Here is a 56,049-nt window from a genome sequence, read left to right on the forward strand (position 1 = left end):
CGAGTTGATCTGTTTGCCGCAGGGCACCTTGGCGGAGGCGATCCGCGCCGGCGGGGCGGGAATTCCCGCGTTCTTCACGCCGGTTGGTGTTGGAACCGAACTGACCAAGGGCAAGGAGGTGCGCGAGTTCGCTGGTCGCGAATACGTGCTCGAACATGCGCTGACAGCGGATCTCGCTCTTATTCGTGCTGACACGGCCGATCGTTTTGGCAATCTGACATTTCGCTACGCGCAGGCCAATTTTGGAACATCAATGGCGACCGCGGCGAAGCGATCAGTCGCGGAAGTTCGCGTGGTCAATGACGAGCCGACGCCGCATGATCGCGTGCAATTGCCGGGCGTGTATGTCGATCGGCTCGTCGTTGCGCCGGAGATCAAGCCATGAAGCTCAATCGTAGTCAGATGGCATGGCGCGCCGCTCAGGACATTGGTGACGGATGGCTCGTCAATCTTGGGATCGGCTTGCCGGTGGCGGTCGCGGATCACATTCCGCAAGGGCGCGACGTCTTCTTCCACTCGGAGAATGGCGTGATCGGTGTCGGCCCGCTGGCGTCGACCGAGCGTGCGGACTCTGATCTGGTCGACGCGGGAAGCCGCCAGATCACGCTCAGGGCCGGGGCATCGATCGTCGATTCCGCCTGGTCGTTCTCATTGATCCGTGGCGGACACATCGATGTGACCGTTCTCGGCGCATTCGAGGTTGCCGGGAACGGTGACCTTGCCAATTGGGATATGAAGATCCCGAACAAAGGCCCGCTGGTTGGCGGCGCGATGGATCTTGCCGCCGCTGCCAAGGCCGTGTGGATCGTCATGGAGCACAACACGCGTTCGGGCGGTCCGCGCATTGTCAAGGAGTGTACGTTGCCTCTGACCGCCAAGCGCTGCGTCAAACGCATCTATACGGACCTTGCCGTCATGGAGATCGGCCCGTCGGGTGTCATCGTCCATGAGATCGTCGATGGACTTTCGCGCGAAGAACTGCAGAAGCGCTCTGGGGCTCCGCTCACGTTCGCGGCCGATTGCAAGGCACTGACTGCGCCGCCACTCGCTGACGTCGCGCCGCAATAAACAGGCATATCGGGGAGACGCGTCATGGAAATCTCGCTATCGGGTCGGACGGCCATCGTCACCGGAGGCAGCAAGGGCATTGGCTATGCAATTGCGACACGGTTCGTGAATTCCGGTGCCGACGTGATGATCTGTGCGCGTGGACGTGAGGCGCTCGACGAGGCGGTAAAATCGATTGGTGCGCAGACGGCACCCACGAAGGGTGGCAACGCACGCGGCAGGATTGTCGGTGCGGCAGGCGACGTGTCGAAGCCGGACGATGTAAAGCGCATTTACGATGAAGCGATGAAGGCGTTCGGCAAGGTCGATATCCTGGTCAATAATGCCGGCGTATCGCGCGCTGGAGCGTTCGAGACGCTGACCGACGAACGGATGCAGGAAGATCTCGATCAGAAGCTGTTCGCTGCAATCCGTATGACGCGGCTGGTCTGGCCGCAGATGAAGGAGCGGCGCTGGGGCCGCGTCATCAACGTGCTCAATACGGGCGCGAAGGCGCCGCGTGCAGCGAGCGCGCCGACCTCGATCTCGCGCGCTGCCGGCATGGCGCTGACGAAAGTTCTGGCGGGCGAGGGCGCGCCGCATAACGTGCTGGTCAATGCGCTGCTGGTGGGCATCATTGAAGCAGATCAACACGTGCAGGCGGCCAAGCGCACAGGCGTTCCGATTGATGAATATATGGCGCAGCGGGCGAAGACGATTCCGCTTGGCCGTCCGGGCAAGGCGGAGGAGTTCGCGAATATGGCCTGCTTCCTCGTTTCGGACCAGGGTGGCTTTATCACGGGAACCGCGACCAACGTCGACGGCGGAATGTCTCCGGTCGTCTAGCGGTCGGCAACCAACAATATCAGATGCCGTCGATTGGAAATGCACGTCAGATTTCGATGACGTCGCTCGTGCCTGTGGCGGGCAAAGCCGAAGTACGCGTCGCGCGTGCGATCGCTGTCTGGCAGACCACGAGATCCTGATCGATCACCGCACGGATCTTGTATTGCGGGAGCCTATGCGGGTCTCGCAACAGGTTGTTGATCTCGAACTTGCCGTCTTCGCTGATGGTCTTCAGCGACGCGATGATGTGGCTGACTGCGCCGCGGTCGAAGAAGGGCAGCAGCAGCCGCTCGTACACGACTGTGCGCCCGTTGATGTCCTTGATCGTTGAGGCTGAATAAGTCGGCAGCTCACGGTTTGCACACTCTTCGTAGATCGGCAGCACGAGATCGACCATCTGTGGCCCGACGTAGTCACGCAGGTCGGTTCCGATGTTGTTCCGATCGGTTGTCCCGTAAGCTTGTGACAGTCGTGAACCATTGCTGTCGATAATGAACTGCCAGCTAAATTCATTGCGCTTCACGACGTAGTGGACGATGTCCTTGATCTCGTCCTCGATACGCACCGGGTTGTATTCGCTGATCGACGGGCGCGCACTGATGGTCGATCGCAAGCGTAGCCAGGTGTTCAGCAGGTCGCGCTGCTTGACCGATCGAACGATGGAAGGAGAAGCGCTCTCAAACATCATTGCCAGGGTCCGTCTCGGCGGTACTTGCTCGCAGCGAGCGAGTGGTCGGCAAAAAAAGCTTCCAGTATCCAAGGAGTTACCAAAGCGGGATTAAGGAAGGCTTTCAGGGCACAAGCAGAAAGGTGATATCGACGGCCGTTTGATTCAGGGCGTTTCGCAAGCAGTTCCCTGGTACTGTCGCACCGGCCGTCATGTTCCATCCCGACGATTTTGCAGGCGTTGGCCGTCCGACTTCTGATCGTTGCAGCGTTCGCAAGACCGTTCGGTCGAGTTAGGTCATTCACCAAGACGAAGTTCTGTCCGGCGAAACGCGCGATGAGCGGCGTCTGCGACTAAAGACTACTGCGGGAGGAGAAAACCATCGTCCTGCTCATCAATACGGCTTGCGGAATGCTTGATCTTCAACGCATATTCCGCCCCGCGAGAGGCCCCAATCAAGAGCGCTGAAGCTCCTATCCGCACGAAGACGGAACAGGCCGAAGGGAGATACGTCGAGAGACCTTGTAGTAAGCGTCGTTCGCTTCTGAAGGTCGCAAGGGGAATTTCGATTGAGTGGTGAGTTTATTCTCGAAACCCGCGGCCTGACGAAGGAATTCGCGGGTTTTGTTGCGGTCCATGACGTCAATCTCCGGGTACGCAGGGGCCACATTCACGCGCTGATTGGTCCGAATGGCGCCGGCAAAACGACCTGCTTCAACCTGCTGTCGAAGTTCCTGCAGCCGTCACGTGGCGAGATTCTCTATAACGGGAGAGACATCACTTCGCTGAGGCCTGCCGATATCGCGCGGCTGGGCCTCGTGCGTTCATTCCAGATCTCGGCGGTGTTTCCGCATCTGACGGCGCTCGAGAATGTTCGCGTCGCCTTGCAGCGTCAGCACGGCAGTTCCTTCGACTTCTGGCGGTCGAAATCGGTGCTCGATCGCTTCAACGATCGTGCCCACGAGCTTCTCAACGACGTCGGACTGGATGAGTTTGCGAACGTAATCGCGGTCGAGATGCCTTATGGCCGCAAACGGGCACTTGAGATCGCCACCACGCTCGCGCTCGATCCGGAGATGATGCTGCTGGATGAACCGATGGCCGGCATGGGCCACGAGGACATCGACAAGATTTCGGCGCTGATCAAACGGATTTCACGAAATCACACGATCCTGATGGTCGAGCACAATCTCAGCGTGGTGGCCAACCTTTCCAATACCATCACGGTGCTGACACGGGGGCGAGTGCTGGCCGAAGGAAACTATGCCGACCTGACCAAGGATGAACGCGTGAAAGAAGCTTATCTCGGAGCAGGCCATGCCTAGTCAGATGGCTGCGCAAGCGGCGCCGCGAACAGTGCAATCCGCTGCCGCGGACGCCGTGCTTCAGGTCGAGAATCTGCAGGCGTGGTACGGTGAATCGCACATTCTGCACGGAGTGAACTTCGACGTCCGTGGGGGCGAGGTCGTCACGCTGCTTGGCCGCAACGGCGCCGGTAAGACGACGACGCTCAAATCGGTAATGGGCATCATCGGCAAGCGCAGCGGATCCGTGTCCTTCGAGGGAAAGCAGATCATTCGCGCCTCGTCGGACAGGATCGCCAGGCTGGGCGTTGCCTTCTGTCCCGAGGAACGGGGCATTTTTGCCAGTCTCGACGTGCGCGAAAACCTGATGCTTCCGCCGCAAGTGCGCCCCGGTGGCCTGTCGCTCGATCAGATCTTCGAGTTGTTTCCGAACTTGAAGGAGCGGCTCAACAGCCAGGGCACCAAGCTCTCCGGCGGCGAGCAGCAGATGCTGGCGATCGCCCGCATCCTGCGGACGGGCGCCCGGTTCCTGATGCTTGACGAGCCGACCGAAGGCCTCGCGCCTGTCATCATCCAGCAGATCGGCAAGACGATAGCCGAGCTGAAAAAGCAGGGCTTCACGATCCTGCTCGTGGAGCAGAACTTCCGCTTTGCGTCGACCGTTGCCGACCGATTTTACGTTATGGAACACGGCAAAATCATTGATACATTTGCCAATTCGGATTTGGCGGCAAACATGGATAAGCTGCACGCCTATCTCGGCGTCTGAGCCGACAAGCGACATAATCCAAGACAAACGACAATAATCCAGGAGGGACAATGACACGATCTCTGGCAATGCTGACGCTGACGAGCGCGCTGGTCGCGGCGGCTGGCGCCTTCGCGCAAACGACGGATAAGAACGCCAAGATCGGCGTTCTCAACGACCAGTCGAGTCTCTACGCCGATGTCAGCGGCGCCGGCTCGACGTTGGCCGCCCAGATGGCGGTCGAAGACTCCGGACTGACCGGCAAGGGCTGGAAGATCGACGTGATCTCGGCCGATCACCAGAACAAGCCGGACGTCGGCACCAACATCGCGCGGCAATGGTTCGACGTGGAGAAGGTCGACGTCATCGCCGACGTGCCGACATCCAGCGTTGGGCTTGCGATCAACAACGTCGTGAAGGAGAAAAACGGCGTTTACCTGAACTCGGGTGCGGCTGCCTCCGACCTGACGACCACGCAGTGCTCGCCGAACACTGTGCACTGGACCTACGATACTTACCTGCTGGCGAACGGCACCGGCAAGGCGTTGGTGAAGGCCGGCGGCGACACGTGGTACTTCCTCACCGCGGACTACGCGTTCGGTCATGCGCTCGAACGCGACACCTCGGCGGTGGTTACCGCGAACGGGGGCAAGATCCTCGGTGGCGTCCGGCACCCACTCAACACGTCGGATTTCTCATCCTTCCTGCTGCAGGCCCAGGCATCGAAGGCAAAGATTGTCGGTCTCGCCAACGCCGGTGGTGACACGACCAACTCAATCAAGCAGGCTGCCGAATTCGGCATTGTCACGGGGGGCCAAAAGCTCGCCGGCCTTCTTATGTTCATCTCCGACATCCATGCGCTCGGTTTGAACACCGCGCAGGGTATGAATTTCACCGAGACCTTCTATTGGGACCTGAACGACCAGACGCGTGCGTTCTCCAAGCGGTTCTCGGAGCGCATGCGGAACAAGGCGATGCCGACCATGGTCCAAGCCGGTGTCTACGCTGCGACACTGCACTATCTCAAGACGCTGGAGGCGCTCGGCGGCAATCCGCATGACGGCGTCAAGGTCGTCGCGAAGATGAAGGAAATGCCGACCGACGATCCGCTGTTCGGCAAGGGAACCATTCGCGCCGACGGACGCAAGCTGCACCCCGGTTACCTGTTCGAGGTGAAGAAGCCGTCGGAATCGAAGTATCCGTGGGACTATTACAAGCTCGTCGCGACAATTCCGGCTGACGAGGCCTTTACCCCGGTAGACAAGAGCCCTTGTCCGCTGCTGAAGAAGTAAGATGGTTATGGCCCGGCGGCGGCTCGCCGCCGGGCTGCCTTCTTTGATGCGTTCTCTGAACCGGATTGCGTGACGATGGGGATCAATACGCAGGCGCTGATGGCGCAACTGCTGGTCGGGCTGATCAACGGCTCGTTCTATGCACTGCTGAGCCTGGGGCTGGCCGTCATTTTCGGCATGCTCAACATCATCAATTTCGCCCACGGCGCGCTCTACATGATGGGCGCCTTCGTCGCCTATTTCCTGCTGAGCATCTTCGGACTCAACTACTGGTTTGCGCTTGTGCTTGCGCCGATCATCGTTGGCGCATTCGGAATGATCCTCGAACGCACGATGTTGCAGCGGCTCGCGGGTCTCGACCACCTTTATGGATTGCTTCTGACCTTCGGCCTGGCCCTAATCATCCAGGGCGTGTTCCAGAACTTTTTCGGATCGTCCGGCCTGCCGTACGCCATTCCGACGGCCCTGCAGGGAGGCACCAATCTCGGCTTCATGTTCTTGCCGACCTACCGCGCATGGGTGGTCGTGTTCTCGCTCACGGTCTGCCTGCTCACCTGGTTCCTGATCGAAAAGACCCGGCTCGGCGCTTATTTGCGAGCGGCCACGGAGAATCCGACGCTGGTCCGCGCCTTTGGCGTCAATGTGCCTCGCATGATCACGCTGACCTATGGGCTCGGTGTCGGACTTGCCGCACTTGCCGGCGTTCTGTCGGCGCCCATCAATCAGGTCCGGCCGCTGATGGGAGCGGATCTGATCATCGTGGTGTTTGCGGTGGTGGTGATCGGCGGCATGGGCTCCATCATGGGGTCGATCGTGACCGGCTTCATGCTCGGCGTGCTTGAAGGATTGACCAAGTACTTTTATCCCGAAGCCTCGAACACGGTCGTGTTCGTATTCATGGTCCTGGTGCTTTTGTTAAAGCCTTCCGGACTGACGGGCAGGGCGGCGTAACGATGACAAGCATCACCGAAAACGCGGACATACGGCAGCCTGCGCGGTCAGGTAGCGAGCACTCGATCGCGATCGCTGCGATGGCCGTGATCTTGATTGTGCTGCCATGGACGGGGGTTTATCCGTACTTCATCATGCAGGCGCTTTGCTTTGCCCTGTTTGCGTGCGCTTTCAATCTCCTGATCGGCTACGGCGGATTGCTGTCGTTCGGCCACGCCATGTTCCTCGGCACTGCCGGTTACATTACGGCACATGCGATCAAGGAGTGGGGCTTCCCGCCTGAACTGGGAATTCTGGCCGGCACGCTTGCCGCCGCTGCGCTCGGTGTACTCGCCGGACTTGTGGCGATCCGACGCCAGGGCATCTATTTCGCGATGATTACGCTCGCGCTGTCGCAGCTTCTGTACTTCGTGTACCTGCAGGCGAAGTTCACCCATGGTGAGGACGGCATTCAGAGCGTGCCTCAAGGCAAGCTGTTCGGCTTGTTCAACCTGTCCCAGCCCTTGACGCTCTACTACGTGGTGCTGGCGTTCTTTCTGTTCGGCTTCCTCATCATCTACCGGGCGATCAACTCGCCGTTTGGCGAAGTTCTGAAATCGATTCGCGAAAACGAGCCGCGCGCCATTTCGCTCGGGTACAGGACCGACCAGTACAAGCTGCTGGCCTTCATTCTTTCGGGAACCCTCGCCGGACTGGCCGGGGCGGTGAAAGTGCTGGTGGCCCAGAATGCCTCGTTGACCGACGTGCACTGGACCATGTCCGGCGAAGTCGTCCTCATTGTCCTGCTCGGCGGTCTCGGCACCATTTTTGGACCCGTGGTTGGGGCCTTCATCATCATCGCCATGCAGCAATATCTTGCCGGCTTCGGGCAGTGGGTGCTGGTGATCCAGGGCGTAATCTTCGTTGTCTGCGTGCTGGCGTTCCGCCGGGGTATCGTCGGCGAAATCGCGTACTACACGGGGCGTTCGCTCTGAATTTTTGCTACGTGTGGCTGCGCACAAAGCGGTGGATGGCAGCCAGCAGCGCACTTGCCTGTCCCGGAAAAGCTGTATGACAGATTTGTGACAGTGCGCCGGGACTGGCGCGTGAGGAATGCTTATGCTGCTGCGTTGGTTTCGGGCCCTTTTGCCGCGGGAGGAGCGGTTCTTCGAGCTTTTTAATCAGCATGCTCAAGTGGTTGTGGCCGGCGCCGATGCCTTGCAGGGGGTGTTGCGGGGCGGTCCGGATATCCAGAAGTATTGCCAGCTCGTGACCCAGCATGAGAGCGAAGCCGACAACATCACCCGCCAGGTGCTGACGGCGGTGCGCCGTACCTTCATCACCCCGTTCGATCGCGTCGACATCAAGAACCTCATTACTTCGATGGATGACGCCATCGACCAGATGGAGCAGACGGCCAAGGCCGTCATGTTGTTCGAGGTCGAGGAGTTCGAGCAGCCGATGCGCGAGATGGGCGCGATCATCTCCGAGTGCGCCGGCCTTGTGGTGCAAGCGCTGCCATTGTTGCAGTCGATCGGCCAGAACGTCGGCACGATCACGGCGATCACTGAGGAACTGACCAAGCTGGAAGGCAGGGTGGACGACCTGCACGATATCGGTCTGAAAGAGCTGTTCCTCAAACATCGCCACGCCAATGCGATGGACTTTATCGTCGGCGTGGAAATCTACGATCACCTCGAGAAGGTTGCGGACCGGTTCGACGACGTCGCCAACGAAATCAATAGCATCATGATCGAGCAGGTTTGAGGATGGTCCCGACGAGAAGGGGCCGGCGTTCGGTCATGCTTGAAACAGGAATCGAGATCGCGTCCGGTTTCCACGCGGTCGGAGCGTGAGCCGTGGACGCCGCGCTGGCTTTTCCCGTTCTCGTCGTCTTGATCGTCGTGGCGCTGACGTTTGATTTCCTCAACGGCCTGCACGACGCCGCCAACTCGATTGCGACCATCGTCTCGACTCGCGTGCTGCGTCCGCAATATGCCGTGGCATGGGCAGCGTTCTTCAACTTCATCGCCTTTCTGTTCTTTGGCCTGCATGTCGCGGAAACGCTCGGCACCGGTATTGTCGATCCCGGCATCGTCGACGCGCAGGTCATTTTTGCAGCCTTGATGGGGGCGATCGTCTGGAACCTGTTGACGTGGTGGCTCGGCATTCCTTCTTCCAGTTCCCACGCGTTGATCGGCGGGCTGGTCGGTGGGGGGATTGCGAAGGGTGGATTAGCCACGCTGGTGTGGAGCGGCCTGACCAAAACGCTGGCGGCTATCGTGCTTTCGCCGCTGGTGGGGTTTCTACTCGCGCTGTTGTTGGTCGCGATCGTGTCGTGGCTTTCAGTGCGTACGACACCGTTCGTCGTCGACCGCGCATTCCGTGTGCTGCAGTTCGTGTCCGCATCGGCTTATTCGCTCGGCCATGGCGGCAACGACGCACAGAAGACCATGGGCATCATCGCCGTGCTCCTGTTCTCGCAGGGCCATCTGGGCAGCGAGTTCTATGTCCCGTTCTGGGTCGTCATCACCTGTCAGGCGATGATGGGCCTGGGCACGCTGATGGGCGGCTGGCGCATCGTCAAAACGATGGGCTCGCGCATCACGCGGCTGACACCGATGCAGGGATTCTGCGCGGAAACCGGCGGCGCGGCCACGCTCTTCACGGCCACGGCGTTCGGCGTGCCGGTGTCGACGACCCATACGATCACAGGCGCCATCGTCGGCGTCGGCGCCGCGCGCCGCGTCTCCGCCGTGCGCTGGAACATCGCAAGCTCGATCGTGGTCGCCTGGGTGATCACGATCCCGGCCTCGGCGTTCATCGCGGCTGTGACCTACGAGATTGTCGCGTTCCTCAAATGACGCGGGTCAAGTGACGGCCTTGAGCCCGGCGATACCTGCGACGATCATGCCGATACAGGCGAGGCGAATGGCGCTTGCCGGCTCGCTGAAGAGGTAGATGCCGAGGATGGCAACGCCGACCGTGCCGATGCCGGTCCAGACAGCGTATGCGGTTCCAACCGGCAACGATTTCAGCGCCAGTCCGAGCAACACGATGCTGCTTATCATGCTTGCGACTGTGAACACGCTCGGCCACAGCTTCGTGAAACCGTCGGTATATTTGAGGCCGATCGCCCAGCCGATCTCCAGAAGCCCCGCCAGAAAAAGAATGGTCCAGGCCATGCGGCCCTCCTCATAAAGGGCAGGGCCGTCCCTGCAACAAATCTCCGGCGCGAGGTCGTCCGCGCGCGCTGCGGTTAATTCGCTTTATATGGTGTTTCCAGCTCGAAACCGCAACTGCGCGACATCCGGCCGCCCCCTTGATCCCGGCGCGTTTTGCTGCCACACGGCAGCCGTCATGCGCGACACCACCGCTCCGGAGATTCTGAAGGAAAACGCCGCCCCGGCCGCAAATTCGCTCGCGGGCGAAGTCGCGCGCCGTCGCACCTTTGCGATCATCTCGCATCCGGACGCCGGCAAGACCACCCTGACAGAGAAGCTGCTGCTGTTCGGCGGGGCGATCAACCTCGCGGGCCAGGTAAAGGCGAAGGCTGACCGGCGCAACACGCGCTCCGACTGGATGAAGATCGAGCGCGAGCGCGGCATTTCGGTCGTGACCTCGGTGATGACGTTCGAGTTCGACGGCCTCGTCTTCAACCTGCTCGATACGCCGGGCCACGAGGACTTCTCGGAAGATACCTATCGTACGCTGACCGCTGTCGATTCGGCCGTGATGGTGATCGATGCGGCCAAGGGAATCGAGGCGCGCACGCGTAAGCTGTTCGAGGTGTGCCGCCTGCGCGATATCCCGATCATTACCTTCATCAACAAGATGGATCGTGATAGCCGCGATCCCTTCGAACTGCTCGACGAGATCGAAAAGACGCTGGCGCTCGACACTGCGCCCGTGACCTGGCCGATCGGGCGCGGCCGTGACTTTGCCGGTACCTACGACATCGCGACCGGCGGTGTTCGCCTGCTCGAGTCCGACAGCAAGACCGGCGCCACGCAAAAGATTGCAATCGAGGATATTGCGAAGAAGAACGCGAACCTCGACGCGGTGGCGATCAAGGACGAGCTTGAACTCGTTTCGGAGGCCTGCAGGCCTTTCGATCTGCAAGCCTTCCGCGAGGGCCACCTGACGCCGGTGTTCTTCGGCAGTGCGCTCCGCAATTTCGGCGTCGGCGATCTGCTCGAAGGCCTCGGGCGCTACGCCCCGTCACCGCGCGCGCAGGATTCGAACGTCCGTCGGATAGAGGCGGACGAAAACAAGATGACCGCCTTCGTGTTCAAGATCCAGGCGAACATGGATCCGAACCACAGAGATCGCATCGCGTTTGCGCGGCTGTGTTCGGGCAAGCTGGTGCGCGGCATGAAGGCGAAGCTGGTCCGCACCGGCAAGCCGATGCCGCTGTCGTCGCCGCAGTTCTTCTTCGCCCAGGACCGGGCGCTCGCCGACGAAGCGTTCGCGGGCGACGTAGTCGGTATTCCCAATCACGGCACGCTCAGGATCGGCGACACTCTGACCGAGGGCGAGGACATCGTGTTCGTCGGCGTGCCGAGCTTTGCACCTGAAATCGTGCGCCGGGTCCGGCTGACCGACGCCATGAAGGCGAAGAAGCTGAAGGAGGCATTGCAGCAGATGTCGGAGGAGGGCGTCGTGCAGGTGTTTCGGCCGCGCGACGGCGCTCCGGCCCTGGTCGGCGTCGTCGGACAGTTGCAACTCGACGTGCTCAAAGCCCGGCTCGACGCCGAGTATGGCCTGCCGGTCGATTTCGAGCAGAGCGAGTTTCAGCTCGCACGTTGGATCTCGGCGGAAGATCCGAAGAAGCTGGACGCGTTCATCGCCGCCAACGGGTCAGGCGTCGCCGACGACGTCGACGGCGATCCGGTGTATCTGGCACGCAACCAGTTCTATCTCGATTACACGCGAGAGCGCGCCGAAGGCATCGCCTTCACCAATGTCAAGGATGTGAAGAAGAAGGCATAAGGAGGCCTCATGCGGCTGCTTCGATGGCTTGGTGCAGTGGCGCTCACCGCAGCTTTCCTGCCGCTTTCGGCCGATGCACAGACCACGCGGCGCACATGTAGCATCCTTGACGGGCGGTCCTGTATGCCGAACCGTTGTACGGGTCTGGATCCCGGCTGCCTTGTTCACGCGCAGCTCAGCATCAGTGAAGGTTTGCGGCTGACGCTCGGGACACGGGCCGCCGCCGATGCGAAGAAGCCGGAAGGCAAGCTGAACACGTTGCGCGACCTGTTCGCAGCGCTGCGTGCGTGTTGGGAGCCGCCGCCGCCCGAGAATGCACATCGCGGCATGCAGATGTCGATGCGCTTTTCACTGAGCCGCAATGGCCGATTCATCGGTCCGCCGCGCGTCACTTATGCAACGCGCGAGGTGAGCCAGCGAACGCGTGATCTTTATCGTGACGCCATGGCGCAATCGCTGGAGGGCTGCATGCCGCTGCCCCTCACTAAAGAGTTTGCGGGTGCGATCGCCGGACGGCCAATCGTCGTCCGCATTATCGATGATCGTGAAGCCTCCGAGCGACCGCCGGTCTGAACCGCAGCAACGTTATTGACGAAAATCATGTTTGCTACGGCCTTGAAGCCTAGGCTTGAGGCCGGCCTTTATGGCCCGCATTGGCCTACGGGTCGATGTATCTGATTTTATTGCGGTATGCTGGTCTTGCCCGCGGACCGTTCGGGCATGACGAAGGAGAGGTTTTGGTGCGTCTCCGGTCATATTTTGTTCTCGCTGCTTCGGTCGTCGTTTCCTGGCCCGCGAGCGCGGAGGTCGGTTCGCGAAGTTGCGGGCCTCTCGGCGAGCGGGGCTGTTTCGCGCAAGTGCGAGCGGCGCCGGGTGACGTCAATACGGGGATGCCTGAGCAAAAGCTCAACACCCTGAGCGAGCTGTTCGGAGCTTTGCACGCCTGCTTCACGCCGCCGACGCTCGAAGCTGCGCACCGCGGCATGGAAATGACGATCCGCTTCGCGGTCAACCGAGAGGGCAACATTTTCGGCCAACCCTTCGTGACATATTCGTCACCGAACGTGAGCCAAAAGACGCGCGATCTTTATCGTGCCGCAGTCATCCATTCGCTGCGAGAGTGCACGCCGCTGCCACTGAGCAATGAACTGGCCAACGCGATCGCCGGCGGGCCGATCAACTTCCACGTCGTCGACGATCGCAAAGACACGCCTTCGCGCTGATCCTCGAAGTTGGGAGGGCAGGGGTCAGTTGATCCTGATGTCCGCGGCCTTGATGACATCGGCCCAAAGTTTCTTCTCGGCGGTGATGCGGGCGCGCAGCTCTTCTGGAGACGACGGCGCAGGGTCGATCAGTTGCACCTTCAGCTTCTCCTTTACGGATGGATTTTCCAATGCCTTCCGGACTTCGGAGTTGATTTGCGCGATCACGTCCGGCGGCGTGCCGGCCGGTGCGATCAGTGCGTTCCAGGCGTCGGATTCAACGTCGATACCGCTTTCCTTCAATGTCGGCACGTCGGGCAGGTACGGCGACCGTTTCGCGGTCGAGACCGCAAGGATCCTGAGCTTGCCTTCGTCGAGCTGCGGCGTAACGGCGCTCGCCGGAAGGCACGCGACCTGGACGTCGCCGCGGATCACAGCCGTTACTGCTGCGGGCGAGCCGCCATAGGGGACGTGGACCATCTTTGTGCCCGTCTGAACGCCGATGGCTTCCATGGTCAGATGCGACAGCGACCCGGCACCGATCGAGCCGTAGGTGATTTTCCCCGGATCCTTCCTTAGCAGCGCGACGAACTCAGCCACTGTCTTGATGCCAAGTGAGGCAGGCACCACCAGCGCGCTCGGCAACGTCGTCAGCATTGTTATCGGTGCGATATCCTTTTCGGGGTCGTACGGCAGCTTCGAGAACAGGTTGGCGTTGATTGCGAGCGGTCCGCCGAGGGAAATGCCGATCGTCGTTCCGTCCGGCGCAGACTTCGCCACCGCGTCGGTACCAGTGTTGCCACCCGCGCCCGGCCTGTTGTCGACGACGACCGTCGCACCAGGGTGGCGCGACTGAATATCGCCGGCGATCAGGCGGCCTATGATGTCGGGGGTCGAGCCGGCCGCGAACGGCACGACCAGTTTCACAGGCTTTGTCGGCCAGATCTTCTCCGCGTCCTGCGCATGAGCCGGCGCGAGCGCCAGCAGCGCCGCGGCAAAGAACAAGCTGATCTTCATCGTCATCACACCAATTATTCCCTGTCCGCAGTGTTACGCCCGTTGTTAACCTTGTTCGCCCCTCCATTCCGGCATTGCTCGCGTACTTTCGCGGCATTGCACGCAATGGCGCAAAGATGGTACCCGAAGCCCCTCTTGCCCTGCGGCCGGCGCGAACCATATCAGCGCCGGCGCATGGCCGGAAAGCCTCAGGGACGAGGGTGCTGAAAGGGCTGGCGGGAGGACATCGTGGGGCTGATCGTCATGGTCGCCGGGCTCGCCGTATTTGTCGGCACGCATCTGGTCACGACGCAACGCGGCTTGCGCGCGGCGCTGATCGCGCGTCACGGCCTGAGCGTTTACAAGCTCGGTTACAGCATCCTGTCGGCCATCGGCCTTGCGCTGATCGTTTATGGTTTCGCTCGATATCGGGCAACCGGATGGATCAATGTCTGGTATCCGCCGACTGGCATGCGGCATCTGGCGTTGGCGTTGATGTTGCCCGCAACGATCATCTTCGTTTCAGCTTACCTGCGCGGCTACATCTGGCGTTTCATGAAACACCCGATGCTTGTCGCCATCAAGATCTGGGCGCTGGCGCATCTGCTCGCAAACGGCGATCTCGGTTCGATCATCCTGTTCGGCTCGATTCTCGCCTGGGCGGTGTTCGACCGGATCACGCTGAAGAGTCGTGACGACCCGGGTGGCCCGCCGATTCCGTTCGGCGGCGTACGCAATGACGTGCTCGCGGTCATCGTCGGCCTCGTCGTCTATGCGGCGCTGATATTTGCATTTCATCCTGCCGTGATCGGCGTTTCCGTCATTGGAGTTTGAGTCATGTCCGTGCAAACTGCTGTCAAGCGCGCAACTGCGCCCGATATCCGCGCGCGCAAGCGTGGCGAACCGATCGTGATGTTGACGTCATATCATGCGCATACCGCCGGTCTCGTCGATCGCTTTTGCGATGTCATCCTGGTGGGCGACTCGCTCGGCAACGTGATGCACGGCTTCGAGACGACCGTGCCGGTCACGCTCGAGATGATGATCCTGCAGGGACGCGCAGTGATGCGCGGCTCGAAGCAAGCGCTGGTCGTCGTGGATATGCCGTTCGGCTCCTACGAAGCTTCGAAGGAGCAGGCGTTTCACTCGGCCGCGCGCATCATGAAAGAAACGCACTGCGGTGCCGTGAAGCTCGAAGGCGGCAAGCGCATGGCCGAGACCGTGGCCTTCCTGACGCAACGGGGCATCCCGGTGATGGGGCATATCGGGCTGACACCGCAGTCGATCAACACGCTGGGCTCTTTCCGGGCGCAGGGGCGCGAAGAGGCCAACTGGGCGCCGATTGAGGAGGACGCCCGGGCGATCGCTGATGCGGGCGCCTTCGCCATGGTGGTCGAGGCGGTGGCCGAGCCGCTCGCAAGGAAGATCACCGAATCGATCGACGTGCCGACGATCGGCATCGGAGCAAGCGCCGCTTGCGATGGGCAGGTGCTGGTGCTGGAGGACATGCTCGGTCTGTCGCCATGGACGCCGAAATTCGTCAAGCGCTACGGCAATCTGGGCCCGGCGATTCAAGCGGCAATCGAGGCCTATGCCGCCGAGGTGCGCTCCAGGGCCTTTCCGGGACCGGAGCATGTTTATGGGATGGCAAAGCCGAAGGCCTCTCCAAAGGGGTGAGGCCATCGTCGGGTGTTGAGATCCACGTGTTAACGCTTTGAAACCACAGGGTTTGCCTTGCCCTCGCCATACCGGTAGGGTAACCGCCTGCACACGGGGTCAAATTTGCGGGCGCTTGGCTCGTTTCGGGGATACCCGGCTGTTCTTCAGCCGCCGTTGCATGGATTTTACCTTAAGTGTCTGAGATATTTGACGAAGTCCAGGAAGAGGTCCGGCGCGAGCAGCTCAGGAGGCTGTGGCAGCGCTACGCGACGCTGATCGTCACGGTTGCGCTGCTGATCGTCGCCGGCGTTGGCGGCTGGCGCGGTTATCTCTACTGGGAAGGCAGGAAGGCGCAGGAGGCCGGCGCGCAGTTCGAAGCCGCGGTTGCCCTGGCTGATCAGAAGAAGAGTGCAGAAGCGGAAGCGGCCTTCCTGAAGATCGCAGCCGAAGCGCCGCAGGGTTATCGCGTCCTCGCAAAATTCCGAGCCGCTGCCGAGCGCGGCACGCGTGATGTGCCCGGCGCGGTGAAGCTTTACGACGAGATCGCCAGCGACCGGAATGCCGGCGCGGCCGAGCAGGATCTCGCGGCGTTGCGCGCGGCGAGCCTTCTCGTCGACACGGCTTCCTACGCCGATATCAAGGCGCGGCTCGAGCCGCTGACCGGACCGAACCGCACGTATCGCCACAGCGCGCGTGAATTGCTCGCCGTGTCTGCCTGGCGCAACAAGGATATGGCCGCCGCGAGGCAGTGGATCGATATGATCGGCACGGATGCGGCGTCTCCGCAGACCCTGCGTTCGCGCATGGAGGCGCTGCAGGCGTTGCTGCCGTCGACGGCGAAAGGTTGAGCCATGGGGGAGAGGGTCGCCATGTGTCGCACGTCGCGCTTGCTCGCCGCAGCGTTCGTAGTTTGCTTCGCGGGTGCACTTGGTGGCTGCAGCAGCATTCCGGCCCCTTCCTGGGATCCGACCGACCTGCTTGATTTCCTTGATACGAAGAAGAAGACGCCCGGCGAACGCAAGCCGGTGTTTCCGGAAGGGGTTCCGGGGATCACGCAAGGCGTGCCGCCGGAGCTGATGAAGGGCGCGCAGCAGCCTGCAGCCGCTGCCGACGCTCAGGCCACTGCGACGGTCCCGCCGGCCGAAGCGCAGCCTGCGCCGCCTTCGGCCAAACGTTCGAGAGCTGCAGCGAAACGTCCGTCAGCGGTCGAGATCGCGCCTGACGATGTGAACGTCGATGACGCACCGCAGTCGCCGGGCCGTCAGGCGCAGCAGCCGCAGGCAAATCCTTTCCCGGCACCGCTGCCGCGCTAAGATCGACCAAATTGATTGTACCTTCGCCCGCGACGATACGCATGGGCGTTCTCCGGCACTGAAGCATGGCCTTCACGATTGCATTGATCGGGCGCCCCAACGTCGGCAAGTCGACGCTGTTTAATCGTCTCGTCGGGCAGAAGCTCGCGCTGGTCGACGATCAGCCCGGCGTCACCCGTGACCGCCGCGAGGGCGACGCGCGCCTTGGCGATTTGAGGTTTACCGTCATCGACACAGCGGGCCTCGACCACGGCGCCAAAGGCTCGCTAACGGCACGGATGCGCGAGCAGACGGCGATGGCGATTGATGCGGCCGACGCCCTGATGTTCATCGTCGATGCACGCGCCGGCCTCACGCCGCAGGATCGTGCCTTCGCGGACTTGGTGCGCAAAGCGGACAAGCCGGTGGTGCTGGTCGCGAACAAGAGCGAGGGCAGGCAGGGGCAGGCGGGAGCAGCAGAAGCCTTTGCACTCGGACTCGGCGATCCGATCCCGATCTCGGCCGAACACGGCGAAGGGACAAGCGATCTCTACGATGCGCTTGCCGCGATCATGCCTGAACCGTCCGACGAGCTCGACGAAGCTGACCAGCCGGAGGCCGGCGATGTCGAGACCAGGCCCATTCGCGTTGCGATCGTCGGACGGCCCAATGCCGGCAAGTCGACATTGATCAACCGGCTCCTCGGAGAGGAGCGGTTGCTGACCAGCCCCGAGGCGGGCACCACCCGCGACTCCATTGCCGTGGATGTGGAGCGGCAGGGCCGCAGCTTCCGGGTCTTCGACACGGCCGGACTGCGCCGCCGGTCGCGGATCGACGAGAAGCTGGAGAAGCTGTCGGTTGCCGACGCGCTGCGCGCGATCCGCTTTGCCGAAGTCGTCGTGCTGATGATGGACTCGCAGAACCGCCTTGAGGAGCAGGATCTGCGCATTGCGGATCTGGTCGAGCGCGAAGGCCGTGCGCTCGTGATCGCGGTGAACAAGTGGGATTTGGTCGAACGCAAGGGCGGCGAGATCGGCAGGCTGCGCGAGGAGGTCGAGCGACTGCTGCCGCAGATTCGCGGTGTGCCGCTGGTTGTCGTATCCGGCCTCAGCGGCGACGGGCTTGATCGACTGATGAAGGCGGTCGAGGAAGCGTATGCGACCTGGAATAAGCGCGCGCCGACCAGCGCGCTCAACCGCTGGTTCGAGCAGGCGATCGCCGCCAATCCGCCGCCGGCGGTGTCCGGTCGAAGGCTGAAGCTGAACTATGTGACGCAGCCGAAGTCGCGGCCGCCGAGCTTCGTCGTCTTTTGCTCGCGGGCCGACGCGGTGCCGGAATCTTACAAGCGGTATCTCATCAACAGTATCCGCGAGGCATTCGATATGCCGGGCACGCCGATCCGCATCATTCTGCGCGAGAAAGCCAACCCATTCGAGCACAAGCGGAAAAAAATCAGGTGAGCGTCGCGAGTGGCGGACTAGAGCGCTTTTCGATTAGTTTGAATTGGAAAGCGCTCTAGATTCGTTTGTTTGGTTGCATTTTCTGCGGCAAACCGGTGTTCATTTTTCCGGAAAATGCTCTAGTTTGCCACCATGGTCGATGGGCGGAAGCGCATGATTGCGCGCGTGCCCGCGTAAACGAAGAAGGCCAGAACAACCGTCTGAGCGACTAGGAACGGTGGTTCGGATTGGGTCGGCGCCAGCGCCGTCAGTCCAGGGACCTTCAGGAAGGCCTGCACCACCAGCACAAAGACGTTCAAGTAAAGCGCGACCAACGCCGTCACGGCGTAAATCCAGCGCCAGGCATCCTTCAGGCGGAACGAGTAGCGTGCAGCCGCCGCGATCGCGAGGACGGCAAGCGAAATGATGCCGAAAATGTGCGAGGGCAGGAGCTTCGTGAACGGAAACACGAAGCCGGTGACACTGGTTGCGACGGTTGTAATCAGGAAGATTGCCGTCCAGCTTTCGAGCCGCCGGCTATCGAACATGCCAGCCAGAACGACAAATCCTGAGAGAATACCTATCAGGCTGAGTAAGACGTGGATGAAAGTGAGGGGATCCATTCCGAAGATCACGGCAGTTGCTCCGTAGCCGCTCGCAGCGCGAGCGTCGCTTCGCTCGTCCGTAGCCGTTCGAAGAACGGCGTCGCTTCGCTCGCCCGTAGCCGTTCGAAGAACGGCGTCGCTTCGCTCGCCCGTAGCCGTTCGAAGAACGGCGTCGCTTCGCTCGCCCGTAGCCGTTCGAAGAACGGCGTCGCTTCGCTCGCCTATGAGGCCTGCAAGAACCTTACGGCGTAGGAGACAAAAACGCTACATGTGGCTGACGCGACTTAAGAGGGAGGATGAAAGCTCAGCGTCTTGCGGCTCGGATAGTCATAGATCTTGCCGGTCTCGCTCCATGAAGGCAGACAGAGCGGCACGATCAATTCGGCGACCTGCTCCGGGGTGTCGAGCGTGAGCGGGTCTTCGCCAGGCATCAGGATTGCTCGCATCCTTGTGCGGATTGGCCCTGGATTGAACAGATTGACCCGCAACGGCGTATTTGCCGTCTCATTCGCCCAGGCGCGCGCGAGCACCTCGAGCGCAGCCTTCGAGGCCGCGTAGGGGCCCGCATAGGCTGTGGCTTTCGCCGCCGCACCGGAGGAGATGAAGACCGCGCGCGGCGCGTCCGATTGCTTCAGCAAAGGCTCCATGCAGCGGATGAGCTGGAAATTGGCATTCACATTGACGGCCATCGTGTCGGTCCACAACTTCATGTCGATGTGGCCGAGCGGTGAAACCGGGCCGAGCACGGCGGCGTTGCCTACCATCACGTCGAGCTTGCCCTGGCGCTCGTTCAAGGCCGCGCCGAGACGCGCGATGCCGTCGAAATCGGTTATGTCGAGCGGCACCAGCGTCGTCGTTCCGCCCTGCGCCTTGATTGCATCGTCCAGCTCTTCGAGCGCGCCGACCGTTCGCGCCACCGCGATCACATGCGCGCCAGCGCGCGACAGTGCGAGCGCTGTGGCATGACCGATGCCGCGCGAGCAGCCGGTCACGAGAGCGGTACGAGAGGCGAGAGGCTTTGTCATGAATGCAGGGTCTCTGGACCGTCAGGCCCGGCCTCGTGCCGGGCATCGGCGGTTTGCGACCGGGGTTTTATAGACGTCGTTGGCCAGGGCAAGTCCCGGGACGACCCGGCGTTGCCCGCCCGTAAAGCGGCCATGACCTGGCAGCGGTGAATGTACGCGCTAGCTCGCTTCGGCCAGCAGCGAAAGCTGCCGCGGCTGCGGCGAGGCCTCGGCGCGATCGGTCAGCGGGGTCGGATAATCGCCGGTGAAGTAGTGGTCGGTGAATTTCGGCTGCGCCGGATCGCGCCCTGGTTCGCCCATCGCCCGATAGACACCGTCGATCGACAGGAACGCCAGCGAGTCCGCGCCGACGATCTGTCGCATCTCTTCAAGATCATGGGTCGCCGCCAAAAGGCTTTCGCGGTCCGGCATGTCGATGCCGTAATAGTCCGGATGGGTAATTGGCGGCGAGGCGATCCGGAAATGCACTTCGCGGGCGCCCGCGTCACGCATCATCTTGACGATCTTCTTCGAGGTCGTGCCACGCACCAGACTGTCGTCGATCAGAATGATACGCTTTCCGGCAATCGCGGCGCGGTTGGCCGAATGTTTCATGCGTACGCCGAGCTCGCGCACGCTCTGCGTGGGCTGAATGAACGTGCGGCCAACATAGTGGTTGCGGATGATGCCGAGCTCGAACGGTATCCCGGATTCGTGGCTGTAGCCGATTGCGGCAGGCACGCCGGAATCCGGTACCGGCACCACCACATCGGCAGCGACATTGCTTTCGCGCGCGAGCTCAGCGCCGATCGCCTTGCGCACGTCATAGACCGGCCGCCCTCCGAGGATCGAATCCGGACGCGAAAAATAGATGTATTCGAACAGGCACGGCCGGGCCCGCATCGGCGGGAACGGCTTGTGGCTCTGGACGCCGGCCTCGTCAAACACGATGACTTCACCGTTGTCGATGTCACGCACGTACTTGGCCCCAATGATATCGAGTGCGCAGGTTTCCGAGGTCAGGATCGGACAGCCATCGAGCTCACCGAGCACGAGCGGGCGGATCCCAAGCGGATCGCGCGCGCCGACGAGTTTCTTGTTTGTGAGCGCAACCAGCGAATATGCACCTTCGATCGCGCGCAGCGCCTCGATGAAGCGGTCGATGAAATGGTTGCGTTTCGACTGCGCAACCAGATGCAGGATGACTTCAGTGTCCGTGGTTGACTGCATCATCGCGCCGTTACGCACGAGTTCGCGGCGAAGCGTCAGGCCGTTGGTCAGATTGCCGTTGTGGGCGACGGCAAAGCCGCCGGCGTTCAGTTCCGCGAACAGCGGTTGAACGTTGCGCAGGATGGTTTCACCGGTGGTGGAATAGCGGACATGGCCGACCGCCGACGAACCTGGCAGGCGGTCGATAACTTCGCGTCTGGAGAAGGTATCGCCGACGAGACCGAGGCGGCGCTCGGAATGAAAGCGTTTGCCGTCGAAGGCGACGATACCGGCGGCCTCCTGACCCCGATGCTGCAGGGCGTGCAAGCCGAGTGCGGTGATGGCGGCCGCTTCCGGATGGCCGAAGATGCCGAACACGCCACATTCCTCGCGCAGCTTGTCGGAATCAAGGTCGAGATGATCGTCGAGCGCCTGGTCGGCGTCGCCGGAAACCTTGCTGGTCGTGTCCATTGCGCCTCTCGCTCTCAAGGGGGCTTAGCGCCCCGACGTCGACTTACCTTCGATCAACTGGCGAAGCCCGTCCCGCTGCGATTTGGAGTACCCGCCCGTGTCGGTGGCGACCGCGGCATTCTGCGGTTGGGCGGGCGACAGTTCCGTCTGCTCGTCCTTGTCGCGCTTCAACCTCTTTAAGATGGTGGTCTCTGGGTCATCCGGCAACATCGACATGAGCCAATTTCCGGTTGATTGCAGCACGCTGAGCGATTTTGCGGTGCGGACCCAGTCCGGCTGCTGCTTGTCCGGAACCAGCCAGACGAAGAACAGGAAGGCGACAACCACAATCAACAGGCCGCGGCCCAGTCCGAACAGAAAGCCGAGAGTGCGATCGAGCGCGCCGATGCGCGAATCCAGCACCATGTCGGAAACTTTCGAGGTCATGATCGTGGCCAACACGAGTGTGCCGATAAAAACGCCCGCGATGACGGCAATGGAGGCGATGGTGTCGTTCTGGAAGTAGGCCTTGGCCTGCGGCAGCAGCCGAGGGAATGCGTAGAGGGTGGCGATCGCCGCTGTGGCCCATGCAGCAATGGAGAGGATCTCGCGCATGAAGCCGCGGATCATGGCCAGCAGGCCCGACAGCAGCATCACCGACAGCACGATCACATCAAGCAGGGTAATGGGCATCGGGTCGTCAGGTCCGCTTCAATTGCTTGGGCGAATCGGCGTCGGACGCCCACCCTCTAGTGACGATGCAATAGTGCATCCTGCAAGGCCGCCGATTGTGGTTCCAGAGCATTTAATTGAAGTGTGTCCGAGATCACGGTCGGGCCCCGCGCCGGCTGTATAGCCGCGCGGGCGCGCGTCGTCACGGCTAAACAGCGATCAATGCGCAATTTTGTACTCGAATCGGCTGTTCGGCGGCAGCGCGCCCCCAGCTGGAAAGCCCCCAGGCCGATCCGCTGCCGCGGGGGATGATCGCCGCCGGCCATCTCGATGGCTCGGATCGGGGCAGTTCCGTCAAATTCGAGGGAAGTCGTTAGCCGGCTGTTGACCGGGATTGAGATCAGGCCAGCCGATCGAGGCAATGGAACCGCATTCGCCACACAAGCGCCGATCAAGAACTCCTCAAGTGGACGGGATCAATCTCACCGAGAGCCCATGCAGAGCGCCTTGCCCGGATCGAGCCGTCGGCTCTTGAAACTGGTTGCGCCTTTTCTGGCGATTGTCATCGTGCAGGCGATGCTCGCCGGCGCGAGCATGGCGATCCTGACCTCGGTGCGAGCCTACATCGCAGGCGAAAGCCTCTGGTCCAAGGGCGAGAAGGAGGCCGTCTCGAGCCTGCTTCTGTATCTGCAGACGCGCGACGCGGATCGCTTCGCGCGATATGAAGCCGCGCTTGCGATCCCGCTTGGGGACCTCGAGGCGCGCCGCGCGCTGGAGCAGGATCCGGTCGATCTCGAGCAGGCGACGAAAGGGTTCATCCAGGGCGGCAATCATCCCGACGACATTCCGGGCTTGATCCGACTGTTCCGCTACTTTCGCTGGTTCAGCTACTTTTCCGCAGCCGTGGACAGTTGGCGCGCGACCGACGCGGGCATTGAAGAACTTGTCCGTGTCGGCGGCGCCATCAAGGCGGCGTTCGCCGATAACTCCATGACGCCGACCGATCTCACAAACTTCCGGCGACAAATCGAGCTGGTTGACGCGCGCATCGCGCCGGAGGCGCTGCGATTTTCCGAAAGCCTCGGTCAGGGATCGCGGCTGGTGGCCGCCATTCTCACGTCGATCAATGTTGTCGGCGCTCTGGGGTTGGCGATGCTCGTGCTCTGGCACTTGCGCAACCTCCTGATGCAGGGCGCGCGCTCGGAACGTGCGTTGAAGGCGGAGAAGGAACGGGCCCAGATCACCCTTGCGTCGATCGGCGATGCGGTCGTAGCGACGGACGCCCTTGGCCGGATTGATTATCTCAACCCCGCCGCCGAGCGACTGATCGGCACCACGTGTCTGGAAGCGCAGGGGCAGACGACCGACACGCTGTTTCGCATCATCGAGAGCGGCGATGAGGGGGCGATCGTAAGCATCGCGAGCTCGACGCCAGGCAGTTCGTCGATCGCAACGATGCAACTCGTGCGTCCGGACGGCAGCCGCGTGGCGGTGTCGCGAACCAGCAGTGCGCTTGATCCGAAGAGCGAAACCAGTCTCGGGGCTGTCCTGGTCCTGCACGACAGAACGGTCGAACAGGAGTTCATTCAACGTCTCTCGCATCAAGCGGCCCACGACGCGCTTACAGGGCTCGCTAATCGGCCGGAATTCGAACGCTGCCTGACAGTAGCTCTGAACGACCAGTATGCGGCGCTGCACGCCTTGATGGTTCTTGACGTCGATCAGTTCAAGAACGTCAACGACACCTGTGGCCACGCCGCCGGTGACCAACTGCTTCGTCAGATCGCCGACATTTTGCAGCAGCAGCTCGCTTCGGACGACCTCGTTGCAAGACTCGGCGGTGATGAATTCGCTGTCCTGCTGCGCCACCGCGGCGAGCGCCCGGCCTTGGGCGTTGCCGAACGCATTCGCAATTCGGTCGAGCAATTCGCCTTTTCCTACCGGAGCCGACCGTTTGCCGTCACGGTCAGCGCCGGCCTTGTCTCTCTGGGACAATGCGCACGGAGCCTGGAGGAGGTGCTGCGGGCGGCGGATACCGCCTGCTATCTCGCGAAGCAAAGCGGCAGGAACCGGGTCGAAGTCTACCGTTCGTCCGAGACTGAGCTGACGCAGCGCATGAGCGAGATGGCCTGGCTTCAGCGTCTGAACCTGGCGCTGGAGAACGACGGCTTTTGCCTTTACGAGCAGACCATTGTCTCCCTCCAGGCGCCGGAAACAGACGAAGGCGCGCATGTCGAAGTGCTGCTTCGGCTCAAGGATCTGAACGGGGCGCTGGTTGCGCCCGGAAGCTTTATGCCGGCGGCAGAACGCTACGGACTTACGGAACTGCTCGATCGATGGGTGATCAGGAACGCGCTGCCGGTTCTTGCGGCTCGCTTGAAACAGGAGCAAGCGACGATCGAGACATGCGCGATCAATCTTTCCGAAGCAACATTGACCGGGGGTGGGTTCGTCGACTTCGTGCACGAGCAGTTTGTTCTCCATGACGTCCCGCCGTCGCTGATCTGCTTCGAAATCGCCGAGACCACAGCGGTCTCCAACTTGTCGGCGGCCGGCGACCTCATACGTTCGCTGAGGCGGCTCGGCTGCCGCTTCGCGCTCGACGATTTCGGCAGCGGCATGTCATCCTTCGCCTACCTGAAGACGCTTCCTATCGACTACCTCAAGATTGACGGCGGCATGGTCCGCCATCTTGTGAGCGACCGTGTCGATCGCGCGATGGTGGAGATGATCGCTCAGGCCGCAAGGGTCCTCCGCGTCGCGACGATCGCGGAGTGGGCGGAAACCCCGGATATCGTCGAGCTACTCCGGCAGCTTGGAATTGACTACGCGCAAGGATATGCGGTCGGTCGGCCGCAGCCGTTCTGCGCCTCGGCGAAATCCGCAGATGAAAAGGCTCGCGAAGTCGCGTGAAAGCTTCGCCACGAAACGTTGGCGACCGTTAGCCGCCGCCAGCCGCGGCGCTTCGCCGTTTGCTGCCTTTTGCTGCAATCTCCGAAACCAGGCTGACCAAGGAGCCAACCGAATGGAGCGCGAGCCCAGCGTCGGCCGCGCCGTCGCCGCGCGGCATCTCAGGCAGCACCGCGCGCGCGAAGCCGAGTTTCGCCGCTTCTTTCAAGCGCGCCGGCATGAGCGGCACCGGACGCACGGCGCCTGAAAGTGACACCTCACCGAAATAGACAGCCTCCGCCGGTAACGGCGCGTTGGTGAGCGAAGAGACCAGGGCGGCGGCTGCCGCAAGGTCGGCCGCCGGCTCCTGAATTCGCAAGCCGCCCGCGACATTCAGGTAAACGTCGTGGGCGGAAAGCTTTACGCCGCAGTGTGCTTCCAGAACCGCAAGCACCATTGACAGCCGGCTCGGGTCCCAGCCGACCACGGCGCGGCGCGGCGTTCCGAGCGAGGTGGGCGCCACCAGCGCCTGCAGTTCGACCAGTACCGGTCGCGTGCCTTCGACGCCTGCGAAAACAGCGGTGCCGGGCGTTCCGAGATCGCGTTCTGACAGGAACAGCTCGGACGGATTGTGCACTTCGCGCAAGCCGAGGCCGGTCATCTCGAACACGCCAATCTCGTCGGTCGGCCCAAATCGATTCTTTACGGCGCGGAGAATGCGGAATTGCTGCGAGCCTTCTCCTTCGAAGGACAGCACCGCGTCCACCATGTGCTCGACCACGCGGGGCCCGGCGATCTGCCCATCCTTGGTGACATGGCCGACCAGGATCAGTGCCGCACCGGATCTCTTGGCGAAGCGTATCAGCGCCTGAGCCGAAGCCCGCACCTGCGTCACCGTACCGGGGGCGGATTCCACGGTGTCGGTCCACATCGTCTGGATTGAATCGATGATGACGAGGCGAGGGGACGTGCCCTCTGAAAGTGTTGCAATGATATCCTCAACCGACGTCTCAGCAGCGAGCTGGACGGGTGCGGCCGCAAGCCCTAGCCGCTCCGCCCGCAGGCGAACCTGCGCCACCGCCTCCTCACCGGAGATATAGACCACGCGATGCTTCGCCTTCGCCATCATGCTTGCGGCCTGGATGAGGAGCGTCGACTTGCCGATGCCAGGATCGCCGCCGAGCAGAAGCACGGAGCCACGCACAAAGCCGCCGCCGGTGACGCGGTCGAGCTCGGCCATGGCGGACGCAAGTCGCGGAGCCTCCTTGTTTTCGCCTGTCAGCGACTGGAGCGCGAAGGTGCGTCCCTTGCGTTTGGCGCGAAGGCTGACCGGTCCGCTGGCGGCGCCGGAGGGGTCTTCCTCAGCCAGCGTGTTCCATTCGCCACACGCCTCGCACTTGCCCTGCCAGCGGCCATAGGCGGCCCCGCAATTCTGGCAAACGAAAGAGAGAACGGCTTTGGCCATGGAATCGGTTGCTCCGGAAGGCTAACGGCCATAGCACGGGTTTCGACCAAGACGCACAGCCGTTGAAACCTTCGCGCCAGCTGGCCTTCAACCTGCCTTCAACGGAACTTCATGTCGCGCTGCCGCCGCGATAGACCCGCTGATAGCGGTCACCCAGACTGGTCAGCACCTCGTATCCGATGGTGCCGAAGTGGTACGCGAGTTCGTCGACAGTAATGTCGCCGCCGATCAGCGTGACCATTTGGCCGCGTCTTGGTCGTGACGGCAGGTCCGTGACATCGATCGCCATCAGGTCCATCGAGATGCGGCCGGCGATTGGGCAGCGTGTCTCCGCTACGAGCGCATCGGCGGTGCGTACGCCGTCGACGCCGCCGGCGGCGCGGAAATAACCGTCGGCGTAGCCGGCCGAGACAATCGCGAGCCGGGTTTGACGCCGTGCAGTCCAGGTCGCGCCGTAGCCGACCGTCTCGCCCTTCTCGACGTCGCGGACCTGCACGATGCGTGCTTTCAGATCGACCACCTGCTGCATCGGATTATCTGCTTCCGGCGTGGGATTGACGCCGTAGAGCGCGGCCCCAGGGCGGAGCAGGTCGAACTGAAACTGCGGCCCGAGGAAGATGCCGGATGAATTCGACAGCGAGGCGGATATGTTGCTGAAGAGCCGCGCAACCTCGCGGAACGCGGCGGCTTGCTTGCCATTCAACGAATGTTGCAAGTCCTCAGCGCAGGCGAGATGGCTCATCACCAGCGTGATGCCGTGATCCGGCTGCGCCACCCGGACCGATAGAGCCTGTGCTTCGGCGACGCTGAGACCAAGCCGGTTCATGCCGGTGTCGACATGGATTGCGCAGCCGCCGGCATATCCGTTGACCTTGCAGAATGCATCCCATTCGGCGAGCTCGCCGAGGTCGCCGATCACGGGCCGGCAGTTCAGCTCGGCGAAGGCCGCACCCGTGCCCGCGAAATAGCCGTTCAGTACATAGATGGTGGCGTTCGGCGCGGCTGCGCGGGCGCGGCGCGCTTCCTCCAGCGTCGCGACGAAGAATGTCTTGCAGCCCGCAGTGTTGAGGGCGCGGGTGACTTGTTCGATGCCGCAGCCGTAGGCGTTCGCCTTGACGACGCCGGCACATTCCGCGGGCACGCCGCGCGTCTCCAGCTTGCGCCAGTTGGCGACGATCGCATCGAGATCAACGGTAAGAAGGCCATTGGCGGCGCGATCCATGAGTTTTGCGCCGGCTGGATGCGCCTCGCCGCCGATCGCTGAAACTGCTGCTTGCGCCATCATGCATTGCCCTGTCGGGCGCTCATTCGGGGTTGCCGTCCCGCCACATTACGCGGCGAGGGCGGGGGGTCAACCGGCCCATCGCGCGAGACGGCTCAAGGCGGGCCGCTACATGCGGTCCGGCACATAGGCATCCGGCGCCAGATCGGAAAAGCGCGTGATAGATGCTTCAAAGTGAAGACTGACAGTGCCAGTCGGGCCGTGACGCTGCTTGCCGATGATCACTTCGGCCTTGCCGTGGGCCAGGTCCATTTCGGTCCGCCACTTTTCGTGTTCGGGCGTGCCCGGACGCGGCTCCTTGTTCTGCAGGTAGTATTCTTCGCGGTACAGGAACATGACGACGTCGGCGTCCTGCTCGATCGATCCGGATTCGCGCAGGTCGGATAGCTGCGGACGCTTGTCGTCGCGGTTTTCCACCTGACGTGACAGCTGCGACAGGGCGATGATGGGAACGTGCAGCTCCTTTCCCAGAGCTTTCAGGCTGGTCGTGATCTCGGTGACTTCCTGCACGCGGTTATCGGACTTTCGCGACGAGCCGGACAGCAACTGGATGTAGTCGACGATCAGCAAGTCGAGACCCTTTTGTCGTTTCAGCCGCCGCGCACGCGCACAGAGCTGTGCGATCGACAGGCCGCCCGTTTCGTCGATGTAAAAGGGCAGTGACTGAAGCTCGATAGCGTGATCGCGAATTTTCTCGAAATCGGCCTCGGTGATGTTGCCGCGGCGGATCATGCTCGAGGAGATTCCCGTCCGTTCGCCGATGATACGCGTCGCCAGCTGTTCACCCGACATTTCCAGCGAAAAGAAGCCGACGACGCCGCCGTCGATTGTCTTCATCTGGCCGTCGGCCTGCACCTCGCTGCGATAGGCCTTGGCGATGTTGTAGCCGATGTTGCTTGCAAGCGATGTTTTCGCCATGCCGGGGCGGCCCGCGATGATGATGAGGTCGGAGGCCTGCAATCCGCCCATCCTGGCATCGAGATCGCGCAGGCCGGTCGCGAGGCCGGATAGTCCACCATCGCGCCTGTACGCATTCGCCGCCATGTCAACGGCCGCCGTCAGCGCGTTCGCGAAGCGCTGGAAGCCGCCGTCATAACGGCCGGTTTCGGCGATCTCGTAGAGGCGCTTTTCTGCTTCCTCGATCTGCTGGCGCGGCGAGGAGTCGACCGGCGAGTCGAACGCCTCGTTGACCAGGTCCTCACCGATACGAATGAGATCGCGGCGCAGGGCAAGATCGTAGATCGTGCGGCCGTAGTCCTGCGCGTTGATGATTGTGGTGGCCTCAGCGGCGAGCCGGGCCAGATATTGCGCGACCGTCATGCCGCCGATGTCGGTCTCGGCCGGAACGAAAGTCTTCAACGTCACCGGTGTGGCGATCTTGTTCAGCCGGATCAGGCTGCCGGCGACTTCATAGAGATGCTGGTGAATCGGTTCGAAGAAATGCCGCGGTTCGAGGAAGTCCGAAACGCGGTAGAACGCATCGTTGTTGACGAGAATCGCGCCCAACAGGCTTTGCTCGGCCTCGATATTGTGCGGCGCGGTACGGTAGGTGAGCGTTCCGGCGGTCGGCGCCAGCTTCAGTGCGGTCGAATCGGAAAGGGCCATGGAAAAGAAGCAGGTCGATCAAGGTTGACGGGAACGCGGCGAACCTCAGCCAATGAACTAGTGTTTCGGTTCTAACGTTCGCATCACTTTGCAGCACAACCCGTAGGCGAACGTCAGAACCAAGAGGGCACTAGCAACCTTATGCAGCTGGTGCGCTTTTTGGATCTGACGTTCGTACGCGCGCCGCAGCGGCCGGGGCCACGAACGTCAAAATCCAAAACGCCAGCGATAAAGCACCGCGCGGCCGACGAGCGATACCGCCTCGACTCGGCTTATCCCTGATTCACACGTTACACACCGGCTCGACAAGAGAATCTTACACGCGATCCGTACTTCTTCTTGACTGCACGCTCACGCGCTTGTTGCGAATCGCGTGGGTCTATTCGCCTGCCAATTGCAGTTTCGGCTCCTTGAACCGCGACTCCACAAGCCGCATCCGCTCTTCGGCTTCGATGATGTAGTGGCGCGTCATTGGCACGACGCCTTGCCGCTTGGTGATCTGAATCTGGAAGTTCATCATGGCCTGCTTACGGAACGACATTTCCGCTGCCGCCAGGTAGAACTCCCACATCCGCACAAACCGCTCATCATAAAGCCGCTCGGCGTCTTCCTTGCGCGCGAGGAAGCGCTCGCGCCACATCTTCAAGGTCTCCGCGTAGTGCAGGCGCAGGATTTCGATGTCGTTCACGAGCAGCCCGGCGCGTTCGATCGCCGGCAGCACCTCCGACAGGGCGGGAATATAGCCGCCGGGGAAGATGTACTTCTCCATCCAGGGGCTCGTGGAGCTCGGTCCTTCTGACCTGCCGATCGAATGCAACAACATGACGCCGTCATCGGTCAGGAGCTCGGCGCAGCGTCGAAAGAAAGCGTCGTAATGGCCGACACCGACATGCTCGAACATGCCGACTGAGACGATGCGATTAAAGGGGCCCTTGACGTCGCGGTAGTCCTGCAGACGGAACTCGACACCGGGCGAGGGATTTTCGCTCAGCCGGTTGTGGGCATAGCGAAGCTGCTCGGTGGACAAGGTGACGCCTGTGACCCGGCAGCTGGAAACGTCACTAAGATAGCGCGCGAGTCCACCCCAGCCGCTTCCGATGTCGAGGATCGAGTGGTTTTGCTCCAGCAAGAGCTTGGCCGCGATATGGCGCTTCTTGGCGAGTTGCGCCTCCTCGAGGCTCAAACCTGGTTTGTCGAAGTAGGCGCAACTGTATTGCCGGTCGGCATCGAGAAACAGCGCGTAAAGGCGGCCGTCCAGATCGTAGTGATGGGCGACGTTGCGTAGCGCGCGGCCGCGCGGATTGAACTGCCGCACGCGCCGGGCAAGCGAGCGCAGCGCCGCCTGAAGTCGTGCCCATTGAGGTGTGCCGGCGCCGGGCTGTTCCAGCAGAACGGCAATAAGGTCGGCGATCGAGCCCTGTTCGAGGCGCACCTCGCCGTCCATGTAGAGCTCGCCAAAGGTGAGTTCGGGATCGAGCAGTACTCGTCGAACCGCCGATCGGGTCACGAAGCGGACCTTGATCGGTACGCCCGAGCCATCGCCGCAAACAAAGACCGCACCGTCCGGGGTGGCCACTGTGACTGAGCCGTGCCGGATTCCGGTCGTCAGAAAATATCGTAGCACTCGATCCATGACGGGCCGTCCCCACCGCCGCGGAAGTCATCATAAATTCAAATAAGCCCCTTCGGGTTCCAGACCAATGCGGGCTGGGGAAGTCAGCCAACAAATTTCCGCGGTTGACTGAGCATTTCCGATCAAATCACAGACGATTCACCGTTCAGTCTTAACCCTTCCATTCGCGGCGCAATCGGCTAGAACATGGCGGCAAGTTCGCGAGTCATCTGCCCGGAGGTTTGAATGAAGAGCCGAGCGCTCTGTTTGGCGGCTTTGGCCCTTCTCGTCAGCCTCTGCGGATCGACCGGCGCCGGAGTGCGATCCGCCGCCGCTCAGGCGCTCGATGCAGGAAAGCCGCCTGCGCAGATCTTTTCCGGGACATGTTCCGCCTGCCACCGGTCCCCACGCGGACTGTTGCGCAACGTGTCGCCGGGCTCGCTCTCGGGCTTTTTGCGCCAGCACTACACCACCGGTAACGAGATGGCCGGGACAATGGCTGCCTATGTGCTCGGCAGTGGTGGTGCCGATCGCGCTGCCGCCGAACCGGCGCCTAAGCGGGAGCCTAAGCAGGAACCGAGACAGAAAGCGAAAGCGGACGCGCCCGAGGTGGTGGCGCGCAGCCCCGACCAGAAGGACCTTTCCAAGTCAGCCAGGCAGAAGGCGGCCAAGAAGGACAGGCCGGAACCGACCGATGCCGTAAAGGACGCGCCGGGCAGCGAACCGGCAAAGGCCGAACCTGAGAAGGCCGATGTGGAGAAGCGGGAAGGGGCGCCTGTCTCCGAGCCAGCCAAATCTGAGATCGTTGCGGCTGACTGCAAGCTTGAAGAACCGACAAAATCGAACGTCGCATCGGAAGTCGACGACAGTAAGAGTGATACGCAGCCAGACCAGCCTACTGCCTTGACGCTGCCGGGATTCCCGCCGCCACCGGCGCCCGAACCGGAAGTAAAGCCCACCGCAACTGCTGTGGCTTCGCCAGGGTGCGACCCGGCCGAAAGCGGCACGACCGCTACGACCGAGGCCGAGGGGACGTCAAAGGAGCAGGCGAAAGAACAACCGCCCGTCGCCGCACCGCCCTCCGTGGCTGAAGCGCGGAAGGCCGAGTCACTGGGCTCCACGGAAACCGGAACGGCAGCACCGGCGCTCGACATCATGCAGGAGGAGGTCCATGCACCGCGTCCGGCGCGGGCTCTCCAGCAGAAGCGGAGGCTGCCGCTCCAGCCGCAGGAGCAGCCCTAGCGCAAGGTGGCCGTCTTTGATGCAGCGAAAAAGGCGCCGGCTTGAGCCGGCGCCTTTCATTTCGGAAATCCTGTCGCCTGATCAGGCCTTCTCTTCGGTCGCCTCGGTAGTTTCGCCGCCGTCTTCCTGCTTGCGCGCTTCCGGTTCGAAGAACTCTTCGGCCGCAGCGAGAGCTTCGGCAGCCTCGTCCTCCTCTTCGCGGCGAACTGTCACGTCCTCGCCGCGCTTGATGCGCGCGGCTTCGTCGGCATTGCGCGCCACGGTGACAGTGACGGTGACCTCGACCTCCGGATGCACGGCAATATCAATCCGGTGCTTGCCGATCGTCTTGATCGGTGCGTCGAGCAGGATCTGTCCGCGCGTGACCTTGATGCCCTCGGCCTCGAACAGCGAAACGAGATCGCGGCTCGACACGGAGCCGTAGAGCTGACCGGTGTCGGATGCCTGACGCAACACTACGACGTCGCGACCGTCGATCTTCGCAGCCGCCTTCTCGGCTTCCCCCTTGGCCTGGAGGTTGCGCGCCTCGAGCTCGGCTTTCATGCCGTCGAACTTGGCGCGGTTGTCCTTGGTCGCGCGCAACGCCTTGCCCTGCGGTAGCAGGAAATTGCGGGCAAATCCGTCTCTCACACGGACGATTTCGCCCATCTGTCCGAGCTTTGCGACGCGTTCCAGCAAAATGACTTCCATGATTATTCTCCGTCTAGTTGGATCGTTGAGTTGTCAGGAGGAAAGGGAGGGCGGCTTGGCCCTGCCGGCGAATCGGCGGCGCAGCCCGATCGCGCCCTCTAAGAGGCCGAGCATCACGATGATCAGCGCCGGCCAACCCAAGATAACGACGCCGCCATAAGCGGCGATCAGCCACAACAGGCGCGCGCTGGACGATTGCGTGATGACATGCAGCACCGCGAAGCCGACCAGCATGTAAGCCGTCAAGAGAGCCGCGCTGGCGATCTGCGAAAGCATGGCGAGCAGCCCGCTGGTGAACGACAGCGCAAGCGTGGCTGCAAGCACGATCATGACAACCTGCGGCAGCTCGATGCTGCGGAGATCGGGCCACGGTCGGTGCAGTCGCCCGGAGGTAAGGACGATCTTGCCCGAGAGCCACAGGTTGAGCGTCAGCGTGAACATTGCGACCAGCGTGGCTGCGGCCGGCGCAATCTGCGCAATTGCGTCCAGCACGGCATCCGTGTCGGTGTCGGATGCGGCGCCACCGCGCGCACCGATGATGCGTGTAAGGCCGCGGCGGAGTGCTGCCATGATCGTCTCGTAGTCGCTGCCGAGGGTCAGCAGGGCGCTTAGTGTGATGAGACAGGCAAACACCGCGATCCAGAGCACAAGGCGGCCTGGGGGATACCATTCCAGCGCCTCGGCAGGTGCCGGCGACAAACCGTTTGTGCTGCTCGCGCCGGCTGCCGTGGCAGGCTGTGCAAGCAGTGTCAGATGCCCCAGCCAGAATGCGGGCAGGCCGACGGTGACAATGAAGGCGGCGAAATAGGCGAAGCCGAACGCAAGGCCGAGGCCGGCACCGGCCGTGACCGCTCCGATCAGCGCGCTTGTCGGTCCCCAGCCCAGCGCTGCGACCATCAATGGCAGCGGCGCGAGATAGAACAGCAATAGCGAGATCAGTGCGCCGGAAACGATCGACGCAAACATCAAACCGGCTGCGCAGCCGGCCGCGACTGCAATGAGAATGTTCATCATCAGCTGTCCCGCTCCCTTCGAGCGGTTAGAAGCGGCGCGTTGCATCCGCCTCAACCATCGACCTCGGGCGGATTCCCGAGATCTTATGAAAATCAGTCTGGCGGTCTCATCCCGACGGCGAGACCTGGAATGTCAAATCCTAGCCCGGATCAGGTTAGCGAATGACGTAAGGCAGCAGTCCGAGAAACCGCGAGCGCTTGATGGCGCGCGCAAGCTCACGCTGCTTCTTGGCGGACACGGCCGTGATGCGGCTCGGGACGATCTTGCCGCGCTCGGACACGTAGCGGACGAGGAGCTTGGCGTCCTTGTAGTCGATCTTCGGCGCGTTCGCGCCCGTGAACGGGCAGGTTTTGCGGCGGCGGAAGAACGGACGGCGCTGGGTGCTTGCAGCCATGGCCATGGGCTTACTCCTGGGTCTCGGTAGTGGCTGTGGTTGCTTCATCTTCACGCGGACGACGCGGGCGGTCGCCGCGATCTCCGCGGTCGCGATCTCCGCGGAAGCCGCCACCGCCAAATCCGCCGCCGCCAAAGCCGCGCTCGCCGCGTTCGTCACGGTCGCGTTCGGCCTTGCGCATCATCGCCGACGGGCCGTCCTCGAGCTCGTCGACGCGTACGGTGAGGTAGCGGATAACGTCCTCATGGATGCGCTCCTGACGCTCGATCTCGGCAACGATCGAAGCCGGCCCATCAATGTTGAGCAGCGTGAAGTGCGCCTTGCGGTTCTTGTTCATGCGATAGGTGAGGGAGCGAATCCCCCAGGATTCAGTCTTTTTGACCTTGCCGCCCAATTGTTCGACCACGCCCTTGATCTGGGCGGTCAGCTCCTCGACCTGCTGGGGGCTCGCATCCTGACGCGCGAGGAACACATGCTCATAAAGTGGCATGGAAAGTCCTTTCCTAAGTGGGCGCAACAACCGGCGGCAAGCCCTTCGAACCCTTCGGGAAAGGTTCGTCGATAGCTCAGAAGGCGGAAACACCGGACGACGGGCCGACTGGCCCTGCCGCATCAATCAAGAGGGATTGTTGAGACCGTCCGTTCAGCTCCCGGCCGGAAGCAGCGGATGGCGGGCCTTATAGGATATTTTGGCTGTTTGGCAAGCAAAAGCGCAGCGACGGCCCAATCGGGCCCCCGAGCGGAACAGCTTGACGGGCTTGTTTGTATGTTATACAAATAAATCGGGAGAAAGCGATGGCCGAGCCCACCGAGAAGGCGATCCCGAAGCACGCCGTTCGGGCAACGCGCACCGCCGGACGACAGATGCGTTCGCGGCTTCTCGATGCCGCAAGCCTCCTCTTCAAGGATCGCGGGTTGGCCGGGGTCTCTTTTGCCGATATCGCCGCAGCTGCCGACGCCTTTCCGAGCCAGATCACCTATTACTTCCGCACCAAGGAAGCGCTGTTCGTCGAGGCGGCCTGCCGCGACGTGCTCTATGCGGGCCGTGCCGCGGAAGAGGCCGCAGCCGCGGCACAGACCACGCGGCAATACACGCGGGCGCTGGTCGACAGCGTCATGCATGCCGACGCGCTGCCGTTCTTTGCGGAAGCTCTGACGCTGACGCGACGCCGGCAGGACCTGGCGCCGCTGATCGAGCGCACCATCGCGCGCCTGCATGCCGAAGGTTTGCGCGCGTTCGAAGGTCAAATGAAGGCGCATGGCTGGCGCTCGCGTCTTGATCCGGAAACATCGGCCAGACGCTTCTGGGCGATTGCGCTCGGCGTCGGGCTGGAGGGCCACGCCATCGGCCGCTCGACCGAAGAGCTCGCTGCCGAGATGCTGCGCGTGCTCGACGCGCAAGCTGATGCAAATCCAGCGGAGCGACTCAGGTTGGTCGCGGGCGCTTCGGGCCAGGCTTCATCCGATCAGGGGAGTTCATCATGACAGCGATGCGCCTTCTCGCCCGCGATATCATGAGTGCGGAGCAACTTGCCGACGTGCGCGAACGGTCGCATTGGAAGGGGATCGCGCTGATCGTCCACGCCTGGATGCTGATTCTCGCGGCGATGGCACTCGTGGTCTGGTTGCCAAATCCACTGACTTTCCTGCTCGCCGTTGCGATCATCGGATCGCGGCAGCTCGGGCTTGCCGTTTTGATGCATGAGGGAGCGCATGGTGGGCTCGCAAGGGACGAGAAACTGAACTTGTGGCTGAGCCAGTGGTTCTGTGCCTACCCTGTGTTTGCCGAGACGCGCGCCTATCGCCGCTATCACCTCAAGCATCATGTGCATACGCAGCAGGAAGACGATCCTGATCTCGTCCTGTCCGCGCCGTTTCCGATCACGCCTGCAAGCTACCGGCGCAAATTCCTGCGCGATATCACTGGCCAGACGGGCTATCAGCAGCGAAAGGCGCAGATTCTGAACGCGCTCGGCCGGCCTGAATGGCCGCTAGCGCAGCGCGCGCGGCACTTCTGGTCCAAGCTTGGTCCCCAACTCGTCACGAATGCGATCCTGTTCGCAGGCCTCGCGATCGCCGGAGCATGGTGGGCCTATCCATTTCTGTGGCTGCTGCCGTTGCTGACCTGGCAGATGGTGATCACGCGTATCCGCAATATCGCCGAGCACGCAGTCGTGCCTGACAGCGACGATCCGCTGCGCAACACGCGCACGACGCAAGCGAATTTTCTCGAGCGCCTGTTCATTGCGCCGTACTACGTCAACTATCATCTCGAGCATCATCTGCTTTTTTATGTGCCGTGTTACAACCTGCCGCGTGTGCACCACATTCTTTGCGCTGGCCCCCATGCGGAGCGGATGGAGGTGCAGCCTGGATATGCAGCGGTGCTGCGGCTTGCGATGTCGAAGCCGGGCAGAGAGGATCGGCCTGGCGACATTGCCGGGCACGCGCGGCGTGCCCAGGCTGGGCTGAAGGTGGACGCCGATCAGGTGGCGTCTGGCTTCTAGCACCCCGCATGGCGCTGTGCGCAAGTGCGCTGGATCTGGCGTCGTACGACCATTGCTGCAAGCCGTACGTATGAACGTCGAATCCAAAAAGCACACTGGCTTCATAAAGTTGCTGCGGTCCCTTTGGCCCTGACGTTGGCAGGCGAGGTCGCTGCAAAGTGGTGCGAACGTTAGAAGCCAGGACACTTGTGGCGGCTTGACATTCTACCCCTTGCCGGTCTTTTACGGCGCGAGTTCATGGCGCGCCGTTCGGAAGGCTGTGCTTGTCGGGGGCGGAAGCGGAACATGGCGATCGCATTTACTTTTCCAGGGCAGGGCTCACAGGTGGTCGGCATGGGCAAGGCGCTTGCCGATGCATTCCCTGTGGCCCAAGCCGTGTTCGAAGAGGTTGATGCCGCACTCGGCGAGAAGCTCACGGATATCATTTGGGCCGGTCCGGCGGAGACGCTGACGCTGACGGAAAATGCGCAGCCGGCGCTGATGGCTGTGTCGATCGCGACATTGCGCGTGCTCGAATCAGAGGCAGGAATTTCGGTCAGCGATGCAAAATTCGTCGCCGGCCATTCGCTTGGGGAGTATTCGGCGCTTGCAGCCGCCGGCGCGTTCTCGGTCTCCGACGCGGCGAAGCTGTTGCGGACGCGCGGGCGCGCAATGCAGAAGGCGGTGCCGGTCGGCGTCGGCGCGATGGCTGCGTTGCTCGGGCTTGATTATGAAGCAGCGGTGACCACTGCCAGGGAGGCGGCTCAGGGCCAGGTCTGCGATCCGGCAAATGACAATGGCGGCGGACAGGTCGTTGTGTCGGGCAACAAGGAAGCTGTCGATCGAGCTGTGGAAATCGCCCGAGGCAAGGGCGCCAAGCGTGCGATGCTGCTGCCGGTATCGGCGCCCTTCCATTGCAGCCTGATGAAGCCTGCCGCCGACGTGATGGCGGACGCGCTCTCGAAGGTGACGATCAACAGGCCTGCGGTGCCGTTGGTCTCTAACGTGCTTGCGTCTGCGATCGACGATCCGGATGAGATTCGCCGCCGCCTGATCGAGCAGGTGACCGGGACCGTGCGCTGGCGCGAGTCGGTCGTGTATATGGCGGGCGAAGGCGTGACGAAATTCTTCGAGATCGGTGCCGGCAAGGTGCTCACCGGTCTGGTTAAGCGCATCGCCGATGGTGCGACTGGCGTTTCAGTCGGCTCGCCGGCCGATATCGCCGCGGTGAAGGCCGCCGGCTGATCGCTTTCCTCACACAGGAGGGTTCGTCGTGATGTTCGATCTGACTGGCAAGACTGCGCTCGTGACCGGCGCGACCGGCGGCATTGGTGGCGCGATTGCGCGGTCGTTGCACAAGCAGGGGGCGACGGTGGCGCTTTCCGGTACGCGCCGTGACGTGCTGGACGCGACGGCCGCCGAGCTGAAGGACCGCGTGCATGTGCTGCCGTGCAATCTGTCCAGTACTGACGAGGTCGAAGCACTCGTACCGTCAGCCGAAAAGGCGATGGGACAGCTCGATATCCTTGTCTGCAACGCCGGTGTTACCCGCGACAATTTGTTCGTGCAGATGAAAGACGAGGAGTGGGACCAGGTTGTTGCGATCAACCTGTCGGCAACATTTCGGTTGGCGCGCGCGGCGACCAAGCTGATGATGCGCAAGCGCTTCGGCCGCCTGATCGGCATCACTTCGGTCGTTGGTGTCACCGGCAACGCAGGGCAGGGCAACTACACCGCTGCGAAGGCCGGGATGATCGGCATGTTCAAGTCGATCGCCCAGGAGTACGCGCGCCGCAACGTGACGGCGAACTGCATCGCGCCGGGCTTCATCGCTACCGCCATGACCGATGCGTTGAATGAAAAGCAGCGCGCAGCGATTCTCGACAAGGTTCCTGCAGGACGTCTCGGAACGCCCGACGATATCGCCGCGGCGGCGGTTTACCTTGCGTCCGATGAAGCCGCCTATGTCACCGGTCAGACGCTCCACATCAACGGTGGAATGGCAATGATTTGAAGGCTATAGGGGCGGCGCTGCGTCGGGACACCGCGCCTGGCATGCTGGTCAAGGCTTGGGAAGTATGGTACCGAACCGGCAAGATGGGGCGAGGAAACGATGGGATTGCGGGACAGCCAAAGCCCGTATATCTCCGGCCCGGCAGCCCGCCTTCTGTCACTTAACGGTCGATGCAACCTGGACAGTGAGACGCAGTTGAATGTTTTTGCGCGAGACCGGACGTAAGGACTTGCGCCAGACTACCCACCAAAATGGCTCGTATCGGTTCACGGTCGGGTCTTTTAAGGAACTAGCACGAGGTTGAGACGATGAGTGACATTGCCGAGCGGGTTAAGAAGATTGTGGTCGAACACCTGGGTGTGGAGCCGGAGAAGGTGGTCGAAGGCGCAAGCTTCATCGACGACCTCGGTGCTGACAGCCTCGATACCGTTGAGCTCGTGATGGCGTTCGAGGAAGAATTCGGCTGCGAAATTCCCGACGACGCGGCGGAGACGATCTTGACCGTCGGTGACGCGACGAAGTTTCTCGAGAAGAACGCAAAGAGCTGAAGCAGCGCGTTCGGGTCTCCGCAGACCAGCTCTGTCTTAATCGACAGCCGCGGTGCGAGTGGAGACCCTGACGGCATGCTGCCGGAGTGCCAACTATGAGACGGGTAGTCGTCACAGGCCTCGGCATGGTGTCGCCGCTCGGCTGCGGCGTCGAGCCCGCATGGAAGCGGCTGCTCAACGGCGAGAGCGGTGCGAAGCGGATCGAGACGTTTGACGTCTCCGACATGCCAACCAAGATCGGTTGTGTGGTGCCGCGCGGCGACGGCAACGACGGCACCTTTAATCCCGATCAGTGGATGGATCCGAAAGACCAGCGCAAGGTCGACGAGTTCATCGTGTTCGCGATGGCCGCTGCCAAGCAGGCGCTCGACGATGCGGACTGGCATCCCACCTCGCCGGAAGATCAGTATGTGACCGGCACGATGATCGGCTCGGGCATCGGCGGTATCGAAGGCATCGCCGACACGGCAATCACGCTCAAGGACCGGGGACCGCGGCGCGTTTCGCCATTCTTCATCCCTGGCAGCCTGATCAATCTCGCCTCGGGACACGTTTCGATCGCGCACGGCCTCAAGGGGCCAAACCACGCGGTCGTCACCGCTTGCTCGACCGGCGCGCATGCGATTGGCGATGCATCGCGGCTGATCGCGCTCGGCGACGCGGACGTGATGGTCGCCGGGGGCACAGAGTCGCCGATCAACCGCATCTCGTTTGCCGGTTTCTGTGCATTGCGGGCAATGTCGACAGGTTTCAACGACTGTCCCGAGAAGGCTTCGCGTCCCTACGACAAGGACCGCGACGGTTTCGTGATGGGAGAGGGCGCAGGCGTCGTCGTGCTGGAAGAGTACGAGCACGCGAAGAAGCGCGGTGCGAAGATTTATGCCGAAGTCATCGGCTACGGAATGTCCGGCGATGCCTTTCACATCACAGCGCCGGCCGAGGATGGTGACGGCGCCTATCGGAGCATGAACGCCGCGCTCAAGCGCGCAGGGCTTGCGGCTTCTGATCTCGACTACATCAACGCGCACGGCACCTCGACGCCGCTCGGCGACGAGATCGAGCTTGGCGCGGTTGAGCGGCTCGTCGGCAACGCCGCGTCGAAGATCTCGATGTCATCGACAAAGTCGTCGACCGGGCATCTGCTCGGTGCAGCCGGCGCGATCGAGGCGATCTTTTCAATTCTGGCGATGCGCGATGGCGTCGCGCCGCCGACTCTCAATCTCGACAATCCATCCGTCGAAACGGCGATCGACCTGGTCCCGCACAAGGCGCGGCCACGGCCGATCAACGTCGCGCTGTCGAACTCATTTGGCTTCGGCGGCACCAACGCGTCGTTGATCATGCGACGCGTCGATAGTTAAATCCCTGATTTGGCAAGATTTTCACCCTTTTGCCATATTGAGGGATAACGTCGCGCAAGTGTTTTGATTCCGAAGCGCTGCTCCATATTAGGGTTCAGGCAAACTTCGCAGTCTATGCACTAGTGCGCTGGTTTGACGTTCGTACCAGGATCGCCGCGACAGGCGCATGATGCGAGGGGCGCGCCTCGCATTGTGAACATCAGGATCAGGTCACCGATGTCTGAAAGGGCGCCGATTTCTCCGCGAAGCCCGCGTGCTGCGCTAGAGCCAGAGCAGTTGCCCCCGCCACCGAAGCGGTCGCGCGGCGCACGCAATCCACTGGTGGTTGCTGGCAACGCTATCTTCACCGTGATCCTGCTTCTGATGCTCGGCGCTGGCGGTGGCTATTTTTATGCCAAGCGCGCGCTTGAAGCGCCGGGGCCGCTTGTGGAGGACCGCATTGTTAACATCCCCCGCACGGCCGGAACCGGCGACATCGCCGAGATACTGCACCGCGAAGGCGTGATCGACGTCAATCGCTGGGCGTTCCTTGCCGGCGTGATGGCGATGAAAGCCCGCTCCGAGTTGAAGGCGGGCGAATATGAGTTCCAGAAACATGCAAGCCTGCGCGATGTGATCAATACGATGGTCAACGGCAAGGTGGTGCAGCATGCGCTGACCATCCCCGAGGGGCTCACTTCGGAACAGATCGTCGCTCGATTACTCGAGAACGAGACCCTCTCCGGTCAGGTCAAGGAGATTCCGCGCGAAGGCACGCTGCTGCCCGAGACCTATAGATTTGAGCGCGGCACCACACGCGAACAGGTGATCCAGCGCATGCAGCAGGCGCAGCGACGCCTGCTTGCCGAAGTTTGGGAACGCCGAAGCCCCGACCTCCAGGTCCGCAGCGCCGAGCAGCTCGTCACGCTGGCCTCGATCGTCGAGAAGGAAACAGGCCGGCCCGACGAGCGCACGCGTGTCGCGGCAGTGTTCTCAAACCGCCTGCAAAAGAAGATGAGGCTACAATCGGATCCGACGATCATCTACGGGCTGGTCGGCGGTAAGGGAACGCTGGGTCGTCAGATCAAGCGCAGTGAAATCCAGCAACCGACCCCCTACAACACCTACGTGATCGACGGCCTGCCGCCGGGCCCGATTGCCAATCCGGGCCGCGCCTCGTTGGAGGCCACCGCAAATCCCGCGCGTACTCGCGAACTCTACTTTGTCGCCGACGGCAACGGCGGTCATACCTTTACCGAAAGCTACGACCAGCATCAGCGCAACGTCGCGAAGTTGCGTACGCTCGAGAAGCAGGCGATCGATACGGCCGAGCCGGAGGACTCCAACGCTGCCGCACCGCCGGATGCACCGCCCGCCGCAGCAGAGACGCCGGCGCGGGCTTCGCCGCCGGCTGCGCGGAAGCGGAACGGCGCCCGCACGCCGCCAACGGCGCAGAATTCCGACGCGCCCGTGCAGCGCTGATAGGCAGCTGACGCTGGCGTCGGTGCCGTTCGTGCTACTGTGGGCTCGCGAATCTTTACCTTCGGGACCGATTGTTCATGGCGTTATCGAGCATGACCGGCTTTGCACGCAGCCACGATGCCTGCGGCGCTTACGCCTTCGAATGGGAGCTCCGCTCGGTCAACGCGAAGGGGTTCGATCTGCGCATGCGGTTACCGCCGGGGTGGGATGCGGTGGAGCCGCTGGCCCGTAAGCGCGCGACCGAACTGCTGTCGCGGGGCACGGTCTACGCCAATCTGTCGGTCAAGCGCGCCGATGCTGGGCCGTCCATACGGGTCAATGACGAAGTGCTGGCTTCGGTGATGAAGATTGCCGCCGATCTGTCGCAGAGGTTTGCCGCGCCGCCGCCGACGGTCGATGGTATTCTCGCGATCAAGGGTGTGCTCGAAGTATCAGAAACGGACGACACCGAAGAGGAGCGGCGGGCCGCCGAAGCTGCAGTGCTGAGAGCCTTCGACCAGGCGCTCGCAGGTTTGATCGAGATGCGCCACCGCGAAGGCTCCTCGCTGCAGCAGATCTTCATCTCGCGGCTCGATCAGATTGCAGCACTCGCAGCGCGCGCCGACCAGGCCCCCGGACGGAAGGCTGAGGCGGTCAAAGCCAGGCTTGCAGAACAGATAGGTTTGCTGCTGGAGTCGTCGGAACGTTTCGACGTCGACCGTCTGCACCAGGAGGCGATCATGATTGCCGCAAAAGCAGACATTCGCGAAGAGCTGGATCGGATAGCATCGCATGTGGCGCAGGCACGCGAACTGATTGGCAAGGGCGGCGCCGTCGGCAGGCGCCTCGATTTCCTGGCACAGGAGTTTAATCGCGAGGTCAACACCACGTGCTCGAAATCCAATGATGTCGAACTGACCAACATCGGCCTGGAGATGAAGAACGTGGTGGAGCAGTTCCGCGAGCAGGTGCAGAATCTCGAATGAAGGACGAGTTGCATGGCGGGCGACGGGGTTGAACGGCGCGGTTTGATGTTCGTGCTGTCGTCGCCGTCTGGCGCGGGTAAGACGACGCTCGCACGCGAACTGATGGACAAGGTGGCGGGTTTGCAGATGTCCGTGTCGGTGACGACACGGCCGATGCGGCCCGGTGAGATTGACGGGCACGATTACTTCTTCATTGACAAACAGCGCTTCGACGCAATGGTGAAGGACAACGAGTTGCTCGAACATGCGTCGGTGTTCGACCATTTCTACGGTACGCCGCGCGCGCCGGTCGAGGTCGCCTTAGCAGCCGGCCGTGATATGCTGTTCGATATCGACTGGCAAGGGACGCAACAGCTGCGCGAAAAAGCGCGTCAGGATGTCGTCAGCGTCTTCATCCTGCCGCCGTCGGCCGCCGATCTGGAGCAGCGGCTGCATACCCGCGCACAGGATTCCGATGACGTTATCCGCGGCCGCATGAGCCGCGCCAGTCACGAGATGAGCCATTGGGCGGAGTACGACTACATCGTTATCAACCGCTCGGTCGATACGGCGTTTGCGGAAGTGCAGGCGATCCTCAAGGCGGAACGGCTGCGTCGCGACCGGCGCACTGGGCTGACAGCTTTCGTGCGGGAGTTGCAAAAGCAGCTGGAGAATTAGCGTACGCCGGCTATTCTTGCCCCAACGACAATCAAGACAAAGGGGAAACGGACTATGGCGGGAATTCTTGACGGCAAAGCGGCGCTGGTGACTGGCGGCGCCTCGGGGATCGGGCGGGCAACCGCGGTGGCAATGAGCCGTGAGGGCGCACGTGTGGCGGTGGCCGATCGCACGGAGGCGAGTGCGACTGAGACGGTCGCGTTGATCAATGCTGCAGGCGGCCAGGCAATCGCCATCGGCGGTGACGTGACCAAGGACGAGGATGTCGCGGCGATGGTGGCGCGCACGGTCGCAGCCTTCGGACGGATCGATTGTGCGTTCAACAACGCCGGTATCGCCGGCCGCGCAGTCGGGCCTGCAGGCCAGCGCACCCACGAACTCAGCCGCGCCTCCTTCGACGGGATGCTTGCAGTAAATCTGACGGGGGTCTTTATGTGCATGAAGCATGAGATCCAACAGATGCTTACGCAGGGTGGGGGCGGGGCGATCGTCAACACTGCATCAATTGCGGGCTTGGTCGGTCTGCCCACTTCGGCGCATTACGTTGCGGCCAAACACGGCGTCGTGGGGCTGACGAAAACTGCGGCGATGGAATACGCCGAGGATGGAATTCGCGTGAACTGCGTCAATCCCGGCTACATCGAAACGCCAATGACGGAAGAGACGATGAAGACTCGTTTCGACGCGATCATGGCCAAAGTGCCGGTGAAGCGATTGGGTAAGCCGGACGAAATCGCCGAGGCCGTCGTCTGGATGTGCTCCGACAAAGCCTCATTCATGACCGGCGCCTCGCATGTCATCGATGGCGGCTATTTCGCCGCCTAGGAGGCGTTCGAGTAGTCGCAAAATTTTCGATCAAGACAGATCATATTCTTTCTTTTGTATTAGACCGAAAAAAACTCAAACGGCGAATCTCGTCATGATCCGTTGTTCGCATCGGCGCGGCGGCGGGTTGTAAGAGGTCGTAATCGATTTGAGAGGATTCATCATGCGTATCGGACTGTTCCTGGCGGCCACCATTGGCCTGGGAGTTACATTGATCCCCGTTGATTCTCAGGCTCTGCCGATTTTTCCGACGAACCAGGCGCAGCAAGCGGATCAGTTCATTCAGGTCCGACAAGGATGTGGCGTCGGTTGGCACCGAGGCCCGTATGGCGGATGCCGCAGGAACACTGCAGCATACGGACCGCGTGGCGCTAACGCCTGCTGGTTTGTTCGGACGCCGGGCGGTCCCCGGAAAGTCTGTCGCTGACGATCAGACTGGCGCTGAGGCGGTCCGGCGCGGGTTCGCGCGCCGGACGACCTTAGTTGGTCAGCACGATGCGGCCGATGACGTGGCCGGCGCGCAGCTCATCGATCCACTTCTGCGTCTCGGCCATGGGCTTCTCCTGCATCGGAACAGGCTTCACCTTTCCTGCGCGGGCGAGCGCCATGAGCTCCTTCGCCTCGCTGAGCGTGCCTGTCATGAAGCCTTCGATGGTCATACGCTTGTAGATCCACTGCACCATCGGCAAGCTGAAGTTGCCGCCCATCAGGCCAGAGACGACGATCTTGCCGCCGCGCGCCAGCGCCGAGACGGCAAAGGCCATCGACTTGTCGTTGCCGGCGAAATCGACGATGCCGTCGAAGCCGCCGTCGGTTTCCTTGATGATGCGTCGAGCGACGTCCGGCTCCTTCGGGTCATAAGCGACCGACGCACCGTTCTTCAGCGCGGCCGCACGAGCGCTCTCGCTGAGATCTGCGACTGAAATCGGCTGCCTGAACATCGCCTGGGCGAGCGACAAGCCCATCATGCCGACGCCACCGAGCCCGACCAGCAGAATATTACGCTGGCGCGGACGGTCGACGAGGCGTTTGAGGGCGCCGTAGGCGGTGATACCGGAGCACATCAGCGTCGCAGCCATGTCGACCGGCAGCGGATCGTAGTCGAGTAGATACTTGGCATCCGGCACCAGGACGTGGGTAGCGAAGCCGCCGTCGATCGACACCCCGAGGAAGCGATTTCGCACACACAGGTTCTCGTCACCCGCGATGCAGTCGCGACACTTGCCGCAGCCGATCCAGGGAAACACCGCCTTGCGCTTACCGATGATGTCTTTCGGTGCATCGGGGCCGACTTCGTCGACCACGCCAGCAATCTCGTGGCCGAGCGTGAAGGGGAGCGTCATGCCGCGCGTCGTGTCCAGACGATTGCCGCCGCCAAGGTCGGCATAGCCGTCCTGAATATGCAGATCCGAATGACACAATCCGCAGCGCTCGATCCGCACGAGCACTTCACCAGCTTGCGGCTTCGGCGTTTCGACGACAGTTTCGCAGAGCGGAGCATCAAACTTGACGAGTGACTGGCGTCGCATCAGCGCCATGGCGTTTCTCCTCTAAGCACGGCGTTCGTGGTTGGCGCGAATATTGGACAATTCACGCGCCATGGCAACAAAGGCGTCAATGGGAACGGTCTCCGCCCGCCGTGTCGGCTCGATCCCTGCGGCCGTCGTCAAACGCGCGGGATCCACGCCGAGGGACTTCAGGCTTTGCCGCAACATTTTTCGCCGCTGGCCGAACGCAGCTTCGGTCACACGCTCCAACATCTTGCGATCGCATGGCAACGGCTTCTCGCGAGGGATGAGGCGAACGACCGATGAGGTCACCTTCGGGGCCGGCACGAAAGCGCTTGGCGCGACATCAAACATGATCTTCGCTTCGGTCCGCCATCCGGCGAACACGGCGAGCCGGCCATAGGCCTCGTCGTCGACACTGGCGACGATACGTTCGGCAACCTCGCGCTGAAACATCAGCACCATGGCATCGTACCATGGCGGCCAAGGCTCGGTGCTGAGCCAACCCGTGAGCAACACGGTTGCAATATTGTAAGGCAGATTGGCGACGATCTTTGCGCGGTCACCGTTCAGGATCGATTGTGCGTCGAATTCAAGGGCGTCCGCGGCGACGATGTCGAGCCGTCCAGGATAGCGTGCGGCGATCTCCTGCAAGGCTGCGACAGCGCGCTCGTCGCGCTCGACGGCGATGACGCGCTTAGCGCCGAGCGCAAGCAGGGCGCGCGTCAGACCGCCGGGGCCGGGACCGATCTCAACGATCGTATGTGTGTCGAGGCTGCCGGCTGCACGCGCGATGCGGGCCGTTAGGTTGAGATCGAGCAGGAAGTTCTGGCCCAGCGACTTGCGGGCCGACAGATCGTGGCGGCGAATAACCTCGCGCAGCGGCGGAAGATCGTCGATCGTGCCCACGTCACGGAGCCGGCTGTGCGGCCATGCGAGCGGCGAGGTGGAGCGCGGCGATCAAGCTTGAGGGTTTCGCGCGGCCGGTGCCGGCGATATCGAACGCCGTTCCATGGTCCGGCGACGTGCGGATAAAGGGTAGGCCGAGCGTGACGTTGACCGCGTCATCGAACGCGAGCGTCTTGATCGGAATCAGCGCCTGATCGTGATACATGCAGACGGCGCAATCATAGGTCTTGCGCGCGGCTTCGTGAAACATGGTGTCGGCCGGAAGCGGCCCGCGTGCGTCGATGCCGGACTGGCGCAAAGCAGCGACGGCTGGGGCGACGATCTCGCCGTCCTCTTTGCCGAGTGAGCCGTCCTCTCCGGCGTGCGGATTTAGCCCGCTGATCGCAATCCGCGGATTCGAAAGGCCGAACCGCCGTTTCAATTCGTCCGCCGCGATGGAGCAGGTCTCGATGATGTCCTGCGTGGTCAACCGCGTAAGGGCCTCGCGCAAGGGGACGTGGATCGTCACAGGGATCACGGCGAGAGTCGCCGACCAGAGCATCATCACCGGACGCGGCGCCGGCTGCGCTCCGCTTGCTGCGAGCTCGGCGAGAAATTCCGTGTGGCCGGGATGCTCGAAGCCGGCGCGATAGAGCACGCTCTTGGCAATCGGATTGGTGACGACGGCGCTGGCCCGTCCGGCGCGAACGTCGTCGACCGCGTGCCGGATGGAGGTTATCGCCGCTGTGGCGCTTGATTGATCGGGTATGCCGGGCTCAGCGGTCGCGGCAACGCCGATATCGACGACGGGCAGGGCCTTCGCGAACGTGCCCACCGCGTCCGCAACCGCGACACTGGCTGTCGGCACGGTCAACCCGAGCCTGGCGGCGCGGCTGTCGAGGAAGCGCCGATCTCCGGTAAGGTAGAATGGCGGCAACTTCAGCTCTTTGCGCTGCGTCCAGGCGACGAGCGCAATGTCCGGGCCCACGCCGGCGGGCTCACCAAGGGTCAGCGCCAGCGGTTTGTCGGCCGCCATTTATCAGCGATACTCGATCATGGACGAGCGCCGCACTTCCTGAAGATATTTCTTGGCCTGCGTCTCGTACTTCTGCGCGAACAATTTCTCACGTGCTGCGCGCTTCTCCGGCGTCTCGGTGCTTGGCGCCCGGCTGCACAGGACCACCATTTCGACGCCCTGACGGGTGACCTCCGGGGGAGTCATCTGGCCGACCGGAGTCTTGTCCAAAAGTTCCCGCAGCACTTGTGGCAGATCGGCAGAGGTTTTTACCACCTGATCTCTGATCACGGCGTCGCGCATGGCCCGGAAGAGCCGCTCCGCCTGGTCGCAGCCTTGGACCCGCCCGCGCAGGGTCTCCGCCTCCTTCTTGCGCAGCTCGATCGACTGCGACCCTTCGCGTTGCGCGAACAAGACCACTGGACGCATCTTGTATTCGAAGCTGCCGGACTGCTCCTTGCCGTCGCCCTTCACTTCGATTGCCGATGCGATGTCCTTCTCTCCGACGATCAGGCTCTGGCCATAGCGCCCGCGAACGAGCTGCGACCAGATGAAATCCGCCTTGATGCGCGCCTTGAGTGTTTCAGGCCGGATACCGCGGCCTTCGAGAACCTTGTTCAACTGATCCGCGGTCAGCCGCATGCGTACGGCCATGGTGGCGTACTGGGTCTCGAGCTCCGATGGGCTCACCTCGAGGCTGAACTTCTTGCCTTCCTTGATCTTGACCCGATCGTTGATGAGTTCTTCCAGAGCGTCCTGGCGGCTGGGTGTCTTGCCGCCGTTCGACAGCATGATCAGCTTTACGCGCTGCTCGATATCGAAATTGGTGATCGGATCGCCGTTGACCACGACGACCGCGTTCTGTGCCCGTGCAGCCGACATCGGAAGCGGCCCGATACAGACGGCAAGCACGATCGCCGCGCTCAAACGCGACAAGAGGGATAGCTTCATCAACATTCGCGAACCCATCATCGTTTCTAGTGACGTCGCCCGCCCGCTTCGAAATTCAATGAGGAAACCAGATTGCGACGGCCTCGCAAGCGATACCTACTGGCCGAACAACGACGAGCCGCCCGAGCTCGATGACGACGTCGTCGACTGGTTGAACGACGTCGTTCCAATGGTACGCAAGCCGATCTGCAGCATGAAGCGATGATCGGCCACCGGATTGCCGCTAAAGCCGTAGTCCGTAATATAATTCATCGCCAGCACGAAACAATCATCGACATAGCCCGCGCCGACGATCGTCTGGTTGATTTTGTCCGCCAGCAGATCGTAGCGAAGTCCGCCGGACACGACCCAATTCTCTGCAACTTTGACCGATGCAGTTCCGAGCAGGCCCTCGCGCCGCGTGAGGAAGCCGAGCTCCGGCTGCTTGTCGTAGTTGCCGTAGAGCAGGCTGACCGTCCAGCGATCGAAGCTCGCTCTGGTCTCGAGTTCAAGACGACGCATCTCCCAGGACGACTCGTCGAGCCGCGACCGTGCCGAGAACGACAGCATGCTGTTCGGCTGATAGGAGAGCCGCGTAACGTAGTCTGAGCGGTCAGTCTCCAGACCCGAGTTGAGACCGGTGTTGGTCAGATCTCCGACGGCATACGAGTTCTGGCCGAACAGGTGGTATGACTGACCGAACAGGAAGTTCACGAAACCACCGCGGTCGAACTGAGTGGTGCCCTGAATACCGAGGTTGGCCCGTCCGCCGCCTTCGGTACGGTCCCAACCGGAGAACTTGTCGACCTCGAAAAGATTGGTGTCGTCGAAAACGAGGCTCTGCGCGTCTTCGTTCGGCAACCGGCCGATCATCTGTTCGTTCGGCCGGATGATCACTTGCGCAATGGGCTCGATCGTCTGCGAACCCCATGACTGCGCGCTGATGAACGGGTAGCGATACTCGAAGCCGACGGCCGGCATCACCCGGCCGGCGGTGATGTCGCCTGTCGGGAGGAAGTTGGACGTGCCGATGTCGTTCTGGATGTTCGCGTGGTTTATGTCCGCACGCACGGATGCGAACGGCGTCCAGATCTGTCCGATCGAATCGGTGAACGTGCGCCGCCACGTCGCTTCGCCTGACAGGCGCGTATAGTCGCCGCCAATGCCGCGAAGCAGGCAATTTAAAGGCGTCTTGACCATTGGATCGGCGCTGGTCGGCAGGCACAGGCCGAGTGACTGCGCGGTCGCGGAGATCGGATTGTAGGAGACCGCCTCGCGGCTCAGGCTCGTCAGGTTGGCGCGGAAGCTCAGCTCGCCGCCGAACACTGGCCGGTTGAGCACATTGGCGTAGTCAATCACCGGATGGATGATCGGAATCTGCCGCTGCACGTCGGCTTCCGAGAAGCCGTAGAAATACATCGTTCGCGCATCGAAGAACGAACGGGTGCCGACACCGGTCAGGTAGAGCTGCGAGATGGCATCGGTCGGCACGTTGGAGAACACCGCGACCGGTGATCTGAAGCGTCCAAGGGAATAGTCCTGGAAGAAGGTGCGGTCGCTGACCAGCGTTCCGTCCCAACCCCAGCTCCATCTGTCGTTGATCGCGAAGCGGCCCGAGGTTTCAACGGCGCCGCGCCAATCGCGATAGCCGGGCGTCGACGGACCGCCGTCGCGCAGGAATTCGTCCTTGTCGAGCTGGCGGATGCCATAGGCGCGGATGTCGTAGGAGCCGTTGATCAGCCGCTGCCTGAACTGCGCCTGCATGAGCAGGCCTTGCTTGGTGGTGATCCGCGGGGTGACCGTCAGGTCGTAGTCGGGTGCCAGTGCAAAGTAGTATGGAGCCTGAAAGCCGACGCCATACTTAGAGCTGGAGCTGAACATCGGCATCAGGAAGCCGGTCTTGCGCTTCACCGTAGGATCGGGCGTGTAGAAATACGGCAGATACGCCATCGGCACGCCGAGGAATTCCAGGCGCGCGCTCTCGAAGTAGAGCATCTTCTCGCCCTGGTCGTGGATGATGCGCGCGGCCTTGACCTGCCATAGCGGCGGCTTTCGCGGATCCTCCTTACAGGCTTCGCAAGCGGTATAGACGCCGTTCTGGAACACGGTGAAATTGCCGCCGCTGCGATCGGCGCGCGTCGCCGCCATCCGCGTGCGATCGGCGGTGTCGACGTGCAGCGAATCGACGAAGCCGTCGCGATAGTCGTCGCTCAGTTCGAGATGTTGCGCGTAGGTGATTCGACCTTCCTGATCGGTCAGCCGAACATTGCCATCCGCGGTCAGCCGTTTGGTCTTCTGGTTATAGGTGACGCGATCAGCCTCGAGCGTTGTGCCGTTGTAGAAAATCTGCACGCCACCAACGGCTGCGACCAGCGAATTGACGTTGTCGTAATTCACTTCCTGCGCCTGAACGAGCATCTGCCCGTCATCAGTGCTGCGGGCCGGGGGGGCGGTCCGCTGCGGCGGCAAGGGATTGTAGGTGAAGCTCTGCGCGAACGCAGGCTGAGACACGGCGAGCAAGGCCGGCACGACTGCAGTGAGCGCAAGCAGGCAAACCGAAACGCTCGCGCTACGCACAGCTGTGCGGCGCCGGGCGGTGCGCATACGTACGCGGCGGGTGGCGACAGTCGTAGTCACTACCCGTCCTCCTGATGCAGCAAGGCCAGTAAGCCGGCAAGGCTGCCTACAGCGACAGGCAGCCACGCCGCAGAAACAGGATGCATTAACTCGGCCTTGCTCAGATCTTCTGTGACTTTCGACAGCACATAAAGCAGAAAGCCTGCAGCGATGCCACTCAAAACCATCTTCTGGACACCGCCGAGACGGAAGAAACGTAGACTGACGGCGGATGCCAGAAGCACCATCGCCGCGAAAAGGAAAGGCCGCGATAACAGCTTCTGATACTGCAGCCGGTAACCGGCAGTGGATAAGCCGGAGTTTTCCGAGGAGGTGATGTAGTCGGGCAACTCCCAGAACGAGACGGACTCGGGATTGGCGAAGTTTCCGCGCACCTGGTCAGGCGTCAGGCTGGTGTTGAGTCGGTAGCTGTCCTCGACCAATACCGGCTCGGTGAAGGTGTGACGGCGGACGTTCTTAAGCAGCCAGTAACCGTCTTCGAGCGTCGCCTCGCGCGCCTCGATGCGCTCGCTGAATCGGCCCGACGGATCGAATCGGAAGACGGTCAATCCGGAAAGCACGACGCCGCGGCGCTGGCTGCTGGCAGCGTTGATGATCGTTTGGCCTTCGCTGGTGGCTTGGTTGAACCAGAAGCCGAGCGCGTCCTGCAGCATCTGCGTGCGGTCGCCAAAGAGCTCCACCTCGTTGGCCTGCGCCTGTTCCTGCAGGTTGGCTGAAACCGGATTGTAAACAACCGTCGCCAGCGTGCCGAGCACGAATGCGCTTGCCAGCGCGGGCGTCAAAAATTGCCAGGCGGAGACGCCGGCAGAGCGGGCGACCACAAGCTCAAGCCGCCGGGACAGGTCGAGATAGCAGGTCATCGCGGCGATCAGCACGCAGAACGGCATCAGTCGCTCGAGCAACTGCGGCACGCGAAACAGCGACGTCTGCACCACCAGCCAGGTGGAGGCGTTGATGCCGGACGTCTTCCGCGTCATCTCGATATAGTCGACCAGCACGACGAGAATGAACACGCCCATGAAGACGGCGATCGCCGCGGCGACGAACTTTCCGGCGAAATAGCGCCCAAGCGTGTTGGTGAGCATCATCGCGGCACCGCTCCTACGACGCAGCGAATCGACGCGTGACACGCGCGACCATGCTGCTGAGGGTGTCGATCACGACGGGCGGCGGCTCCAGCACGATCACGCGCGCGATCACCCAGGCGCTGAATGCGAGCGTTGCAAACAACAAGGCATACTGGAACGGCGCGGCAAAGATCGACGTTGCGGCAAGCACCGTGCATGCGAAGCCGATCAGGCGCAGCGTGCTCAGCGAAACGATGGCGCTGCTGATCGACATGGCTCGGCTCTGACGGGTCGTCCGCGGCGCGCCCAGGAACGCGAAGGTGAGCGCCATGAATGCGAACGGATAGAGCGGCGAGGTCAGCCGCTCATGCATTTCGGCGCGAAACTGTCCGGGAAACTGCTTGAACATCGGATCGTCGGGGTCCGGATCCAGCAAGTCCCACAGATACCGCTCGCGGATCGAATAGGTGACGTTGGTCGATGTGTTTCCTCCGATCTTGCTCATGTCGAACGCATTGCGGTCGAAGGCGACGAACGCCGGGTCGCGCCGGCCGGCCTCGAAGCGCTGCAGGTTGCCGTCGTCCAGAATTAGGAACGAGCCGCGCTCGTTCTTCAGCACGGTGCCGCGTTCGGCGATGATCGTCACGCGTTCCTTGGGATTGCGCCGGTCATCGATGAAGATGCCGACCAGCAGTCCGCCGGGTTGCCGCTCGCGAACCCGCAAAGTGAGATTGCGCTCGATCTCGACGAATTTTCCCGTCTGCAGAACGTTGCTGAGCACGTCCGCCGTGATCTCCCGCTGCCAGGCTTTGAGACGGCGCAGTCCGTCCGGCGCGATGTAGGCTGATGTGGCGAAGATCATCGCCGAAACGATGACGGTTACGAGCAGGAAAGGGCGGAACAGCCGCCACGGCTGCATGCCGGCGGCGTTCATCACGATGATCTCGGAATCCGTCGACAGCTTGTTGAGGACATAGGCAACGGCGATCACCAGCGCGATCGGCGCAATGACCAGCACGAGATAGGGAATGGCAAGGCCGGTCAGCCCGATGAAGACCAGCACCGTCTGTCCCTGGCTCGTCATCACGTCGATGCCGCGCAGCGCCTGCGTGAGCCAGATGACGCCAGTAAGCGTGACCAGCACGAGGAGGAACGCCGCGAACGTCTGACGAAAAATATAGCTGTCGATCGACCCGATCACGCAGCGCGACCCCATCCCCCTCAACGCCGAAACCTTAGGTTCCCATCCCTCATCCCCAAAGGTGCAAAAAACCTCGGCGGAATGTCCCTCAGGACACTACCATCTCTTTGATTGGTCAACAAAATGGCTTGGGGATGGCAATCGTTAAAGTTGCGTGAATTATTGGTTAATGTGGCCTTCGGGGTACGGTTTTGCCGGTCGGGGATGACGCTGACATGACCCTGCACTTGGCAGTGAGACCGGCAAGGGGCCATAGTGCCGGGAGCGGCCCGTCCGGGTCGGTCTTTCCACGCCGTTAGCGCGCCTTCTGGAGGTTTTTCGATGTCCGACGCCGTCAAGATCGGCTTCGTCCCGTTTTCTGCCGCGCCGAAGGGTGTTCTTGTCCTGTTCACGGACGAGTCCCTGACATTCGGGCCGGCGTCGGCCAAAATCCTGGGCGCGGCGGCGGAGACGGTCAAGCGCGCTGCGGCCACCAGCCGCTTCAAGGGCAAGAGCGGGAATTCATTGGATATCCTTGCCCCGGCCAACCTGAAGGTCGACCGGTTGATAGTCGCCGGGACGGGCAAGGCCGGTTCGTTGAAGGCCGAGGATTACATCAGGATCGGCGGCGCGACGGTCGGGCGGCTGAAGGCCAACGTCGATTCGGTGATGATCGTCGCCGAGCTGCCGGACGGGGCCATGAAGCCGGACGATGTCGCCGCGATTGCCTCGGGCGTACGGCTGCGCGCCTACACCTTCGATCGGTACAAGACCAAGAAAAAGGACGACGACGCGCGATTGAAGGCGGACGTGTCGATCGCGGTGGCCGATGTCGCCGCCGCAAGGCGGGCGTTCGCGCCGGCCGACAGCGTGACCGACGGCGTGCTGGTCGCGCGTGATCTCGTGAACGAGCCGCCAAACGTCCTTTATCCGGATGAGTTCGCCAAACGCGCGTCGCAACTGCGCAAGCTCGGCGTCAAGATCGAAATTTTCGACAAGAAGGCGATGACCAAGCTCGGCATGGGCGCACTGCTCGGCGTTGCCCAGGGCTCGGTGCGCGAGGGCCGCATGGTCGTGATGCGCTGGGAGGGTGGGAAGAAGGGTGACAAGCCGGTCGCGTTTGTCGGCAAGGGCGTCTGCTTCGACACTGGCGGTATCTCGATCAAGCCCGCAGGCAGCATGGAGGAAATGAAGGGCGACATGGCGGGTGCGGCATGTGTCGTTGGCCTGATGCATGCGCTTGCCGGGCGCAAAGCGCGCGTCAACGCGGTCGGCGCCATAGGCCTCGTCGAAAACATGCCCGACGGCAATGCACAGCGTCCCGGTGACATCGTCACTACGATGTCCGGCCAGACCATCGAGATCATCAACACCGACGCAGAGGGACGGCTCGTACTTGCCGACGTGCTTTGGTACGTGACGAAGACGTTCAAGCCGAAGTTCATTGTCGATCTTGCAACACTGACAGGTGCGATCATGGTTGCCCTCGGCACGGAGCATGCAGGGCTGTTCTCGAACAACGACGAACTGTCGGAACGGTTGACGCTCGCGGGACGGGCGACGGGCGAACATGTCTGGCGCATGCCACTCGGTCCCGCCTACGACAAGCTGATCGATTCGAAATTCGCGGACATGAAGAACACCGGTCCCCGGCATGGCGGTTCGATCACGGCAGCGCAACTGCTGCAGCGATTCGTCGACGGCACACCGTGGGCCCATCTCGATATCGCCGGAACCGGGATGGGCGCGCCGTCGAGCGACATCAACACGAGCTTTGGCACGGGCTATGGCGTACGGTTGCTAGACCGTCTGGTTGCGGACCATTACGAAGCGAAAAAATGACCGAGGTGCTGTTTTATCAGCTGCAGAGTCAGTCGGTGGAGCGCGTGCTGCCGCCGCTTCTGGAGAAGTCGCTCGAACGGGGTTGGCGTGTGGTGGTGGAGACGGCTTCGGAAGACCG

At 62.1% G+C, this 56,049-nt stretch carries 55 protein-coding genes (1 of these 55 only partly in view); 33 read left to right on the top strand and 22 right to left on the bottom strand.

All coding sequences use genetic code 11. The annotated features are described in order from the left end of the window. The 3 genes from RCO31_RS19130 to RCO31_RS19140 form a co-directional block, all read left to right on the top strand. Window positions 1-385: 3-oxoacid CoA-transferase subunit A (locus RCO31_RS19130; RefSeq protein WP_308970035.1), on the top strand; the 385-nt coding region annotated here is incomplete at its 5' end. Beyond that, a complete protein-coding gene (locus RCO31_RS19135) occupies window positions 382-1,068 on the top strand; it encodes a 3-oxoacid CoA-transferase subunit B (protein ID WP_308970036.1) in 687 nt (228 codons plus the stop codon). The genes RCO31_RS19130 and RCO31_RS19135, both read left to right, overlap by 4 nt. 24 nt (window positions 1,069-1,092) lie before the next feature. Further along, the gene (locus tag RCO31_RS19140) at window positions 1,093-1,893 is read left to right on the top strand and encodes an SDR family oxidoreductase (RefSeq protein WP_308970037.1); all 801 of its coding nucleotides are present in this window, start codon (window positions 1,093-1,095) and stop codon (window positions 1,891-1,893) included. 46 nt (window positions 1,894-1,939) lie between these two features. Here the strand turns inward: RCO31_RS19140 and RCO31_RS19145 are convergent, their stop codons facing one another. Next, entirely contained in the window at window positions 1,940-2,581 is a 642-nt protein-coding gene (locus RCO31_RS19145) for a hypothetical protein (protein ID WP_308970038.1), read from the bottom strand. A gap of 548 nt (window positions 2,582-3,129) precedes the next feature. On the opposite strand from RCO31_RS19145, the gene RCO31_RS19150 reads away from it, so the two are divergent. From RCO31_RS19150 to RCO31_RS19180, 7 genes are all read left to right on the top strand, one after another. Further along, window positions 3,130-3,885, top strand: coding sequence for an ABC transporter ATP-binding protein (locus RCO31_RS19150; RefSeq protein ID WP_308970039.1), 756 nt, complete (start codon window positions 3,130-3,132; stop codon window positions 3,883-3,885). Next, window positions 3,878-4,633, top strand: coding sequence for an ABC transporter ATP-binding protein (locus tag RCO31_RS19155; RefSeq protein ID WP_374991505.1), 756 nt, complete (start codon window positions 3,878-3,880; stop codon window positions 4,631-4,633). Before RCO31_RS19150 ends, RCO31_RS19155 begins: the two co-directional genes overlap by 8 nt. Before the next feature lie 50 nt (window positions 4,634-4,683). After that, window positions 4,684-5,904: an ABC transporter substrate-binding protein gene (locus RCO31_RS19160; RefSeq protein WP_308970040.1), complete on the top strand. Its 1,221-nt coding sequence runs from the start codon at window positions 4,684-4,686 to the stop codon at window positions 5,902-5,904. 75 nt (window positions 5,905-5,979) lie between these two features. Continuing rightward, window positions 5,980-6,855, top strand: coding sequence for a branched-chain amino acid ABC transporter permease (locus tag RCO31_RS19165; RefSeq protein ID WP_308970041.1), 876 nt, complete (start codon window positions 5,980-5,982; stop codon window positions 6,853-6,855). A 2-nt stretch (window positions 6,856-6,857) separates the two neighbouring features. Continuing rightward, a complete protein-coding gene (locus RCO31_RS19170) occupies window positions 6,858-7,829 on the top strand; it encodes a branched-chain amino acid ABC transporter permease (protein ID WP_308970042.1) in 972 nt (323 codons plus the stop codon). 127 nt (window positions 7,830-7,956) lie between these two features. After that, entirely contained in the window at window positions 7,957-8,601 is a 645-nt protein-coding gene (locus RCO31_RS19175) for a DUF47 domain-containing protein (RefSeq protein ID WP_308970198.1), read from the top strand. A 92-nt stretch (window positions 8,602-8,693) separates the two neighbouring features. Continuing rightward, the gene (locus RCO31_RS19180; protein ID WP_308970043.1) at window positions 8,694-9,698 is read left to right on the top strand and encodes an inorganic phosphate transporter; all 1,005 of its coding nucleotides are present in this window, start codon (window positions 8,694-8,696) and stop codon (window positions 9,696-9,698) included. 6 nt (window positions 9,699-9,704) lie between these two features. Here the strand turns inward: RCO31_RS19180 and sugE are convergent, their stop codons facing one another. Continuing rightward, complete coding sequence (sugE, locus tag RCO31_RS19185; protein WP_308970044.1) at window positions 9,705-10,019, bottom strand: quaternary ammonium compound efflux SMR transporter SugE; 315 nt, start codon at window positions 10,017-10,019, stop codon at window positions 9,705-9,707. A 175-nt stretch (window positions 10,020-10,194) separates the two neighbouring features. Here sugE and RCO31_RS19190 point away from each other — a divergent pair, with 175 nt between their 5' ends. The 3 genes from RCO31_RS19190 (at window position 10,195) to RCO31_RS19200 (ending at window position 13,049) form a co-directional block, all read left to right on the top strand. Next, window positions 10,195-11,826: a peptide chain release factor 3 gene (locus tag RCO31_RS19190; RefSeq protein WP_308970045.1), complete on the top strand. Its 1,632-nt coding sequence runs from the start codon at window positions 10,195-10,197 to the stop codon at window positions 11,824-11,826. A 9-nt stretch (window positions 11,827-11,835) separates the two neighbouring features. Further along, window positions 11,836-12,399 (top strand): hypothetical protein, encoded by a 564-nt coding sequence (locus tag RCO31_RS19195; protein WP_308970046.1) that lies wholly within the window; start codon window positions 11,836-11,838, stop codon window positions 12,397-12,399. 317 nt (window positions 12,400-12,716) lie between these two features. Beyond that, window positions 12,717-13,049 (top strand): hypothetical protein, encoded by a 333-nt coding sequence (locus RCO31_RS19200; protein ID WP_308970047.1) that lies wholly within the window; start codon window positions 12,717-12,719, stop codon window positions 13,047-13,049. A gap of 24 nt (window positions 13,050-13,073) precedes the next feature. On the opposite strand, the gene RCO31_RS19205 is transcribed toward RCO31_RS19200, so the two are convergent. Further along, entirely contained in the window at window positions 13,074-14,045 is a 972-nt protein-coding gene (locus RCO31_RS19205) for a tripartite tricarboxylate transporter substrate binding protein (protein ID WP_308970048.1), read from the bottom strand. 228 nt (window positions 14,046-14,273) lie between these two features. On the opposite strand from RCO31_RS19205, the gene RCO31_RS19210 reads away from it, so the two are divergent. From RCO31_RS19210 to der, 5 genes are all read left to right on the top strand, one after another. After that, window positions 14,274-14,858: an NnrU family protein gene (locus RCO31_RS19210; RefSeq protein WP_308970049.1), complete on the top strand. Its 585-nt coding sequence runs from the start codon at window positions 14,274-14,276 to the stop codon at window positions 14,856-14,858. Window positions 14,859-14,861: 3 nt separating this feature from the next. Beyond that, on the top strand, window positions 14,862-15,701 hold the full coding sequence (gene panB / locus RCO31_RS19215) for a 3-methyl-2-oxobutanoate hydroxymethyltransferase (RefSeq protein WP_308970050.1): 840 nt from the start codon (window positions 14,862-14,864) through the stop codon (window positions 15,699-15,701). A gap of 176 nt (window positions 15,702-15,877) precedes the next feature. Further along, window positions 15,878-16,531 (top strand): tetratricopeptide repeat protein, encoded by a 654-nt coding sequence (locus RCO31_RS19220; protein WP_308970051.1) that lies wholly within the window; start codon window positions 15,878-15,880, stop codon window positions 16,529-16,531. Between the two features lie 21 nt (window positions 16,532-16,552). Then, a complete protein-coding gene (locus RCO31_RS19225) occupies window positions 16,553-16,996 on the top strand; it encodes a hypothetical protein (RefSeq protein WP_308970052.1) in 444 nt (147 codons plus the stop codon). Between the two features lie 65 nt (window positions 16,997-17,061). Further along, complete coding sequence (gene der, locus RCO31_RS19230; protein WP_308970053.1) at window positions 17,062-18,435, top strand: ribosome biogenesis GTPase Der; 1,374 nt, start codon at window positions 17,062-17,064, stop codon at window positions 18,433-18,435. Window positions 18,436-18,554: 119 nt separating this feature from the next. Here der and RCO31_RS19235 read toward each other — a convergent pair whose 3' ends face one another. From RCO31_RS19235 to RCO31_RS19250, 4 genes are all read right to left on the bottom strand, one after another. Continuing rightward, window positions 18,555-19,037, bottom strand: coding sequence for a hypothetical protein (locus RCO31_RS19235; protein WP_308970054.1), 483 nt, complete (start codon window positions 19,035-19,037; stop codon window positions 18,555-18,557). Window positions 19,038-19,303: 266 nt separating this feature from the next. Then, on the bottom strand, window positions 19,304-20,044 hold the full coding sequence (locus RCO31_RS19240; RefSeq protein WP_308970055.1) for an SDR family NAD(P)-dependent oxidoreductase: 741 nt from the start codon (window positions 20,042-20,044) through the stop codon (window positions 19,304-19,306). Window positions 20,045-20,203: 159 nt separating this feature from the next. After that, window positions 20,204-21,703 carry an amidophosphoribosyltransferase gene (purF, locus tag RCO31_RS19245; protein WP_308970056.1) on the bottom strand — a complete coding sequence of 500 codons (1,500 nt, stop codon included), beginning with the start codon at window positions 21,701-21,703 and terminating at the stop codon, window positions 20,204-20,206. A gap of 24 nt (window positions 21,704-21,727) precedes the next feature. Further along, window positions 21,728-22,375, bottom strand: a complete 648-nt coding sequence (locus tag RCO31_RS19250; RefSeq protein WP_308970057.1) for a CvpA family protein — start codon at window positions 22,373-22,375, stop codon at window positions 21,728-21,730. Window positions 22,376-22,849: 474 nt separating this feature from the next. Between RCO31_RS19250 and RCO31_RS19255 the strand changes: the two genes are divergently transcribed. After that, complete coding sequence (locus RCO31_RS19255) at window positions 22,850-25,267, top strand: EAL domain-containing protein (RefSeq protein WP_308970058.1); 2,418 nt, start codon at window positions 22,850-22,852, stop codon at window positions 25,265-25,267. A 28-nt stretch (window positions 25,268-25,295) separates the two neighbouring features. On the opposite strand, the gene radA is transcribed toward RCO31_RS19255, so the two are convergent. The 4 genes from radA to RCO31_RS19275 form a co-directional block, all read right to left on the bottom strand. Further along, window positions 25,296-26,708 carry a DNA repair protein RadA gene (gene radA / locus RCO31_RS19260; RefSeq protein ID WP_308970059.1) on the bottom strand — a complete coding sequence of 471 codons (1,413 nt, stop codon included), beginning with the start codon at window positions 26,706-26,708 and terminating at the stop codon, window positions 25,296-25,298. Window positions 26,709-26,817: 109 nt separating this feature from the next. Next, window positions 26,818-27,930, bottom strand: coding sequence for an alanine racemase (gene alr / locus RCO31_RS19265; RefSeq protein ID WP_308970200.1), 1,113 nt, complete (start codon window positions 27,928-27,930; stop codon window positions 26,818-26,820). A gap of 168 nt (window positions 27,931-28,098) precedes the next feature. Continuing rightward, the gene (locus tag RCO31_RS19270; protein WP_308970060.1) at window positions 28,099-29,595 is read right to left on the bottom strand and encodes a replicative DNA helicase; all 1,497 of its coding nucleotides are present in this window, start codon (window positions 29,593-29,595) and stop codon (window positions 28,099-28,101) included. A 379-nt stretch (window positions 29,596-29,974) separates the two neighbouring features. Further along, entirely contained in the window at window positions 29,975-31,228 is a 1,254-nt protein-coding gene (locus tag RCO31_RS19275; protein WP_308970061.1) for a cyclopropane-fatty-acyl-phospholipid synthase family protein, read from the bottom strand. Between the two features lie 396 nt (window positions 31,229-31,624). Between RCO31_RS19275 and RCO31_RS19280 the strand changes: the two genes are divergently transcribed. After that, window positions 31,625-32,449, top strand: a complete 825-nt coding sequence (locus RCO31_RS19280; protein WP_374991506.1) for a hypothetical protein — start codon at window positions 31,625-31,627, stop codon at window positions 32,447-32,449. A gap of 81 nt (window positions 32,450-32,530) precedes the next feature. On the opposite strand, the gene rplI is transcribed toward RCO31_RS19280, so the two are convergent. The 4 genes from rplI to rpsF all read right to left on the bottom strand — a co-directional run bounded on the left by rplI (window position 32,531) and on the right by rpsF (window position 35,037). After that, entirely contained in the window at window positions 32,531-33,139 is a 609-nt protein-coding gene (gene rplI / locus RCO31_RS19285) for a 50S ribosomal protein L9 (RefSeq protein ID WP_308970062.1), read from the bottom strand. 33 nt (window positions 33,140-33,172) lie between these two features. After that, window positions 33,173-34,150, bottom strand: coding sequence for a hypothetical protein (locus RCO31_RS19290; RefSeq protein WP_308970063.1), 978 nt, complete (start codon window positions 34,148-34,150; stop codon window positions 33,173-33,175). Between the two features lie 157 nt (window positions 34,151-34,307). Next, window positions 34,308-34,547 carry a 30S ribosomal protein S18 gene (rpsR, locus tag RCO31_RS19295; protein ID WP_308970202.1) on the bottom strand — a complete coding sequence of 80 codons (240 nt, stop codon included), beginning with the start codon at window positions 34,545-34,547 and terminating at the stop codon, window positions 34,308-34,310. A 10-nt stretch (window positions 34,548-34,557) separates the two neighbouring features. After that, window positions 34,558-35,037 carry a 30S ribosomal protein S6 gene (gene rpsF / locus RCO31_RS19300; protein ID WP_308970064.1) on the bottom strand — a complete coding sequence of 160 codons (480 nt, stop codon included), beginning with the start codon at window positions 35,035-35,037 and terminating at the stop codon, window positions 34,558-34,560. A 305-nt stretch (window positions 35,038-35,342) separates the two neighbouring features. Here rpsF and RCO31_RS19305 point away from each other — a divergent pair, with 305 nt between their 5' ends. The 11 genes from RCO31_RS19305 to RCO31_RS34770 all read left to right on the top strand — a co-directional run bounded on the left by RCO31_RS19305 (window position 35,343) and on the right by RCO31_RS34770 (window position 45,291). Further along, window positions 35,343-36,032 (top strand): TetR/AcrR family transcriptional regulator C-terminal domain-containing protein, encoded by a 690-nt coding sequence (locus RCO31_RS19305; protein WP_308970065.1) that lies wholly within the window; start codon window positions 35,343-35,345, stop codon window positions 36,030-36,032. After that, window positions 36,029-37,054 (top strand): fatty acid desaturase family protein, encoded by a 1,026-nt coding sequence (locus RCO31_RS19310; protein WP_308970066.1) that lies wholly within the window; start codon window positions 36,029-36,031, stop codon window positions 37,052-37,054. The genes RCO31_RS19305 and RCO31_RS19310 overlap by 4 nt, the downstream gene beginning before the upstream one ends. A 285-nt stretch (window positions 37,055-37,339) precedes the next feature. Further along, window positions 37,340-38,278, top strand: coding sequence for an ACP S-malonyltransferase (gene fabD, locus RCO31_RS19315; RefSeq protein WP_308970067.1), 939 nt, complete (start codon window positions 37,340-37,342; stop codon window positions 38,276-38,278). A gap of 31 nt (window positions 38,279-38,309) precedes the next feature. Next, window positions 38,310-39,047 (top strand): 3-oxoacyl-[acyl-carrier-protein] reductase, encoded by a 738-nt coding sequence (gene fabG / locus RCO31_RS19320; RefSeq protein WP_308970068.1) that lies wholly within the window; start codon window positions 38,310-38,312, stop codon window positions 39,045-39,047. A 308-nt stretch (window positions 39,048-39,355) separates the two neighbouring features. Continuing rightward, window positions 39,356-39,595, top strand: coding sequence for an acyl carrier protein (locus tag RCO31_RS19325; RefSeq protein WP_308970069.1), 240 nt, complete (start codon window positions 39,356-39,358; stop codon window positions 39,593-39,595). A 95-nt stretch (window positions 39,596-39,690) separates the two neighbouring features. Next, complete coding sequence (gene fabF, locus RCO31_RS19330) at window positions 39,691-40,956, top strand: beta-ketoacyl-ACP synthase II (RefSeq protein ID WP_308970070.1); 1,266 nt, start codon at window positions 39,691-39,693, stop codon at window positions 40,954-40,956. A gap of 216 nt (window positions 40,957-41,172) precedes the next feature. Further along, window positions 41,173-42,417: an endolytic transglycosylase MltG gene (gene mltG, locus RCO31_RS19335; RefSeq protein ID WP_308970071.1), complete on the top strand. Its 1,245-nt coding sequence runs from the start codon at window positions 41,173-41,175 to the stop codon at window positions 42,415-42,417. Between the two features lie 77 nt (window positions 42,418-42,494). Further along, complete coding sequence (locus tag RCO31_RS19340; RefSeq protein ID WP_308970072.1) at window positions 42,495-43,382, top strand: YicC/YloC family endoribonuclease; 888 nt, start codon at window positions 42,495-42,497, stop codon at window positions 43,380-43,382. A gap of 12 nt (window positions 43,383-43,394) precedes the next feature. Further along, window positions 43,395-44,039 (top strand): guanylate kinase, encoded by a 645-nt coding sequence (gene gmk, locus RCO31_RS19345; RefSeq protein WP_308970073.1) that lies wholly within the window; start codon window positions 43,395-43,397, stop codon window positions 44,037-44,039. Between the two features lie 54 nt (window positions 44,040-44,093). Continuing rightward, window positions 44,094-44,864, top strand: coding sequence for a glucose 1-dehydrogenase (locus tag RCO31_RS19350; protein WP_308970074.1), 771 nt, complete (start codon window positions 44,094-44,096; stop codon window positions 44,862-44,864). Between the two features lie 163 nt (window positions 44,865-45,027). Next, on the top strand, window positions 45,028-45,291 hold the full coding sequence (locus RCO31_RS34770; RefSeq protein WP_374991507.1) for a GCG_CRPN prefix-to-repeats domain-containing protein: 264 nt from the start codon (window positions 45,028-45,030) through the stop codon (window positions 45,289-45,291). Between the two features lie 52 nt (window positions 45,292-45,343). On the opposite strand, the gene RCO31_RS19355 is transcribed toward RCO31_RS34770, so the two are convergent. The 7 genes from RCO31_RS19355 to lptF form a co-directional block, all read right to left on the bottom strand. Further along, a complete protein-coding gene (locus RCO31_RS19355) occupies window positions 45,344-46,402 on the bottom strand; it encodes an alcohol dehydrogenase (protein WP_308970075.1) in 1,059 nt (352 codons plus the stop codon). A 12-nt stretch (window positions 46,403-46,414) separates the two neighbouring features. Beyond that, window positions 46,415-47,281, bottom strand: a complete 867-nt coding sequence (gene rsmA / locus RCO31_RS19360) for a 16S rRNA (adenine(1518)-N(6)/adenine(1519)-N(6))-dimethyltransferase RsmA (RefSeq protein ID WP_308970076.1) — start codon at window positions 47,279-47,281, stop codon at window positions 46,415-46,417. Between the two features lies 1 nt (window position 47,282). Beyond that, window positions 47,283-48,296 carry a 4-hydroxythreonine-4-phosphate dehydrogenase PdxA gene (gene pdxA / locus RCO31_RS19365; protein WP_308970077.1) on the bottom strand — a complete coding sequence of 338 codons (1,014 nt, stop codon included), beginning with the start codon at window positions 48,294-48,296 and terminating at the stop codon, window positions 47,283-47,285. 3 nt (window positions 48,297-48,299) lie between these two features. Further along, window positions 48,300-49,226, bottom strand: a complete 927-nt coding sequence (locus RCO31_RS19370; RefSeq protein ID WP_308970078.1) for a SurA N-terminal domain-containing protein — start codon at window positions 49,224-49,226, stop codon at window positions 48,300-48,302. Between the two features lie 96 nt (window positions 49,227-49,322). Beyond that, window positions 49,323-51,809 (bottom strand): LPS-assembly protein LptD, encoded by a 2,487-nt coding sequence (locus RCO31_RS19375; RefSeq protein ID WP_308970204.1) that lies wholly within the window; start codon window positions 51,807-51,809, stop codon window positions 49,323-49,325. 32 nt (window positions 51,810-51,841) lie between these two features. Then, the gene (gene lptG, locus RCO31_RS19380; protein WP_308970206.1) at window positions 51,842-52,927 is read right to left on the bottom strand and encodes an LPS export ABC transporter permease LptG; all 1,086 of its coding nucleotides are present in this window, start codon (window positions 52,925-52,927) and stop codon (window positions 51,842-51,844) included. Window positions 52,928-52,943: 16 nt separating this feature from the next. Continuing rightward, window positions 52,944-54,107: an LPS export ABC transporter permease LptF gene (lptF, locus tag RCO31_RS19385; RefSeq protein ID WP_308970207.1), complete on the bottom strand. Its 1,164-nt coding sequence runs from the start codon at window positions 54,105-54,107 to the stop codon at window positions 52,944-52,946. A gap of 324 nt (window positions 54,108-54,431) precedes the next feature. On the opposite strand from lptF, the gene RCO31_RS19390 reads away from it, so the two are divergent. Next, window positions 54,432-55,931 (top strand): leucyl aminopeptidase, encoded by a 1,500-nt coding sequence (locus RCO31_RS19390; RefSeq protein ID WP_308970079.1) that lies wholly within the window; start codon window positions 54,432-54,434, stop codon window positions 55,929-55,931. Next, window positions 55,928-56,049: the beginning of a DNA polymerase III subunit chi gene (locus tag RCO31_RS19395; RefSeq protein WP_308970080.1), read on the top strand. Its footprint extends 331 nt past the window's final position; the window shows 122 of its 453 coding nt (coding positions 1-122); the start codon lies at window positions 55,928-55,930; the stop codon falls past the right edge of the window. Before RCO31_RS19390 ends, RCO31_RS19395 begins: the two co-directional genes overlap by 4 nt.

Source organism: Bradyrhizobium sp. LHD-71, assembly GCF_031157255.1.
Taxonomy (GTDB): Bacteria; Pseudomonadota; Alphaproteobacteria; order Rhizobiales; family Xanthobacteraceae; genus P52-10.

What these genes read in the sequence shown, in the direction of transcription:
- RCO31_RS19135 (WP_308970036.1), top strand. Translation starts at nt 382, where the DNA reads ATGAAGCTCAATCGTAGTCAGATGGCATGGCGCGCCGCTCAGGACATT.
- RCO31_RS19140 (WP_308970037.1), top strand. Translation starts at nt 1,093, where the DNA reads ATGGAAATCTCGCTATCGGGTCGGACGGCCATCGTCACCGGAGGCAGC.
- RCO31_RS19145 (WP_308970038.1), bottom strand. Translation starts at nt 2,581, where the DNA reads ATGATGTTTGAGAGCGCTTCTCCTTCCATCGTTCGATCGGTCAAGCAG.
- RCO31_RS19155 (WP_374991505.1), top strand. Translation starts at nt 3,878, where the DNA reads ATGCCTAGTCAGATGGCTGCGCAAGCGGCGCCGCGAACAGTGCAATCC.
- RCO31_RS19160 (WP_308970040.1), top strand. Translation starts at nt 4,684, where the DNA reads ATGACACGATCTCTGGCAATGCTGACGCTGACGAGCGCGCTGGTCGCG.
- RCO31_RS19165 (WP_308970041.1), top strand. Translation starts at nt 5,980, where the DNA reads ATGGGGATCAATACGCAGGCGCTGATGGCGCAACTGCTGGTCGGGCTG.
- RCO31_RS19170 (WP_308970042.1), top strand. Translation starts at nt 6,858, where the DNA reads ATGACAAGCATCACCGAAAACGCGGACATACGGCAGCCTGCGCGGTCA.
- sugE (WP_308970044.1), bottom strand. Translation starts at nt 10,019, where the DNA reads ATGGCCTGGACCATTCTTTTTCTGGCGGGGCTTCTGGAGATCGGCTGG.
- RCO31_RS19190 (WP_308970045.1), top strand. Translation starts at nt 10,195, where the DNA reads ATGCGCGACACCACCGCTCCGGAGATTCTGAAGGAAAACGCCGCCCCG.
- RCO31_RS19195 (WP_308970046.1), top strand. Translation starts at nt 11,836, where the DNA reads ATGCGGCTGCTTCGATGGCTTGGTGCAGTGGCGCTCACCGCAGCTTTC.
- RCO31_RS19200 (WP_308970047.1), top strand. Translation starts at nt 12,717, where the DNA reads ATGCCTGAGCAAAAGCTCAACACCCTGAGCGAGCTGTTCGGAGCTTTG.
- RCO31_RS19205 (WP_308970048.1), bottom strand. Translation starts at nt 14,045, where the DNA reads ATGAAGATCAGCTTGTTCTTTGCCGCGGCGCTGCTGGCGCTCGCGCCG.
- panB (WP_308970050.1), top strand. Translation starts at nt 14,862, where the DNA reads ATGTCCGTGCAAACTGCTGTCAAGCGCGCAACTGCGCCCGATATCCGC.
- RCO31_RS19225 (WP_308970052.1), top strand. Translation starts at nt 16,553, where the DNA reads ATGTGTCGCACGTCGCGCTTGCTCGCCGCAGCGTTCGTAGTTTGCTTC.
- der (WP_308970053.1), top strand. Translation starts at nt 17,062, where the DNA reads ATGGCCTTCACGATTGCATTGATCGGGCGCCCCAACGTCGGCAAGTCG.
- RCO31_RS19235 (WP_308970054.1), bottom strand. Translation starts at nt 19,037, where the DNA reads ATGGATCCCCTCACTTTCATCCACGTCTTACTCAGCCTGATAGGTATT.
- RCO31_RS19240 (WP_308970055.1), bottom strand. Translation starts at nt 20,044, where the DNA reads ATGACAAAGCCTCTCGCCTCTCGTACCGCTCTCGTGACCGGCTGCTCG.
- purF (WP_308970056.1), bottom strand. Translation starts at nt 21,703, where the DNA reads ATGGACACGACCAGCAAGGTTTCCGGCGACGCCGACCAGGCGCTCGAC.
- RCO31_RS19250 (WP_308970057.1), bottom strand. Translation starts at nt 22,375, where the DNA reads ATGCCCATTACCCTGCTTGATGTGATCGTGCTGTCGGTGATGCTGCTG.
- RCO31_RS19255 (WP_308970058.1), top strand. Translation starts at nt 22,850, where the DNA reads ATGCAGAGCGCCTTGCCCGGATCGAGCCGTCGGCTCTTGAAACTGGTT.
- radA (WP_308970059.1), bottom strand. Translation starts at nt 26,708, where the DNA reads ATGGCCAAAGCCGTTCTCTCTTTCGTTTGCCAGAATTGCGGGGCCGCC.
- alr (WP_308970200.1), bottom strand. Translation starts at nt 27,930, where the DNA reads ATGGATCGCGCCGCCAATGGCCTTCTTACCGTTGATCTCGATGCGATC.
- RCO31_RS19270 (WP_308970060.1), bottom strand. Translation starts at nt 29,595, where the DNA reads ATGGCCCTTTCCGATTCGACCGCACTGAAGCTGGCGCCGACCGCCGGA.
- RCO31_RS19275 (WP_308970061.1), bottom strand. Translation starts at nt 31,228, where the DNA reads ATGGATCGAGTGCTACGATATTTTCTGACGACCGGAATCCGGCACGGC.
- rplI (WP_308970062.1), bottom strand. Translation starts at nt 33,139, where the DNA reads ATGGAAGTCATTTTGCTGGAACGCGTCGCAAAGCTCGGACAGATGGGC.
- RCO31_RS19290 (WP_308970063.1), bottom strand. Translation starts at nt 34,150, where the DNA reads ATGAACATTCTCATTGCAGTCGCGGCCGGCTGCGCAGCCGGTTTGATG.
- rpsR (WP_308970202.1), bottom strand. Translation starts at nt 34,547, where the DNA reads ATGGCTGCAAGCACCCAGCGCCGTCCGTTCTTCCGCCGCCGCAAAACC.
- rpsF (WP_308970064.1), bottom strand. Translation starts at nt 35,037, where the DNA reads ATGCCACTTTATGAGCATGTGTTCCTCGCGCGTCAGGATGCGAGCCCC.
- RCO31_RS19305 (WP_308970065.1), top strand. Translation starts at nt 35,343, where the DNA reads ATGGCCGAGCCCACCGAGAAGGCGATCCCGAAGCACGCCGTTCGGGCA.
- RCO31_RS19310 (WP_308970066.1), top strand. Translation starts at nt 36,029, where the DNA reads ATGACAGCGATGCGCCTTCTCGCCCGCGATATCATGAGTGCGGAGCAA.
- fabD (WP_308970067.1), top strand. Translation starts at nt 37,340, where the DNA reads ATGGCGATCGCATTTACTTTTCCAGGGCAGGGCTCACAGGTGGTCGGC.
- fabG (WP_308970068.1), top strand. Translation starts at nt 38,310, where the DNA reads ATGTTCGATCTGACTGGCAAGACTGCGCTCGTGACCGGCGCGACCGGC.
- RCO31_RS19325 (WP_308970069.1), top strand. Translation starts at nt 39,356, where the DNA reads ATGAGTGACATTGCCGAGCGGGTTAAGAAGATTGTGGTCGAACACCTG.
- fabF (WP_308970070.1), top strand. Translation starts at nt 39,691, where the DNA reads ATGAGACGGGTAGTCGTCACAGGCCTCGGCATGGTGTCGCCGCTCGGC.
- mltG (WP_308970071.1), top strand. Translation starts at nt 41,173, where the DNA reads ATGTCTGAAAGGGCGCCGATTTCTCCGCGAAGCCCGCGTGCTGCGCTA.
- RCO31_RS19340 (WP_308970072.1), top strand. Translation starts at nt 42,495, where the DNA reads ATGGCGTTATCGAGCATGACCGGCTTTGCACGCAGCCACGATGCCTGC.
- gmk (WP_308970073.1), top strand. Translation starts at nt 43,395, where the DNA reads ATGGCGGGCGACGGGGTTGAACGGCGCGGTTTGATGTTCGTGCTGTCG.
- RCO31_RS19350 (WP_308970074.1), top strand. Translation starts at nt 44,094, where the DNA reads ATGGCGGGAATTCTTGACGGCAAAGCGGCGCTGGTGACTGGCGGCGCC.
- RCO31_RS34770 (WP_374991507.1), top strand. Translation starts at nt 45,028, where the DNA reads ATGCGTATCGGACTGTTCCTGGCGGCCACCATTGGCCTGGGAGTTACA.
- RCO31_RS19355 (WP_308970075.1), bottom strand. Translation starts at nt 46,402, where the DNA reads ATGGCGCTGATGCGACGCCAGTCACTCGTCAAGTTTGATGCTCCGCTC.
- pdxA (WP_308970077.1), bottom strand. Translation starts at nt 48,296, where the DNA reads ATGGCGGCCGACAAACCGCTGGCGCTGACCCTTGGTGAGCCCGCCGGC.
- RCO31_RS19370 (WP_308970078.1), bottom strand. Translation starts at nt 49,226, where the DNA reads ATGAAGCTATCCCTCTTGTCGCGTTTGAGCGCGGCGATCGTGCTTGCC.
- RCO31_RS19375 (WP_308970204.1), bottom strand. Translation starts at nt 51,809, where the DNA reads ATGCGCACCGCCCGGCGCCGCACAGCTGTGCGTAGCGCGAGCGTTTCG.
- lptG (WP_308970206.1), bottom strand. Translation starts at nt 52,927, where the DNA reads ATGCTCACCAACACGCTTGGGCGCTATTTCGCCGGAAAGTTCGTCGCC.
- RCO31_RS19390 (WP_308970079.1), top strand. Translation starts at nt 54,432, where the DNA reads ATGTCCGACGCCGTCAAGATCGGCTTCGTCCCGTTTTCTGCCGCGCCG.